The organism is Pseudomonas sp. NY15435, assembly GCF_048068295.1.
GTDB lineage: Bacteria > Pseudomonadota > Gammaproteobacteria > Pseudomonadales > Pseudomonadaceae > Pseudomonas.
The window spans coordinates 168,590-225,963 of the sequence record NZ_JBLUQA010000005.1; the positions used below are offsets into that span (position 1 = coordinate 168,590).

Sequence of the window (57,374 nt, forward strand, 5' to 3'; positions counted from 1 at the left end):
TCCTTGTGCGCATCGGTAAAGGGAGAAATTGAGGAAAAAGGGAGGTTTCCCCTATGCGCTGTCCCATGACGTTGCCGAACGAGAGTGAGCGCCTGAACGCTCTCTCCGACTATGGATTCGACGACGAAAACCTGCTGCCGAGCCTCGACCCGGTGGTGCAGATCGCCGTGCGCATGTTCGGCATGCCAGTCGCCGCGGTGAACATGATCGGTAGTGACCATGTGTTCTTCGCCGCTGCCACCGGAATCGGCGAGGTCGACATGGGCCGTGACGTGTCCTTCTGCGCCCACGCCATTGCCCAGGACGGCGTGATGGTGGTGGGCGATGCCAGCCGCGACGAACGCTTCCATGACAACCCTCTGGTCACCGCGCCCAATGGCGTGCGCTTCTACGCCGGCGTGCCGCTGTTGTCGGTGGAGGGGCAGGCGCTCGGCGCCCTTTGCATCATCGACAGCCAGCCCCACGAGGACTTTTCCGGCGAGGACCGCGAGCGCCTGGTCGAGTTGGCGCGCATGGCATCGGACCGGCTGGAGTTGCGGCGCATCGAAGTCGCTTCGTCGCGCACCCGGCCTTTGTTCGAGGAGTACGCCGGCACCTCGCCCACGCCCGTGGTGTGGTTCGACTGCTGGGGCGAGATCGGCGCGTGGAACGAGGCGGCGGCCAACCTGTTCGGCTACGACCTGGTCGAAGGCAGCGGTCAGGCTTTCGAACTGTTGTTGCCTGAGCGTCAGCGTCTGTCATTCCGTGCGCTGATCAGTGGAGCCAGCGATGCCACTTCCCTGGACGGCATGGCCGTGCCGGGGGAAATCACCGGCGTGCGCAAGGACGGCTCCGAGCTGTCCCTGGGGCTGACACTGTTCAGCTGGTCGGAGAAGGGCAAGCTCAAGTTCGAGGCAGTGCTCAAGGACCTCACCGCTCGCCACCAGGAAGAGGAGGCGTTGCGCCAGTTGGCCAGCGTCGACGTGCTCACCGGCCTGGCCAACCGTGGCCAGTTCTACCGGCGCACCGAAGACGTGCTGGTGCAGTCACGCCCGGCGGCGGTGCTGATGATCGACCTGGACGGCTTCAAGGACGTCAACGACTCCCTCGGCCACGCCGTGGGGGACGGAATTCTGCGACAGGTCGCCGAGCGCCTGGGTCGGCTGGCCACCGCCGGCGCCACGGTGGCACGCATTGGCGGCGACGAGTTCGCCATTCTCGAGCCGAACCTGCTTTCCCCTGAACATGCCATGCGCTTCGCTCAGGCGGTGATCGCCAGCATCGCCGAGCCGATCATCATCGACGTCCACGAAGTGCGGGTCGCCGCCAGTTGCGGTGTGGCGCTGGCGCCGTTGCACGCCCAGGAGGCGCTGGAGCTGGTGGGCAATGCCGACCTTGCGCTGTTCAAGGCCAAGAGCAGCGGGCGCAGTCACGCCTTTGTGTTCGTCCCGGCGCTGAAGATGGAAGCGGCGGCACGGCACCTGTACGGAATGGAGTTGCACCGCGCCGTGGCCAACGGTGAGTTCCTGCTGTTCTACCAGCCTCAGGTGAGCCTGCGCGACGGCTCGTTGCGGGGCGTCGAGGCGCTGATCCGCTGGCAGCATCCGCAGCGCGGACTGCTCTCGCCGGCGGCCTTCCTGCCGTCGCTGGAGGGCGGGCCGCTGGCGGCCATCGTTGGAGCCTGGATTCTGGATGAAGCCTGCGCCCAGGCGGCTTACTGGCGGCGCAACGGAGCGCCTGACCTGCGTATGGGGGTGAACCTGTTCGGCGCGCAGTTCCGCATGGGCAACCTGGTCACCCAGGTCCTCGAGGCGCTCGAGCGACATGGCCTGCCGGCGGAGGCGCTGGAGCTGGAAATCACCGAGAACATCGTGCTCAACCACGACGACACCGTGCTCAGCACCCTGCAGAGCCTGCGTTCCTATGGGGTCGGCATCGCCTTCGACGATTTCGGCACCGGCTACGCGTCCCTCAGCCTGCTCAAGACCTACCCGCTGAGCCGCATCAAGATCGACCGCACCTTCGTCATCGGCATGCTTGAAACCCAGCAGGATCTTTCGGTGATCCGCGCGATCCTCGACATGGCCCGCAGCTTTGACCTGGAGACCATCGCCGAGGGCATCGAAACCACCGCCCAGCGCGATCGTCTGCGCGCCGAGCGTTGTACTGAAGGGCAGGGTTACCTGTTTGCCAAGCCGATGCCTGCGATGCAGTTCGAGCAACTGTACGACATCGGTACGCGGCAGTTCGGCTCGGCCTGAATGGCGGATTTTCCACAGCGATCTTGACCGTGCGGGGCGAAATCGCTCGAAATGGGTGGTTTCGTCCTGCAAAACGGTTTCCTCCTTTGCCCGGCGCTGTCTACCCTGTAGGACAGATCGCCGCTCTGCGATTTTTTTTGCAGGTAGAGAGCTCGAAGGGCAGGGCGATAAAACGAAAATACGGATCGCGGGCTTCTAAGGAGCGCAGATGGCGGAAGCGAAAAAGGGCAGCATGGGGTTCTGGAGCTGCACTGCGCTGGTGGTCGGCAACATGGTCGGGTCAGGGGTCTTCCTGTTGCCGTCGAGCCTGGCGGCGTTTGGTGGGCTCAGCCTGTTCGGCTGGCTGGTGTCGAGCACCGGAGCGGTGATCCTGGCCTTCACCTTCGCCCGGCTGGCGCGGCTCAACCCCGGTGCCGGCGGACCCTACGCCTATACCCGCGACGGCTTCGGCAGCTTCGCCGGTTATCTCTGTGCCTGGACCTACTGGAAAGCCGCGTGGATCGGCAACGCCGCCATCGCCGTCACGCTGGTGGGCTACCTGCGGGTGTTCCTCCCGGCGCTGGCCGACCCGTTGCTGATGGTCGCCACGGCCATTGGCGCCATCTGGCTGTGCACCCTGATCAACCTGCGCGGCATCACCGCCTTCGCCATGGTGCAGAACTGCCTGACCGCGCTCAAGCTGATCCCACTGCTGCTGGTGGGTATCCTCGGCTGGTTCCACTTCAATCCGGATTACCTGACCATTCCGGCGCCCAGCGAGCTGCCGAACATGGGGTACGCCCAGGCCATCGCCACCACGGCTGCGCTGACGCTCTGGTCCTTTATCGGCCTGGAATCGGCCACCGTGCCGGCGGACGATGTGCGCGACCCGAAGAAGACCATTCCCCGCGCCACGCTGTTCGGCACCCTGGCCGCTGCCGCGGTGTACATCCTGTCGATCACTGCGGTGCAGGGCCTGATGCCGCCGGAGGTTCTGGCCAAGTCCACTTCGCCTTTCGCCGATGCTGCGCGCATCCTCCTGGGCACCTGGGGTTACTACCTGGTGGCTGGCGGCGCGGTGATCGCCTGCCTGGGTGCGCTCAACGGCTGGGTGCTGCTGCAGGGCCAGATTCCGGTGGCGCCGGCCCGTGACGGGCTGTTCCCCGAGTCCCTGGGCAAGCTCAACAAGAATGGCGCGCCGGCCAACGGCCTGCTGTCCTCCGGGCTGCTGGTGACCGCACTGGTGATGGTCGATGGCCATGGTGAGCTGGTGGAGGTGTTCAACGTCATCATCCTGCTCGGCACCATGACCGGTGTGGTGCCTTACGCCTTCTGCACGGCCGCACTGCTGCAACTGCTGGCGACCAAACCCGAGTCCTTCTCCCCGCGTTCGCGCCCGCAGGTGCTGGCCATCGGTTGCCTGGGCTTCCTCTATTCGCTGTGGGCGCTCTATGGCACGGGCGAGCAGGCGATCTTCTGGGGCTTCCTGGTGTTCATGGCGGGCATCCCGATGTACACCTGGCGCCAGTACCGCAACCGCGCGCAGGGGCTGCCGCTGGCCGCCGGCGACTGATTGTCGCGGCGGCCACCTTCCTGCCAGATCAAGCAGTTGGTGAGCGAATTGCGAGCGGATTCACGACCGATGCCGTGGCCTGTGTCACAGACCGCGGCATCGACTTTTGGTCTTGCCTTGTTATAGTGGCGCGATGCCAAAAATCTGTATGCGGCACCCATAAGAACTGTTGGCCCGGGCTCCAGCGGCAGCGCGCCGCACCCAGACGAGAAGCAGGGCATTCCCGAGGACATCTCCCGTGACCGAATACAAAGCCTTCCGCGTTGAACTGGCGGACAAGATCGCCCATGTGCAGATCAATCGTCCGGAAAAACTCAACGCGATGAATGCCGATTTCTGGAAAGAAATCATCGATATCTTCCAGTGGGCCGATGAAACGGATGAAGTCCGCGTCGTCGTTCTCAGCGGCGCCGGCAAGCACTTCTCCGCCGGTATCGACCTCGCCCTGCTGGCCCAGGCCGCCAGCCACCTGGGCAAGGACGTCGGCCGCAACGCCCGCGCGCTGCGCAAGACCATCCTGCAACTGCAGGGCTCCTTCAACGCCGTGGACAAGTGCAGCAAGCCGGTTCTCGCGGCGATCCAGGGCTACTGCATCGGCGGCGGCATCGACCTGATCTCCGCTTGCGACATGCGCTACTGCAGCGCGGACGCGCAGTTCTCCATCAAGGAAATCGACATGGGCATGGCTGCCGATGTCGGCACCCTGCAGCGCCTGCCGCGCCTGATCGGCGATGGCATCATGCGTGAACTGGCCTACACCGGACGTAACGTCAACGCCGAGGAAGCGCAGCGCATCGGCCTGGTCAACAGCGTCTATGCCGACCATTCCGCGCTGCAGGACGGCGTGATGGAGCTGGCCCGGCAGATCGCCGCCAAGTCGCCGATCGCCATTCGCGGCACCAAGGAAATGATCGGCTACGCCCGCGACCACCGTGTCGAGGACGGCCTGGAATACATCGCCACCTGGAACGCCGCCATGCTGCAGTCCGCTGACCTGCAGGCTGCCATGATGGCGCACATGAGCAAGAAGACCCCCGAGTTCGCCGATTGATGTCCGTCCACTCTTCTTGCGCGCAGGAGGCGCACTAGGCCGATGGTTACTGGAGCCACGTCCCTCAGTCTGGTCCGCGACGAGCTGTTCGCGACGATGGAGGAGGCCGAGCAGAATCTCGAGCACTTCATCGCCGAGCGCCAGAACGGCAGCCTGCTGCAACACTCCGTTGATTGCCTGAGCCAGATTCGCGGCACGCTGAATCTCATCGAGCTGGCCGGCGCCGAACTGCTGGCGCAGGAAGCGCTGGACCTGGCCACTGACATCCCGACCGGGGTCAGTGAAGACCGTGACGGCCAGTTGGCTGCGCTCGGCAACGCGCTCTACGTGCTGCGCCGCTACCTGGAAAACCTCGAGGCGCACCGCCAGGAAATCCCTGAGCTTCTGCTGCCGGCGATCAACGACGTGCGCCAGGCTGCTGGCCAGCCTGCGCTGCCGGAGAGCTTCTTCTTCAGCGCGCGCCTGGACCTGCCGCGCCCGCTGCGCGCCGTCACCGCGCCGCAGGTGGAAGACCCTGCCCGTGAAGTCCGCCGCCTGCGGCAGATGTACCAGGTCGGCCTGGTGGGGCTGATCCGCGAACAGAATCTCTACCCGAGCCTCAAGCTCATGGGCCGTGCGCTGGGCAAGCTCGACGTACTGCTGGGCAGTGCGGCGCGCACCCGCCTGTGCTGGGTCGGCGCTGGCGCGCTGGAAGCGCTGGTCGACGCGCAGATGCTGCCACGCAAGACGCGCAAGCTGGTGTTCTCGCGCCTGGATCGCGAGCTCAAGCAACTGATCGCCAACCCGCAGTACGAAGCGCCGCGGCAGTTGCTCAAGGAACTGCTGTATCTCACCACGCTGGCCGACACCAGCGGCGTACGCGCCACCGAGCTGCGCCAGGTGTTCGGCCTGGCGCCGCTGCCGTTCACCGATCACCTGCTCGAAGACGAGTCGCAACGCCTGTCCGGCCCTGGCAAGTCGGTGATGCGCTCGCTGTCGGTGGCGATCCGCGAGGAACTCACAGCGGTGAAGGACCAGCTCGACCTGATCGAGCGCGGCGTGTCCCAGGCCGATGCGCTGGGCATCCTGCACGCCCAGTTGGGCAAGCTGGCCAAGACCCTGAGCATGGTCGGCCTGAACTCCGCGGCAACCTCGTTGCAGCACCAGCACGGCGTAGTTGCCGGCTGGGTCGCCAAGGGTGCGGTGGACGATCCGGCCGCGCTGAACTCCCTGGCCGATGCGCTGCTGTACGTCGAGAGCATGGTCGGCAACCTGGAGCGGGGCGAGCGCATGAGCGTGCGTCCGACGCCGGTTGGCGAAGATGATTCCTTCGCCGTCCACCAACTCGCCGAAGCACGCATCGTGGTGATCGACGAGGCCCAGGCGGGCCTGGCGCTGGCCAAGCGCGCGATCACCGCGTACCTGGAATCCAATGGCGACAAGCTGCACCTGGCCAACGTGCCGATCAGCCTGCAGGCAGTGCGCGGCGGTCTGTGGTTCCTCGGTCAGGAGCGCGCGGCATTGCTCGTGGGCGCCTGTGCCGATTACATTCAGGGGCAGATGATCGAGACGACCCAGATGCCGTCCGAGCAGATGCTGGAAACCCTGGCGGATGCGCTGACCGGCCTGGAGTACTACCTGGAGGGTGGAGCCATGATGCGGCCTGAAGGCCAACCCGACGTCCTGGACGTCGCCAGCGAGAGCGTCAAGGCCCTGGGCCTGACGGTGGCAGCCTGATGCGTACCGGGCGCTGGGAATCCTCGATGTTCGAGGTGGCGGCGACGGGTGGATGGGCGCTTGCCCATTGCCAGCAGCAGTTCCTCGCCGACAGCAACGGCGTGCTGTTCCCCCGTGACTGGCTCAAGCGCCAGGATCTTTCCGTACTCTCCGAGCACGCTGTCGGCCAGTTCGACGGCGAGCCGGTGTACCTGCTGGAAATCGACCGTACCGACCCGCTGGAGGGGGCCAGCTGGATCGGCCTGCGCCAGTTCATGATGCAGGCCGAGGAAGACATCTTCGCCATGCTCGGCTTTGCCAGCCAGATCGGTATCTGGTGGCGGCAGAACCGCTTCTGCGGCAGCTGCGGCCAGCCCAGCCAGCGCCTGCCTCGCGACCGCGCCATGCACTGCGAGAGCTGTGGCATCCAGCGCTACCCGTTGCTGTCGCCGAGCATGATCGTGCTGGTGACCCGTGGCGATGAAGTGCTGCTGGCGCGTTCGCCGCGCTTCGTGCCGGGGATGTACAGCACCCTGGCCGGCTTCGTCGAGCCGGGCGAGTCGGTGGAGCACTGTGTCGCGCGCGAAGTGCGCGAAGAGGTGGGCGTGGAGATCGGCAATATCCGCTACATGGGCAGCCAGCCCTGGCCGTTCCCGCATTCGCTGATGTTCGGCTACCACGCCGAGTACGTCAGCGGCGAGATCGTCATGCAGCCGGACGAGATCGAGGATGCCCGCTGGTTCCATGTCGACGAGTTGCCGCGCCTGCCGGCCGAGCGCTCCATCGCCCGTTACCTGATCGAGGTCTACCTGGCGCGCCGCGCCGGTCGTCCCGATCCAATCCTGCCCGGCGGCGCCTGAGTCCAGGCGCCGCTCCGGCCTGTCGCAGAACCTGGTTACGATCTCGCGAGCTAGCGCAGAACAAGGCAAAAACAGGCGAGGATGCAGAGTTTACGTGCTGTAAATGAGCAGTCCGAGCCTGTTTTTAACGCCGTTCTGCCGACGCGCAGCAGATCGTAACCGGGTTCTCAGGCTGCGGCGGTAAACCAGTGCTGCCAGGCCAGGCGCACGGTCAAGGCGAGCACCACCAGGATGAACACCGGACGGATGAACTTGGCGCCGCCGCCAATCGCCGTGCGCGCGCCGAAGTAGGCACCGATCATCAGCGAACTGCCCATGCACAGGCCCATCAGCCACACCACCTGACCCGAGGCGATGAACACCGCCAGCGCGACGATGTTGCTGACGAAGTTCATGCTGCGCGCCACGCCGCTGGCGCGTACCAGGTCCAGCGGGTACATCAGCAGGGTGCTGACGGTCCAGAAGGCGCCAGTCCCGGGGCCGGCCACGCCATCGTAGAAGCCCAGGCCGAGGCCCTGCGGCCACTGGCGGCGCTGGGCGATGCGTGGGTTGGCGTCCAGCGGCGCCTCGGGGGTCTTGCCGAACAGCAGGTACAGTCCGCAGCCGAACACCACCACCGGCAGCATGCGATTGAGCCACTCCGCCGGCATCAGGTGCGCGGCCCAGGCGCCCAGCGCGGCGCCAATGGCGGTGGCGATCAGGCCTTTGCGCCACTGGCGCGGCTGGAAAAGCTTGCGCCGGTAGAAGGTGTAGCTGGCCACGGCGGCGCCGAAGGTCGAGCTCAGCTTGTTGGTGCCCAGCGCCAGATGCGGCGGGACGCCGGCGGTGAGCAGGGCAGGAATGGTCAGCAGGCCACCGCCGCCGGCAATGGCGTCGATGAAGCCGGCGAGGAAGGCGACGCCGGCGAGAATGACGAGGGTGGTCGGGTCTACGACGAGTTCGAAGGGCATGGGGTTGGCCTTGATCAGGGGCCCGTCCAGCCACTCTTTTGTAAAGAGCGGGTGGCATAGGAAACGTTAACGGGCCCGAAAGCTGCGACGGTCTGGCTGGCCGCGCAGGGATGCGGTGCGCATAATGCCGGCAATTCTACGAGGAAGGAAATCATTCGATGCAGTACGACGGTCTGGCCTGGGTCGTAGCCTTCATGGCGCTGTTGGCCCTGATGGTAGCCGCCCGCATTCTGTTCGACCGTCACTGGTTCCTCGGCTGGCTGCGGGGAACGGCGGGAATGCTGTTCGTGGCCATCGCCGCGCTGGTAGCGTTGGTGGCATGGGACCTGCGTAGCTACGACCCGTTGCCGGCGGAACGCCCACTGGCGACGCTGAGCTTCCACAAGGTTGCCGAGCAGCGTTATGAGGTGACGCTGCTGCAGGGGAATGACGAGCGTCGCGTGGAACTGGCCGGGGATCTCTGGCAACTGGACGCGCGGGTACTGGACTGGAAAGGCCTGGCGCGGTTGATCGGCATGGCGCCGGGTTATCGTTTGCAGGACCTTTCTGGTCGCTTCCTGGCGGTTGAGCAGCAGGCCCTCGGGCGCAAGGTGTCGCTGGTTTCCGACGCGCCGGTAGTCGATCTCTGGCGCTGGCTGCGCGATGGCCAGCATGATCTGCTGACCTTCGTGCCGAAGGCGGGGCGGGTGAACTACCTGCCGATGGCCGATCAGGCGGTGTTTGCCGTGCGCTATGGTGCCAGCGGACTGACGGCCGAGCCGATGAATGCGGCGGCGAACCAGGCCCTCAAGGAATGGCAGTGACCTTGTAGGAGCGAGCTTGCTCGCGACCCCGCTTCACGCTGGAGACTCAAGGTGCGATGCGGTTCGCGAGCAAGCTCGCTCCTACGAAAAGCCCAATCGCCGCCAAAGAAAAGGGAGCCGATTGGCTCCCTTTTTTCGTATCCGCGATAACGCTTAGGCGAGGAAACCGCCGTCTACGTTCAGCGTTACGCCGGTGGTGTAGCTGGAGGCATCGCTGGCGAGGTACAGCACAGCACCGGCCATTTCGCTCGGGTCGGCCACGCGCTTGAGCGGGATGCGCTGCAGGGCAACGTTGCGGATGGCGTCGTTGCTGACCAGTGCGGAGGCGAACTTGGTATCGGTCAGGCCCGGCAGCAGGGCGTTGCAGCGGATGTTGAACTGCGCGCATTCCTTGGCAAAGACCTTGGTCATGCTGATCACCGCGGCCTTGGTCACCGAGTAGATGCCCTGGAACTCGCCCGGGGTGACGCCGTTTACCGAGGCGACGTTGATGATGCTGCCGCCACCGTTGGCCTTCATCAGCTTGCCGCCTTCGATGGACATGAAGTAGTAGCCGCGGATGTTCACGTCGACGGTCTTCTGGAAGGCCGACAGGTCGGTGTCCAGCACGTTGCAGAACTGCGGGTTGGTAGCGGCGTTGTTGACCAGAATGTCCAGGCGGCCGAACTGCTCGCGGATCTGTGCGAAGACGGCCTGGATCTGCTCCATTTCACCGATGTGGCAGGCAATCGCAGTGGCCTTGCCGCCGGCGGCGACGATCTCGTCGGCCACGGCTTGGCAGCCATCGATCTTGCGGCTGGAAACGATCACGTGGGCGCCCTGTTGGGCCAGCAGTTTGGCGATGGCCTCGCCGATGCCGCGGCTGGCGCCGGAGACGAAGGCAATCTTGCCGTCGAGGTCGAACAGTTGGGTCTTGGACATGGAAATTCTCCTTGTTTTGGGCCGCAAGAGTCGGCTGGCGACCGGCTGCGCGTCGGCCGTACTGCGTTGGAAGCCGGACTCAGATGCTCATTTACAATCGGTAAACTCCGCTCTTCGTCCGGCTTCCGCCTTGTACGGCTCTAGCTCGCCAGGTCGACAGTCGACTCTTACAGGCGGGACTTGCCGATGACCTGCAGGCTCACCTGTTCCAGCAGCTTGTTGGCGTGGATGAAGGTGGCGAAGCGTTTGTCCTGGGTCTGGCCGTGGAAGAAGCGGTAGTAGATCTGCTGCATGATGCCGGCCAGGCGGAACAGGCCGTAGGTGTAGTAGTAATCCAGGTTGTCGATCTGGATGCCGGCGCGCTCGGCGTAGTAGTCGGCGAACTGCTGGCGGGTCAGCATGCCCGGCTCGTGGCTGGGCTGGCGGCGCAGCATCTGCATCGGCTGCGGATCGCCCGCTTCGATCCAGTAGGCGAGGGTGTTGCCCAGGTCCATCAGCGGATCGCCAATGGTGGTCATCTCCCAGTCGAGCACGCCGATGATCTGCATCGGATTGTTCGGGTCGAGGATGACGTTGTCGAAGCGGTAGTCGTTGTGGACGATGCCCGGCTTGTGATGATCGGCCGGCATCTTCTCGCGCAGCCACACTTTCACCTGTTCCCAGGCCGGTGCGTCGGGGGTCAGGGACTTCTCGTAGCGATCGATCCAGCCGCCGATCTGGCGCTGCACGTAGCCTTCGGGCTTGCCCAGGTCACCCAGGCCGCAGGCGTTGTAGTCGACGTTGTGCAGGTCGACGAACTTGTCGATGAAGCTCTTGCACAGGGCGGTGGTCTTCTCGGCGTCGAGATTCAGTTCCTTGGGCAGGTCGCTGCGCAGGATGATGCCGTTGACCCGCTCCATGACGTAGAACTCGGCGCCAATCACCGATTCGTCGGTGCAGTAGGCGTACGCCTTGGGGCAGTAGGGGAAGCCATCCTTGAGCTGGTTCAGGATGCGGAATTCGCGGCCCATGTCGTGGGCGGACTTGGCCTTCTTGCCGAAAGGCGGGCGGCGTAGGACCAGTTCCTGGTTGTCGTACTGGATCAGATAGGTCAGGTTCGAGGCGCCGCCGGGGAACTGGCTGATGCGCGGCTGACCCTGCAGGCCGGGGATGTGGTCCTTGAGGTAGCCGTCGATCACGGCGGCATCGAGTTCTTCACCTTCGCGGGAGCGGATGGTCTGGTCGGTCAACGACATGCTGGTCCCTTCTTGTACTTGGCTTGTACTGGTCATCGCACCGCAGCGAAGGCGGCGGGCAAGGATGGCGCGCAAGGCGGCCTCTGCTGGTGCCTGATGAGTCGTGGCAGGATCAGGCAAAGCAATGATGGCGCCGGGTGATCATTGGCTAATCTAATGTCCGGCCTGATCCGTCACAAGCACGCAAAGCCGTTATTGGCGTTCGTGTTGGACCCCGATCAGGCTGCCTGATCCGAGCCTTGCAGCGGCGCGCGAGCATAAAAAAACCGGAGCCATGGACTCCGGTTTTTCGTGCTGCGCGGGCAGGCTTTCTCGGATCAGACCGGGAACAGTTCGCCCAGCTTCATCGCCAGCATCATGTCGCCTTCGGCGCGCAGCTTGCCAGCCATGAAGGCTTGCATGCCGTCGGTTTCGCCGCTGGTGATGCCCTTGAGGGTCTCGCTGTCCATGATCAGGGTGACGTTGGGGGACTCGGCGTCGCCCTGTACGACTTCGCAGGTGCCATCCTTGACGACCAGGTAGTGGTTGTCGCCGTCTTCGATGTTGAACTGGAACACCAGATCCAGGCCGGCGGCCGCGCTGGCGTTGAACTTGCTCTTCATGGTGGAAACGATGTCAGCAACACTCATGGTTCTATTCCTTTTCTAGGTTTTCTCGCGCGGCGCTCGGCGCCGCATTGGGCCGGTACTCAACGATAGGTGATGAGTTCCGGCGCCCTCAACAGTTCCAGATGCACGTGACTGTTGAAGGAAGCCAGGGCCACTTCGCTGCCGCGGAACTTCAGGCGGTTGAGCGAAGTGTTGACGATCTGCCAGTTGAGCTCGAAGGCGTTCAGCGCCGGAATGCCGGTCACCTGCTGGAGCACCGCGGTGATGGTGCCGCCGGAGGTAAACACGCCGATGTTGTCCTTGCCGCTGGCGGACTCCAGCAGGCGCTTGAGGCCGCCGTGCACGGTGTCGAGGAACTCGGCCCAGCTGACCAGGCCGTCCTTGTCGTGCTCGCCGGAAACCCAGCGGGCGATCACGGTGGAGAACAGGCGCTGGAACTCGGCGCGGTGGTCGGCGGCGTTGCGCAGGATGTGCAGCGCCTGCGGTTCGATCTCCAGCAGATCCGGCAGGTGCGCGCGGATCACCGCGTCGGCTTCGAATTCGTTGAAAGCGGAATCGATTTCCAGAGTCGGGGTGGCGATCCCGGCTTCGTTCAGCCGACCCATCACCGCTTCGGCGGTGTGGCGCTGGCGGCGCAGGTCGCCGGCAACACAGCGGTCGAAGCGCAGGCCGAGGCTGGCTAGGTGTTCGCCGAGGATTTCCGCCTGGCGCACTCCGGTGGCCGAGAGCACATCGTAGTCGTCGGCACCGAATGAAGCCTGGCCATGTCGAATCAGGTAGATGCTTCCCACGCGCAGTATCCCGGCAGGGCTGAAAGTTCCGGCGAGGTTATGAGGATCACCTGGGGCTGTCAACGAAAAAACATACGCTTGTTTGAATGGCATTCGCTGGACTGATACAGCGGTTTGCCAGCGCTGGTGGCGGGCCTGCGGCGTGGGTATGCTTGCGGGATTCACTGCGCTTGTCACGCGTGCGCGAACAGAATTGTAAAAGGGGATGTGAGTGGAGTTTCTAGCGGATTACGCGGGTTTCCTGGCCAAGACCTTCACCGTGGTGGTGGCCATCGTCATCGTCCTGGTGGTGATCGCCGCATTGCGCGGCCGTGGCCGTCGTGGCGGCAGCGGACACCTGGAGGTGCACAAGCTCAACGACTTCTACAAAGAACTGCGCGAGCGCCTGCAGCACAGCGTGCTGGAGAAAGCCAAGCTCAAGGCCCTGCGCAAGTCCGAGGCGAAAACGCTGAAGGACGCGAAAAAGAAGAAGGGCGGCGAGAAGAATCGCGTCTACGTGCTCGATTTCGACGGCGACATCAAGGCTTCGGCCACCGAGCAGCTGCGTCATGAAGTCACCGCACTGCTGACCCTCGCGACCCCGCGCGACGAAGTGGTGCTGCGCCTGGAAAGCGGCGGCGGGATGGTCCACGGCTATGGCCTGGCCGCGTCCCAGCTGGCGCGCATTCGCCAGGCTGGCGTACCGCTGACCGTCTGCGTCGACAAGGTCGCCGCCAGCGGCGGCTACATGATGGCCTGTATCGGCGAGCGCATCCTCTCCGCGCCCTTCGCCATTCTCGGTTCCATTGGCGTGGTGGCGCAGTTGCCCAACGTCAACCGCCTGCTGAAGAAGCACGACATCGATTTCGAGGTGCTCACTGCCGGCGAGTACAAGCGCACCCTGACCGTATTCGGCGAGAACACCGAGAAGGGTCGGGAGAAGTTCCAGGAAGACCTGGAAACCACCCACGAGCTGTTCAAGCGCTTCGTCGTCCACTACCGCCCGCAGCTGGCCATCGACGAAATTGCCACCGGCGAGGTCTGGCTGGGCCAGGCGGCGCTGGGCAAGAAACTGGTCGACGAACTCAAGACCAGTGACGAATACCTGGCCGAACGTGCCCGCGAGGCGGATGTCTACCAGCTCAGCTACGTGCAGAAGAAGTCCATCCAGGAGCGCTTCGGCGTCGGCGTCAGCGGCGTGATCGATCGCGTACTGGTGACCTGGTGGGACCGCCTGGGTCGCAGCCGCTTCTGGCAGTGACTCTTCTGGCAATGATTGTGCGTCGGGCGCCGGGATCGCGCCCGTTTATCGAATTCGAAAGAGGAGGGTCGAGATGAGTGCATTCAAGGCGTTGTGGGTCACGGAGAGCGCGCATGGCGTGTATGACCTGCAGGTGGCCGAGCGGCAGGTTGCCGATCTGCCGGCGGGTGAAGTGCTGGTACGGGTGAAGTATTCCTCGCTCAACTACAAGGATGCGCTGTCTGCCAGCGGTAACCGCGGCGTCACCCGCAAATACCCGCACACGCCCGGCATCGATGCCGCTGGTGTGGTGGAAGAATCCTCCGTGGGCGAATTCGCTGTGGGCGATGAAGTCATCGTCACCGGCTACGACCTGGGCATGAACACGCCGGGCGGTTTCGGCCAGTACATCCGCGTACCCGCGGCCTGGCTGATCAAGCGCCCACAGGGCCTTTCGCTGCGCGAATCGATGATCCTCGGTACCGCCGGCCTGACCGCCGCGCTGTGCGTTGACAAGCTGGAGCGCGCCGGCGTCACGCCGTCCGCCGGGCCGATCCTGGTCACTGGAGCCACCGGTGGCGTGGGCAGCATCGCGGTGATGCTGCTGGCGCAACTGGGCTACACCGTAGCTGCCGCCACCGGCAAGCTGGAGCAGGCCGAGCTGCTGAACCGTCTCGGCGCGCGGCAGATCCTCGACCGCGCCACCGTCTCCGATGGCGTCGACAAGCCGCTGCTGCGCGAGCAGTGGGCCGGTGCGGTGGACACCGTGGGCGGCGACATCCTGTTCAACGTGGTCAAGTCGCTGCAGTACGGCGGCAGCGTCGCCTGCTGCGGCCTGACCGCGGGTGCCGCCTTCAAGGCCACCGTGCTGCCCTTCATCCTGCGCGGCGTGAACCTGCTGGGCGTGGACTCGGTGGAACTGCCGCTGGTGGTCAAGGCTTCCATGTGGGACAAGCTGTCCCTGCAATGGAAGCTCGACAACCTCGAAGCGGCAGTGCGCGAGGTCAAGCTCGACGACCTGCCGGCCGCCATTCACCAGATTCTGGCCGGCAAGCTGGTTGGGCGGGTGCTGGTGACCCTCGATTGATGCCCTGGCTGGGCCTGGGGGTCACCCCAGGTCCGGCAGCAGGTAATCCGCCCACAATGAATCGGCAAACTGGCTACGGAAGAAGCCGAAATGGCCGATGCGCTTCACGCCGATGTCTTCCGGCGCGACTCTCTTCAGCGTTTTCGGCGAACTCCGGTAGAAGCCGTGCAGCGATTCGGTGTTGCGCCCGGACATCATCTCGTCGTCGGTGAACGAGATGGAGGTGATGGGCGTGCTGACCGATGAATAGGCCTCGCGCACCGCGCCGCCTTCCGCGCCCACCGAGTACTCGGGGTTCAGGCACCAGCGGCGCCATTGCTCGATCACTCCGCGCGGCAGGTCGCCGACCACGCCCAGGCGTTTGCCCGGGAAGTAGCCCAGCAGTGGCGTGATCGTCGGCGCCAGCAGATACCAGAGCAGCCAGGCCTTGTGCCGCAGTCCCTTGGTGTTCTCACGCCAGTAGCCGCTGCCGGTGGCGATGGTGAAGGCGCGGTGGATGCGCTCGGTGCCACGCACGAAGGGCAGTATCTGCCCGCCCAGGCTGTGACCGATCCAGAACACCGGCAGGTCGCCGGCGGCCTCGGCCACCGCGTCGAGCATCGCGCTGCAGTCGTGGTTGCCCCAGGCCAGGATGTCGATATCCAGGTCGCGCAGATGGCCGGTTCGGGACTTGCCCATGCCTGCGTAGTCGAAAGTCACGGTCAGGTAGCCGCGCGCGGCCAGCCAGTTGGCGAAGGCTGTGTAGAAGCGCTGCTCGACGCCCATCGCGGGGACGATCAGCACCGCTCCGCGGGCTTCGCCGGGCGGGTAGTACCAGTGGCTGGAGAGGCTGTGGCCGTTGCCGTTGTCCAGTGGGCGGGGGAGCGGTGTGATCATGGCGCGGTCCCTCAGGCCTGGCTGATGTACATGGTGATGTCGGCGCGGAAGACCTTCTTCTCGCCAACGTAGGCGAGCACTGGGACGATGACGTCGCCCTCCTGGGTCCAGTCGATCGCGCGGCCATCGGCTACGGCACGGACGTCACCCTCGGCCTTGGCCAGGTACTCCACGGTCATGCCGCGGGGAATCCAGCGGCGACCCTTGGGGATGGATACGTCAGTCATGGTCCCGGCAGCCAGCTCGGCGGCATTGCACAGGGCGATGGCGTGCACGGTGCCGATGTGGTTGAGCACTTCGCGGCGCTTGGGGAAGGTCACTTCCGCGTAGCCTGGGCGCAGTTCGACGAACTGCGGGGCGATGCTGGCGAAGTAGGGGGCGACCTGGCCGATCATGGCGCTGAACTGCGCGGGGCCGGCCTGCTGGTACATTTGCATCATCTGACTCATGGCAACTCCGGGGAAAAGCGGATTGAAGATGGATGCGCGCCCAGGCAGTATACGAAGACTAGAAATTAATTCTAGAAAAATATTCTAGAATTATGTTCGAACGGCTTTTCCAACAGGAACCCCATGGCCCGACCTTCCCGCAAAGACGACATCCTCCAGGCTGCGCTGGCCTGCTTCAGTGAATCCGGCGTGGACGCCACCACCATCGAGATGATCCGCGATCGCTCCGGCGCCAGCATCGGCAGCCTCTACCACCATTACGGCAACAAGGAACGGATCATCGGCGCGCTGTACCTCACGGGCGTTGGCCAGTACGCGGCGCTGCTGGACGCTGGGATCGAGGAGGGCATGAGCGCCGAGGCCTGCGTGAAGCTGTTCGTCACCTGCTACGTCGATTGGGTGGCGGCCAACCCGGACTGGGCACGTTTCATCCTGCACAGTCGTGGTCGTGTCGAGGCGGGAGAGGTGGGCGAGGCGTTGCGCGAGGCCAACCGCGAGCAGGGGCGGCGCATCGCCGGGCTGCTTTCCGAGCACCGCAAGGCTGGCGCATTCAAGGCGCTCGCGCCGGAATTGTTCAATTCGGTGGTGATTGGTCCGAGCCAGGACTACGCGCGCAATTGGCTGGCCGGGCGGACGAAGGTGGACCTGATCGATTGCCGGGATCAGTTGGCGCAGATTGCCTGGGAGAGTGTGCGGGCCTGATCCGTCGCGCTGGGCTGCACTATGTAGGAGCGAGCTTGCTCGCGAACCCGCTTGACTCCGAGGCCGCAGGTAACTCTGTTCGCGAGCAAGCTCGCTCCTACGAAAAGCCAAAGAAAAAGCCCCGCGATGCGGGGCTTTTTCATATCGGCCGGATCAGGCGAGCTGGCGGCGACGGAACAGCGGTTGCGGCTGGGTCACCGAGGTCTGGTAGACCTCGGAGAAGTCGTCCAGGCCAGCCAGCGCCGCTTGCGGATCGCGGTCGGCGCGGATGGCGTAGGCGTCGAAACCGCAGCTCTGCATGAAGAACAACTGGTCACGCAGCACGTCGCCGATGGCGCGTACCTCGCCCTTGTAGCCGAAGCGCTCGCGCAGCAGGCGCGCGGTGCTGAAGCCGCGGCCGTCGGTGAAAGCCGGGAAGTTCACGGCGATCACCTGGAACTTGTCCATATCACCGGCGATGGCCTCGGGCTCTTCGTCCGCATCCAGCCACACGCCCAGGCCGCCATCACGGCCGCGCAGCGCAGGGCCGTGTTCCAGCCACAGGTTCAGCGGGATGATCACGTCGTCGCAGTTGGGCACGGTCTCGAGGGTCGCGTCCTTGGGCAGCAGGTGCCAGCGGTCGTCGACGACCTCGCGGTTCTTAATGATTCGCTGCATATACGCGCTCCTTGAAGGGATCGATGCCGATGCGACGGTAGGTATCGAGGAAACGTTCCTCTTCGGTGCGCTGTTCCACGTAGACGTTGATGATCTTCTCGATCACGTCGGCCATCTGCTCCTGGGCGAACGACGGGCCGAGGATCTGCGCAAGGCTCGCCTCGCGGCTGGCGCTGCCGCCGAGGGAGACCTGGTAGAACTCCTCACCCTTCTTGTCCACGCCGAGGATGCCGATGTGGCCCACGTGGTGGTGGCCGCAGGCGTTCATGCAACCGGAGATGTTCAGGTCGAGGTCGCCAATGTCGAACAGGTAGTCCAGGTCGTCGAAGCGACGCTGGATGGCTTCGGCCACCGGGATCGACTTGGCGTTGGCCAGGGAGCAGAAATCACCGCCCGGGCAGCAGATGAGGTCGGTCAGCAGGCCCACGTTCGGGGTAGCGAAACCGTTCTCGCGCAGTTCGCCCCAGAGGGTGAACAACTGCGCCTGCTCGACATCGGCGAGGATGATGTTCTGGTTATGGCTGTTGCGTACTTCGCCGAAGCTGTAGCGGTCGGCCAGGTCGGCGACCACGTCCAGCTGCTTGTCGGTGATGTCGCCAGGCGCTACGCCGGTAGGCTTGAGCGACAGGGTCACGGCGACGTAGCCGGGCTTCTTGTGGGCGAAGGTGTTGCGGGTGCGCCAGCGGGCGAAGCCGGGGTTCTCGGCGTCCAGCTGGGCGAGGGCGGCATCCTGGTCTTCCAGGGCCTGGTAGGCCGGATCGACGAAGTGAGCGGCTACGCGCTGCAACTCGGCGTCGGTCAGGGTGCTGGGGCCGTCCTTCAGGTTCGCCCACTCGGCATCGACCCTCTGGGCGAAGACTTCCGGAGTCAGCGCTTTAACCAGGATCTTGATGCGCGCCTTGTACTTGTTGTCCCGACGGCCATAGCGGTTGTATACGCGCAGGATGGCGTCCAGGTACGACAGCAGGTGCTGCCACGGCAGGAATTCATTGATGAAGCTGCCGACGATCGGAGTACGGCCCAGGCCGCCGCCGACGGAGACGCGGAAGCCCAGCTCGCCAGCTTCGTTCTGCACCGCTTCCAGGCCGATGTCGTGCACTTCGATGGCGGCACGGTCGCTCACGGCGCCGTTGACGGCGATCTTGAACTTGCGCGGCAGGTGGGCGAATTCGGGGTGGAAGGTCGACCACTGACGGATGATCTCGCACCAGGGGCGCGGGTCAACGAGTTCGTCACGGGCGACCCCGGCGAACTGGTCGGTGGTGGTGTTGCGGATGCAGTTGCCGCTGGTCTGGATCGCGTGCATCTGCACGGTGGCCAGTTCGGCAAGGATTTCCGGCACGTCTTCCAGTTCCGGCCAGTTGTACTGGACGTTCTGGCGGGTGCTGATGTGCGCGTAGCCCTTGTCGTAATCGCGGGCGATCTGCGCCAGCTTGCGAACCTGCGTCGAGGACAGCAGGCCGTACGGCACAGCTACCCGCAGCATGGGCGCATAGCGCTGGATGTACAGGCCATTCTGCAGACGCAGCGGGCGGAATTCCTCGCCGGTCAGTTCGCCCGCCAGGTAACGGTGGGTCTGATCGCGGAACTGCTTGACGCGATCCTCTACGATCCTTTGATCGTATTCGTCATATACGTACATGAATCATCCTGCTGTCAGGCTATAGCGCTCAGGGCGTACTGCGTTTCCTAGCGCGCACGGCAACGCGCTCCACGCGGAGTGGGGCGCACGATACCAGTTCGGGAATATGCGCAAAAGTGATGTTTGAGTATATGGCGAGAACTTTCAGATCTAAGCCGCGCCAGGCTTGAAGCGCAGGCGGGACGGGGGCTTGAAACGGGGCGCCTGCGCTGCGCTTGCGCCGCTTCGCCTGTGGATTGGCGGCGGCGCAACAGGAGTCGATCAGGCCTCGCGCCCGTGGGCGGCATCGCGCAGTTGTGAGGTGTCGACGCGGACGAAGATCGAATCGCCGACGCAAGTCAGCACGTCGCCGGCATAGACTTCGCAGATGATCCGGCTCTTGCGGCCGACGTCGCCTTCGACGTAGGCCTTGAGGGTCAGCGGCACGCCCATGGGCGTCGGCTTGATGTACTTCACGCCCAGGTTGCCGGTGACGCAATCGATGCGCGGCAGGCTGCCTGGCTCGCGGCCTTCGGCGCGATAGTGGTAGGCCATCGCGGTCCAGTTGGAATGGCAGTCCACCAGCATGGCGATCAGGCCGCCGTAGACCAGTTCCGGCCAGCCGCAGTACTTGGCGTCGGGCAGGTGCTCGGCGACGACGTGGACGCCGTCCTCGTGCCAGCGGCTCTTGATGTGCAGTCCGTGTGGGTTGCTGCCGCCGCAGCCGTAGCAGACGCCTTCCGGCGCGACAGTGTCTTGCAGTGAGTCCACGTGCATGGTCCTTCCTTATCCACTTGCTTGTTCTTGTGACGGGATCGTGTCGAAACCGCAGACTAACGGCTTTGGCGGCCCGGCGGAAAGGAAAGCTGCCTTGAGGGGAGGGCGGAGCTGGTCTTAACTCTTGCCTGTGGTCCTTCAGCCAATAACGAGAAGATGGGGGAAGCATGAGCGAAGAAACGTCCCACAAGACCAGCGACAGCGTCGTCGATGCCCGCGCCGCATTCATCCTGATCCTGCTGGTGGTCGCGACCGCTGTGTTCTGGGTCAGCCACCAGTGACAGCGGTGCCGGCGGGCCGTCCTGCGGCCCGCCCGGTACCTCATCTCTCAGCCTGCTTTTCTACAGCCCGGCGAAATGCAGCACCAACTGCACCAGCCCATAGAGCAGAAGCACGAAGACCAGCGTGAAGAGAATGCCCATGGCGATGAAATGACTGGGCTTGCCGTGGGTGAAGTCGCGCGCGCGGTTGCGCCCGCTCTGCACGCCGAAGGCCGCTGCCAGCACGCTGTGCAGCATCTGCCAGAAGGTCGGCGGCTTGTTCTGTTGCTCATCCATCGTTCGTCCTCCTTTTGCCTGCAAGCCTAGCTCCTGAGGGCGTGAGCGCTAGAGTTCGATTTGCGTCCACTGGCGTTTCTGCCACATCACCGCGAAGATCGCCGAGGCGAGCCCGCGCTGCAGAATCTGCATGCTCCAGATTGCCAGCAACCCGCCGCCCAGCACCGGGCCGACCAGGTAGGCCAGCGGCAGGAAGAACAGCCACTGGTTGCCCAGGCTGACCGCCATCACCGTGCGCACAGCACCCGCGCCGAGCAGCGCCTGGGTCAGCACCAACGCCGTGGCGTCGATCACCATGCCCATGCCGGTCAGCATCAGCGGTACGCGGCCCAGTTCGATCAACGCAGGATCGCTGACGAACAGCCGCAGGATGGCCTCGGGAAAAATCCAGAATGGAGCGCCCAGCAGCGCCAGTCCGCAGGCCGCCACTTTCACCACGTCCCAGCCCCAGCGGTGCGCGCTGTCGAAATCACGCTCGCCCATGCTCTGGCTGACCAGGGTGGTCGCCGCCATCCCCAGGCCGACGCCGGGCAGGATCAGGAACAGCGCCAGGTTGATCAGTACGTGGGCTACCGCCAGTTCGCGGGTGCCGACCTGGGCGATGATCCAGAACAGCAGGGTGATGCCGGCAGCGAAGAAGAACTGCTGCAGCGAGTTGGGCAGCGACAGGCGCAGCATGGTGCGGACGTCCCGTTCGCTTGGCAGTCGCGGGTGGAAACCCTGGATACGGGCGTCGCGCCAGGTGATCCAGGCGTAGATCAGCGAGCCGATGTAGAGCGCCAGTGTGGTGCCCAGGCCGCTGCCCACGGCGCCCATTTGCGGCAGGCCGAACAGGCCGTGGATCAAGCTGTAGCTGATCGCCGCGTTGGCCAGGTGCATCACCACGAGCGTGCGCATGTACATGCCCGAGCGCCGGGTGCCATTCCAGTAGCCGCGGAAGGAGAAGTTCAGGCCTACGGCGAGCACCGACAGCGCGCGCCACTCGAAGTAGGGGATGCCCACCGCCAGCACTTCGGGGTCGTTGGACAAGGCGCGGACGATGGGTTCGGCGAACAGCAGGCAGATCAGCGTGATCGGCAGCGACAGACCCAGGGCCACCAGCAGCCCGCAGTTCAGCGGCGCGGCCAGCTCGTCGCTGCGGCCTTCACCCCGTCGGCGTGCCACCAGCGCCTGTACGCCGGCACCCAGGCCCATCACCAGGGAAATGGCGACGAAGTTGGCGTAGCTGCCGATGCCGACCCCGGCCAGGGATTTTTCCCCCAGGTGGCCGACCATGGCCGCATCCACCAGGTTGAGCAGGCTCTGGCTGAGCATCCCGCCGATGATCGGCAGGCCCAGGCTGAGGATGTTCTGGAACCGCTGGCGCTCTAGCATGGCGTCTCTGGGCAGTGAGCTCCGGCCTGTTGTGGAGGTTCGGCGGGCCCGTGCCGGTAGGGCGCCGCTGGGTGAAATCCTAGCTGAAGGGGGAGTGCTCCGCCCTCTTTTGCATCGGAATATGCCTACGAATATTGCGAAGTTGTTCCGGTGATATTTCCGGTATTTGTGTGAGGTGTGTCACGTTTTTTCGCCTTGGCGAATGAAAGCGACGTACTACGCTGAGACTCAATTGACTAGGGCAAACCTGTGCGAAAGCCAGGGACGCAAAGCCACCGATCTACAGCCCGCAAGGGCCATGACCGCGGGGTTGCCAAGCAGGCCGGACGTTCGTCCGTGCCCTCTGCGAGCTTGTGCTCGGCATCCCCAAACGTCCCGGTGAGCCTCCTGATCAACCCGTGCAGGTTGATGGTGTTTGTTGGCCCAAGGGAGCGCGCCGATGAATCAGCCAGTTCAGTACACCTACGGGTTCGCCCGGATGGCACTGCGAGATCAGGTGGTGTTCAAGTCCATTGTCGGTTTGCTCAGCGGCCGAACACTGGCGCACTGGGCCTATGTCGAAGGTCCGGCCGACCTGCTGGTGGAGGGCGAGGAGGGAGAGCCACGTGTGCAATTGCGCACCGCCGATGGCGAACCCTTCTGGGTGCACTGGCCGCTGCGCGCCAGCGAAGTCTTCGACTGTCTGGAGCGTGCGGCCCGTGCCATTGGCCATCGGCCAATGGAGATTCCCGGCGAAGCGTTGCGTCTGAAGCACTGGCCGGCGGCCTCTCTGCTCAAGGGTGATCATCGCTACGTGCGACTGGCCACGCTGCTCTGCGCTCGAGCCATGAGCCTGGATGAGTTGTGCGAGCGTTCCGGCGTTCCGCATCAGGTGGCGGAAAATTTCGTCCGTGTAATGGCCACCCAGGAAATGCTTCAACGCAGTGAGGCTCCGGTAGCATCTCCGTCGCAAACCACTGCACCCGTCGGCCTGCTGGCTCGCATCCGTCGCCACCTTGGTCTGGGCAGTGCTGCGGAGGACGGCCGATGAGGGAATACAAGATCCTCTTCACCGGCACCATGGGTGCCGGCAAGACCACCGCCATCGCCGCCATCAGCGATATCGAACCGGTCAGCACCGATGTGCAGAACAACGACCCCAGCCTGGACAAGGCGCGCACGACTGTCGGCCTGGATTACGGCGAAGTGGTGCTCGGCCCGGACGAGCGCCTGCGCCTCTACGGCACTCCCGGCCAGGCACGCTTCGCCTTCATGTGGGGGATTCTCGCACGCGGAGCGCTGGGACTGGTGATCCTCATCGACAACTCGCGCCCCGATCCGCTGGGCGACTTGCGGGTTTACCTGGACGGATTTGCCGATTGCATCGCCAGCGCGCCCTGCGTAATCGGCGTCGGCCGACTACCGGGCAATCCCAGTCCCGGCCTGGACGACTACGCCGCCGCCCTGGCGCAAACCGGGCACAGCTTCCCGGTGGTGGAAGTGGACGTGCGCGAAGCGGAGCAGGTGCGTCTACTGCTCGATCTGCTCCTGCTGCAACTGGAATGCACGGCGGCCTGAGGCCTGAAGTTCGCCACAGATTGGAGTCGACCATGGAACATGCCCTGACGAGCCTGCCGGAACGACTGCGTCACGACGCCGAACTGGCGCTGGACGAACTCGGCGCCAGCCTGGGCAGGTTGAGCGCGGCGGTGATTGCCACCACCGATGGTTTCGAAGTGGCCTCCCGCGCCGGCAAGGGGCTGGAGGTTTCCAAGCTGGCAGCGATGGCCTGCTCGATCTCTGCTCTCGGTGCCATGGTTGGCCAGGAGAGCGAAGTCGGGCCGCACCAGAACGTGATAGTCGAGGCGAGCGAAGGCTACATCGTCATCGTCGACATCCCGCACCCGAGCCACCCGATGATCCTCAACCTGGTTGCCGACCGCGAGGAGATGCTGGGGCAGGTGCTCTACCAGGCAAAGCGAACCGCAACACGGTTGGCAGATCTGTCGCTGGCCGGCTGAGACAACAGGCTTCGCGGCGCGCGCGGCTGCGGAGCCCGATAACAGGACGCGCACTCAAGGAGTTATCGCTATGGCAGCACTGCAACAATCGCTGGACGAACTGCTGAACCTGGATGGTGCCTTGGCGTCTGCCGTGGTGGATGCCAAGAGCGGCATGCTGCTCGGACAGGCGGGGGGGGGCGTGGATCTGGAACTGGCCGCGGCGGGTAACACAGAAGTGGTCCGTGCCAAGCTCAAGACCATGAAGTCCCTGGCGCTCAACGACGTAATCGAGGACATCCTCATCACCCTCGGCCGCCAGTACCACATCATCCGCCCGATGGCGAAGCACGAAGGCGTGTTCATGTACTACGTGCTGGACAAGGTGAAGGCCAACCTGGCGTTGGCTCGACGCAAGCTGCAGGAGGTGGAGGGGCAGATGGCTATCTGACGAATACGTCGGGGCGAAATCGTGGGCCAGCCTGGGAGGCTTGCCCACGTTTCTATTTGTGCGGGTATTACTCGAACAGGCCGTGCCAGCAGTCGCTCAATTCGCCCAGCTCGAAGGACTTCGCCCAGGACTGTTTCTCCAGCCACAGGCGAGTGGTTTCGCGATCGGCTTCGGTCAGGCTGCCAACGGCGTTCAGGCACAGGTAGCCTGTGAACTCACCGTCTTCAGTGGCGCCGCCGACGAAGACCCAGCCCTCGGACTCGACGAAAGCGATCCACTGGTCAAGCACGTCGTCCAGGTCGCCGCTGTAGTTCACTTCCAGGCTGAAGCCGAACTCCTGGAACTCGCCCAGGCGCAGTTTTTTCAGCAGGCGGCGCTTGCGCGGCTTGGCCATTTGTTCGGGGGTGAGGTATTTCATCGATGTCTCCTTGAGAAGCGCTAACCAGGCTTGGCGACCTGGATCCGGCAATCGCCAGCCGATCATGATACCACTCCTGGCCTTGGAGCCAGTTCATCCCCACAACAATGCGACATGGCGCTGTTCATTTCTCACCGGGGAGACCCCGTCATCCAGAAAAAGGCACCTGCAGGTGCCTTTTTCGGTATCCGCAGCCACTAAAGATAGAAAACCGTCAGCTGCGCCGTGCCACTAACCTTTCCACCCAACACTTGTGCGGCAGTGCCGGTGCGGAAGTACGACACGTTCATCTTGATCGGCAGGCTCGAATTCCCCGCAGCAGGACTGTAGTCGGACACCACATAACTGGAGTCGCCTAAGCGAATGGGCGCGGTGTTGGTCTCATTGGTGATGCGCAGGCCTACCCCCTTGGCCATGTCCGCCCCGGTGGCGTTCTGGAAGGTGCCGTCGGTCGCGCTGATGACCGGCATGATGGAGTCCAACTGGTATTGGATGGCGTTCATGCCTGCAGGGCAGTTCCGTAGTACGAACTGGAAAGGGGTCGTCTGTACGCTGGTAGCTGAGGCGAACACCGATTTATTGATGGTGGGCAACGTGATATTGCCGCCCTCGGCGCTGCAGCCCAATGCCTGAAACTGCACGGGACCGATGTTGTAGTTGGTGCTACCTGTCCCGGTGGAGAACGCGCCATCCACCTGTAGCGCGGTGTTGGTCAGGGTGAAACCTTGCAACATGCCGGCGGCGATCTTGCCTGTTTTGATCAACCGCGCCTGTACTTGCATGCCGAAGGTGTAGTCCCCGGTGCCACTGGTATAGCAGTAACGGTTGCTGTAGGGGATCGTTCCGGACGCGGCCACCCAGGGATACCAGCCTTGCATGCCGGCAGAGCCATCAATCGCTCCCTCACAGCCTGGGCCAGTGGTGTAGTAGCGCAATCCGTAAATGATTCCCACGCCAGGTGTTGCGGTTTGAAGAACTTTATAAGTCAAGCCGTTCTCGCTGTACGAACCGGCTTGGCTGAAAGTCGGGAATTTCAGGCCGATGCCAACCTGAGTATTATTACTGGCTGTGCAGGTGTAAGTATTTTGGGTGGCCGCCCCCATGACCCACCCAGAAAGCGGGACTAAAGCGGACGTGTTATCTCTGGGGACCGAAATTGGACTGGGGAAGTTGAAGGTTTCAACACCCGTTCCATTGAAGTTGCAGTTGAATGCGGCCATGGAATATGGGCTGCACAGCGGGATGGTCAATACACCTGCAACGCGAATCAGCTTCAGTAGCCGCTCGAGCGTCATCTTTCGGATCATGTTTTCGAGCCTCTGTGGGATTAAAAGATACGGGCAACTAGCCGTCGAAAGGTGGTGTTGCTGGCAAGTATCGTATTAATGCAGAGTGCGAAAAATAGTTCTGTCCGATTGGGCTGCTAAAGGTTAGGAGGTTTTCTCGCGAAATAGAGGATATTCTAACAGTGGTAGGGCGAGTGCCGGAAAGTTCTGTAGGGCTAACTATTGGTGGGGCTTATTTCCTGTCAGCCGCTGCCGGATTAATGTTAATTTCAGAAATTTGGCGGCTTTTATTTAGTTGGTGAGAAGCCGTAGCGGGATGGATGGTCGGCGAGAATCCAGTTCGGATACGCAGCGTGATAGGCCAGTTCGATATGGTTTGCCACCTGCTGTGGTGCATTTTCCCATGCCAGTTCTACAGGCGGGAAAATCCGGTGGCCGAAATGGCCCTTTGAAAAGGTCAAATGGAAGTTCACCAGCAAGGCATCGGCGTGGCTGCCGATGGTAAATACGCCGCGGTGTAAACGTGCCGGCCGACCCTGGATGGACACTTCCACCGTTTCCATCGGGAAGCGCTGCATCATATAAGGCGGTACATCGCTGAAAAGGACGGCTATCTTTTCCTGTCGTAGTGCACGCATCAGCCGCAGGCCTAACGCCGAGCGTTTTTCCTCATCGTAGGTGTGCAGCAGTCGCAAACCGGGAATCAATATATCCTCCCGATTTCCATAAGCCTGGCGCGGGCTGCCTGACACGACCGCTAGCTCGGCCATGTTCAGTTTCGCCCGTAGCGCGTCGACTACATAGATGTTGGCGTATTCGGATACGTAGTGAAAAGGCGAGATGATAATCGGCCGTTTGGGGTTGTCATGGCGAATTGCAGCAACCGTGTCGGCCAATTCCTGAGCGGTGGCCTCCAGCTCCGGACAATAGCCGCCGAGCCCCGACAAGCGACCTAAATGCATGCGCCGGTCAATCAGGGTCTCCAACTCACCGCTGGCCATGGTGCGCCAGACATTGCCCTGAGTCAGGCATTCGCTGTCGCGCCCCCATTCGTAACGCAACCGACCATCCCAGCGAACGCCGGAATTGAACAGGCTTCGGCAGCTCCATAATGTGACTGCCAGTGGCACCAGCCAACCGGCCGGCATTCTGAGCAGGATCTGATCGCGCCACCTGAGTCTTACACGCTCGCGCCTATTGGTCATGGGCGCTCAACCAGCTGTCGATGATCTGAATGTCGTCCAGGGTCAGCCCGGCGATTTCGGCTTTGAGCGCCAAAAAGGCGGAAAGCATGTCATAGACCGCCTTGGTCTGCTCCGAGCGGCTGGTGAAGACCGCTTCCTGAGCCCTCAGCACGTCCAGGTTGGTCCGGCTGCCAACCTTGAAGCCCATTCGGGTGGACTCCAGTGCGGCCTGATTGCCACGGATGATGTCTTCCAGCGCGGTGCTGCGGTCTCGTGCCCAGTTGAAGCGTTGGTACCACTCGCGTGCATCCGCACCTGATTTGCGGGTGGCCGCCAACAGGGTGTTCTGCGCTTTCTCTTCACCAGCGGAGGCTTGGCGAATCCGCGCCCGATTCTCTCCGCCGGTAAAGATCGGTGCGGAAATGGTCAGCATGGCGGTGTTGGTCGTGGTGGGTTCCGAGTAGCCTGAAGCGGCGCCCGAGGGTGAGTGACTGGCGCTCAAGTTGACCACGGGATAACGCTGCGCGCGGGCTTTCTCCACCTCGCCATCGGCTATGCGGGCCTGCAGTTGAGCGAGCTGGACGGGGAAGCTGTGGGATTGCGCCTGACGCACCCAGCGGTCGACCTCGGATGCCCTCAGCCAGAGCTTGGGCTTGCCCGCAGGCAATGTTCTGGGCGGTTCGATGTCTCGCCCAATCAGCGTCGCCACGACACTACGACTGGAGTCCAGTTCGCGCTCCGCATCCTGTAGTTGCAGTTGTGCCTCGCTCAGGCGCGAGGTGGCCTCCTGCACGTCGATGACCGTCGCTTCGCCGCCGGCCTGCAGTCTCAATGCCAAGGCGCGCTGCTCCGACACCGCGCGCAGATAGTCGGCGGCACGGGACACTCTTTGCGACGCCACGAGCATGTCCATGTAGGCAGTCGCGCTGCGCAGCATCAGGTCTTGCCTGGCGCTGGCGAATTCGAGCTCCGCCAAAGTGCTCGACATTCCAGCCTGCTTGAGATCTACCCAACGCTCCCAATCGAACACTGGCTGATTGAGCGTGATCATCCAGCCGTTCTGCCAGTAGCTCATTGTGGGAGCGTTATCCGTTTGCTGGCGGTTGTAGGTTCTTCCCCAGCCGCCGTCCAGCCGCGGCAGCAGGGCGGCTCTGGCCTTGGGAATCTCCTGGCGGGCCATGTCCAGCTCGCTGCCGGAGGCCGCCAGTTCGGCGTCATGAGCCAGCGCGTCCCTGACCGCGGACAACATCTCGCCGGCTGGTGCCAGCCAGGGCATCAGCAGCAGGCTCAGTCCCAGCACCTTGTGTATGACGCCTGCCCTCATACGTGGGATCTCTGGCGCGACTCGCGCGCAATGAGGCGTCCGTCGAGCAACTGGAAGCTGCAATCAAATCGCGAGGCGAGGGAGTGGTCATGAGTGATGACAATGAGTGTCCGCTCCAGGCTCAACAGCAGGTCGGCGATCTGCCCGACTGATTGCGGATCGAGATTGGAGGTGGGTTCATCAAGCAACAGCAGTTCCGCATCCTGATAGAGCGCCCGAGCCAGTAGCAGGCGTTGGCGCTGACCGGCGGATATATTGGCGATCGAATCGCTGATCACCGTTTGTGTCCGCATGGGTAACTGCATGACATCCGCCAGCAACCCGACGTCCTTGAGGAGCTGGTTGATACGGTTGTGATCGGCATTGGCGCTGAACAGGGAAATGTTGTCGGCGATACTGCCATTGAGAATCAGATCGCCTTGGCGCATCTGCGTCATGTGCTGGCGGATTTCATTGACGGCGAGGTTGGCATAGCTCACCTCGTTCAGACGAAGATCGCCGTGCTGAAGCGGTTCGGCTGCGCAAAGCATCTTGAACAGGGTGGATTTCCCCACTCCGGACGGACCGACTATGGCGATTTTGTCGCCCCGCCGTATCTCCAGGTTCACTCCGGACAGCACCTCGCGATCCGACAGTCCGTAGCTGAATGAGAGATCGCGCACCTGTATCGAGTCGAAGCGCTGCAGTAGCGTCGAGCGGGCCTTGGGGTCGGTGGCGGCATAGTGTTCCGATTCGTGCTCCACGATATCGGCAACCCGCTGCACGGGAACGCTCAGCATGAATCGACCAAACAAGGCGTTGATCGAGTTGGCCAGGCGTTCGGAAGCGAGCGACTTGTAGATCATGAACGAGTAGAACACGCCCACCGATACCTTGCCGTCGAGCATCAGCCCACTGGCCAGCCAGGTGATAGCGAGCAGGTCGGTGTACTCCACCAGCTTCAGCACGGCATCGCGGGCCGCAGCCAGCTTGGCGCTGTAAAGCGTGGCCGCCGCGTTGGCTCGGAACTTCGACATGAAGATGGCCGTGCGACGGATTTCACCGCAAGCCAGTTTGATCAGCGAAGCGCCGCGAATGGTTTCGATCATGGTGTCGTCGCATTGCGCCGAGCGCTCCAGGACCAGCATGTGTGCATCGCGCATCGGCACGTAAAGCGCGAACGCCGTACCCAGGTAGACGGCGAAGATGCTCAGCGCAACGCAAGCAAGCAGCGCGCTTTGCATCAGCATCAAGGCGATGGCGACGACTGCGACGACCAGGTCGATCCGCAGCGAGATAGCCGTTTGCACGGTATAGGTGTTGATCTCGTCCTGGGATTTCACACGGGCGAACAGGTCACCCACATTGCGTTTCTCGAAGTAGGAAATGGGATTGCTCAACAGCTTTCCCACCAGTCCCTGGGTGACGTTGACGCTGACCAGGGCGCCGGCCAGGGCTGTCAGATACTGCTGCACGAAGCGGCTGAAGGTGCCGATGGCGAAGATGCTGGCGAACGTCACGGCCAGAATGTGCAGCAGGTTGCGGTTGTCGCTCGTCACCACATGGTCGAGCACCAGGTTGCCGAAATAGGGCATGGCCAGTATCGCGAACTGGCTACCGATCGCGATGAACATCAACTTGATGATCTGGCTTCGCAGTTGGGGGTTCAAACTGCGCACGCGCGCGAGTGCGCCGGGTACGGGCGAGCGCGCGCGTATGCGCGGAAGCAGGGGCGTCGGGGCGCATTCGAGCAGGAAGCCGGACACGTTCGCCAGGAACATGTCCAGGGAGAGGCGGCGACGACCCGAGGCCGGGTCGATCACCACGACGTGGCCTCGACGGTATTTCTCGAATACCACGAAATGGGCGCCGCCAAAGTGCAGTATGGAGCCGGGCTTGATCGAGCGAAGGTCGTCCGCATCGAATTGGAATGCCTGGACGGCGAGGCCGAAATCGGTGGCCACGTCGTACAAATCCATCAACGTCAGGCCGTGGGAGGAAATGGGGCAATGCGCGGAAATTTCCCGCACCTCTGTCGCCCGGCCCAGGTGAGTCAGCACCATTGCCAGGCAGGCATAGCCGCAGTCGGCGACTTCGTTCTGGTATATGACCCGCACAATCAGCCTCGGATAATCTGGAAGAGAGGCTCAAGCACCCACTCTGCGATGGTGCGTCGCTCAACGACGACGCTGGCGGTACCCTGCATGCCAGGGAGGGCGCGCAGTGGCTCTGGAGATGCGCCGAAGGTGTCACTGGCCAGCGCCGCCCACGCCATGTAGTTGTTGGATTCCACGACTTTGGTTGCGTTGGCCGTGGAGGGGTTGTCGGTCTTGCTCATCGTGGTATCGGAAATCGATTCGATACGGGCTTGCAAGGCGCCGAAGCGGGCGTATGGGAAGGCATCGAGCTTGATGCGGACGAGTTGGCCTTCCTTGACGAACCCGCGTTGGCGGGACGGAATGTTCAGTGCCGCGACCAGTGGGCGCGTAGATCCGGTATGGATGACCAGGGCAATGTCTTCCGCCTGAAGCGAATGCCCGGCAACCAGACCCGAGAACGTGATAACGCCTTCATGGGGAGCGAAAATGGTGGTGTTCTGGCGGGAGGATTCGTAGCGCAGGCGAATGTCCTGCTCATCACGGAGCAACTGAGAGTCGGCTTCACGCTGCTGGGCTGCCAGTTCATGCTGGTTGCCGCGAAGCGTGGCTATTTCACTCATCAGCGACTGCCGCCTGGCGTCGCCCTGGGCTACTTCGGCGGCGCTCTGGTTGGCCTGCAGCCGCGCCTGGTCGACGCGATCAGCCGTCACATAATCGGCCATGCCCTGGATGCGATCGAGGGTGCCGCGGGCATCCGCAGCCATCTGCCGGGTACGTTGTTGTTGCTGCTCGATGGCGCGCAATTCCAGACGCCGGGCTGCTTCGCTGAATTCATTGGACTGAATGCGGGCGGCGAGGGTCGCGATACGGTCGTCATGCTGGCGCCGAACGGTAGCAATCTGTTCGTCACGCATCGTCTCGTCGAATGTTGCACGGGGAGTGCCGTCGCTTGAAAGGTTCAAGTCCCTGGCCAGTGTGAACAGCGGTTGACCCTGGCTGACAGTTTGCCCGGAGTGAACCTGAACGGCTGTCACCAATCCCGTGAGGCCACCGACCTTGATCTCGGAAGGGGATACGATTTCACAGGGAACATCGCGTTTGAGTTCAATCTCCTGGAAAAAGCCGAAGATAATGCTGAGCGCAACGATTGCCGACGTGAAATAGGTAATCCATCGCCAGGATATGTCGGTGAAACGCGGCAGTTTTTCTGCTTGGATACTCAAACTTTCGACCTTTATGTATTGCTCAGGGGCTTGGTTTTAATTGCCGGAAATCCAATCCCGTTTTCCAAAGCACAAAACGCTGCCCGGCATTTAACTGCCGGGCAGCGTTTTTCAGCCGTATCTGCTCGCTAATCCAATCTCATGCGTGCCGACGACTGGAAGTCGGGGCGACAGCGATCAAATGAGTGTTAGCAAAGCAAGATGCTGAATTATGGAGCGATGTTGCCGCCGCCGCCGGCGCTGCCGCCGCCGTCTACCGGCGGAACCGGGGTCGGGCATGGAGTGCATTTCTTCTTGCTCTTGCAGCAGCCGCCTGCCAGTTCGGACTTGATCAGATCATCGCGATTTACTTTTTTCATTTTCAGTTCCCTGAAATAGCGGGTTTAGAGGTAAAGCATATGTTGCGGTGTTGCTCTTTGTGGACGTCACTGAATTGAGTGCCAAAAGCTTTGATAAACGTATCGGATATGCTGTTTGCATGGTTGAACGTTTAATGAGGTGTTCCAATTTCTCGCAGTTTAAGTTCAGGTTCGAATGTGCAGGGTCGGTGCTTGATAAATCAATGCGCTGCAGTGCGATTAGCAGGAGGTTTCCTGAATTGAAAATTGCTGCAAGAGGGGTTGGGGATATGATCTTTTTTTGGCGGGGTGTCCGCAATAGCGAAGTAGTTGCGAATTCTGTAAGAAGCTTCTGGTGCGCCAGAATTTACTGAGGGGAGTTTTCGGTAATGAGGAATAACCAATTCATATATGGCCGTCTGGGGGCAGAAGACCCATGGCATTCCATGCGCAATATTGACGAGTGAAGTAGCTCGGAGAGAACGGTGAATCAAATCGAAAAGAACGAATGAAGCGGAGGAACAATTATCTGGATGTAATAAATGTCTACCGGGAATTCCACGGTAGACATTTATCAAGGCGGATTCAGCTATCGTAGCCCAGGTTTGGTGACAGCCAGCGTTCGCTGGTGCTGATCTCCTGGTCCTTGCGCGCGCTGTAGCGTTCTATCTGGTCCTTGTCGAGCTTGCCGACGGCGAAGTACTGGGCCTGCGGATGGGCGAAGTACCAGCCGCTGACGGCGGCGGCGGGGAACATGGCGTAGTGCTCGGTCAGGGTTACGCCGGACAGACCTTTCGGGTCGAGCAGTTTGAACAGCGTGCCTTTCTCGGTGTGGTCCGGGCAGGCCGGGTAGCCGGGCGCCGGGCGGATGCCGACGTATTGCTCCTTGATCAGCGCCTCGTTGTCCAGGTGCTCCTCGGGCTGGTAGCCCCAGTATTCCTTACGCACACGCTCGTGCAGCCACTCGGCGCAGGCTTCGGCGAGGCGGTCGGCGAGGGCCTTGACCATGATCGCGCTGTAGTCATCGCCTTGGGCCTCGTAGGCCTTGGCCACTTCCTCGGCGCCGATGCCGGCGGTGGTGATGAAGCCGCCGACGTAGTCCTTCACGCCGCTGTCCTTGGGCGCGACGAAGTCGGCCAGGCTGAAGTTCGGCTTGCCGTCGGGCTTGATGGTCTGCTGGCGCAGGTGGTGCAAGGTGGCCAGCTTGTGGCCGTCGTCGCCGTAGACTTCCAGGTCGTCGTGATGCACCTGGTTGGCCGGCCAGAAGCCCAGCACGGCGCGGGACTTGATCAGTTTCTCGTCGATCAGCTTCTTCAGCATCGCCTGGGCGTCGTTGAACAGGCTGGTGGCTGCCTCGCCCACGACTTCGTCGGTGAGGATGCGCGGATACTTGCCGGCCAGGTCCCAGGAGATGAAGAAGGGCGTCCAGTCGATGTACTCGGCCAGCACGTTCAGGTCGATGTCATCCAGTACCTTGACGCCGGTAAAGCTCGGCACCGGCGGCTGGTAACCGGCCCAGTCGAACTGCGGCTTGGCGGCGATGGCCTGCTCGTAGGTCAGGCGCTCGGTGCGGGCGCTGCGGTTGGCGGTGCGCTCGCGCACTTCGGCGTATTCCTCGCGCAGCTTGCGGGCGTACTCGGGCTTCATTTCCTTGGACAGCAGGGTGGTTGCCACGCCCACCGCGCGGGAGGCGTCGGTGACGTAGACCACGGCGTCGTTGCTGTACTGCGGGTCGATCTTCACTGCCGTGTGCGCCTTGGAAGTGGTGGCGCCACCGATCAGCAGGGGCAGGTGGAAATTCTGCCGCTGCATTTCCTTGGCGACATGGACCATCTCGTCCAGCGACGGGGTGATCAGGCCGGACAGGCCGATGATGTCGCACTTCTGCTCGCGGGCGGTCTGCAGGATCTTCTCCGCCGGGACCATCACGCCCAGGTCGACGATGTCGTAGCCGTTGCAGCCCAGCACCACGCCGACGATGTTCTTGCCGATGTCGTGCACATCGCCCTTCACGGTGGCCATGAGGATCTTGCCCTTGGCCTCGGGCTTGTCGCCTTTTTCCGCTTCGATGAAGGGAATCAGGTGGGCCACCGCCTGCTTCATCACACGGGCGGATTTCACCACCTGCGGGAGGAACATCTTGCCGGCGCCGAACAGGTCGCCGACCACGTTCATGCCGTACATCAGCGGGCCCTCGATGACCTCGATGGGGCGCGCGCACTTCTGCCGGCACTCCTCGGTGTCCTCGACGATCCAGGTGGTGATGCCTTTGACCAGGGCATGTTCCAGGCGCTTCTCGACGCTATGGCTGCGCCATTCCTCGTTCTCGACTTCCTTGGTGGCGCCGCCGCCCTTGTAGTTATCGGCGATGGCCAGCAGCGCTTCGGTTGCATCCGGGCTGCGGTTGAGCACCACATCCTCGACCTTGTCACGCAGTTCCTGCGGGATCTCGTCGTAGATCTCCAGCTGGCCGGCGTTGACGATGCCCATCGTCAGGCCGTTCTGGATCGCGTAGTAGAGGAACACCGAATGGATCGCCTCGCGCACCGGGTTGTTGCCGCGGAACGAGAACGACACGTTCGATACGCCGCCGGAGGTCAGTGCGTAGGGGAGGTTGTCACGGATGTACGCGCAGGCCTCGATGAAGTCGACCGCGTAGTTGTTGTGCTCCTCGATGCCGGTGGCCACCGCGAAGATGTTCGGGTCGAAGATGATGTCTTCCGGCGGGAAGCCCACTTCGTTGACCAGGATGTCGTAGGAGCGCTGGCAGATTTCTTCCTTGCGCGCCTGGGTGTCGGCCTGGCCGGCTTCGTCGAAGGCCATTACCACCACGGCGGCACCGTAGCGCTTGCACAGGCGGGCGTGGTGCTTGAACTGCTCGACGCCTTCCTTCATGGAGATGGAGTTGACGATGCCCTTGCCCTGAATGCATTTCAGGCCGGCTTCGATCACTTCCCACTTGGAGGAGTCGATCATGATCGGCACGCGGGAAATGTCCGGCTCGGAGGCGATCAGGTTGAGGAACTTCACCATGGCCGCCTTGGAGTCGAGCATGCCCTCGTCCATGTTGATGTCGATCACCTGGGCGCCGGCTTCCACCTGCTGCTGCGCGACTTCCAGCGCTTCGGCGTAGTTTTCCTCGCGAATCAGGCGGGCGAACTTGGCCGAGCCGGTGATGTTGGTGCGCTCACCGACGTTCACGAACAGCGAGTTGCGGTCGATGGTGAATGGCTCAAGGCCGGACAGGCGGCAGGCGCGGGGGATTTCCGGAATAGCGCGCGGCGCGTACTTGGCCACGGCCTTGGCGATGGCTTCGATGTGGCCCGGCGTGGTGCCACAGCAGCCGCCGATGATGTTGAGGAAGCCCGACGCGGCGAACTCCTCGACCACCAAGGCCATCTGCGCCGGGGTTTCGTCGTACTCGCCGAAGGCATTCGGCAGGCCGGCGTTGGGGTGGGCGGAGACGTGGGTCCCGGCCTTGGTCGCCAGTTCTTCCAGGTAGGGGCGCAGCTCTTTGGCGCCCAGGGCGCAGTTCAGGCCGACGGAGATCGGGTTGGCGTGGCGCACCGAGTTCCAGAAGGCTTCGGTGGTCTGGCCCGACAGGGTGCGGCCGGAGGCGTCGGTGATGGTGCCGGAGATCATGATCGGCAGCTCGACGCCCAGTTCTTCATAGACCCCCTGCACGGCGAAGATCGCGGCCTTGGCGTTGAGGGTGTCGAAGATGGTCTCGATCAGGATCAGGTCCGCGCCGCCCTCGATCAGGCCGCGGGTGGATTCGCTGTAGTTTTCCACCAGTTCGTCGAAGGTGACGTTGCGGAAGCCGGGGTCGTTGACGTCCGGAGAGATCGAGCAGGTGCGGCTGGTCGGGCCGAGAACGCCGGCGACGAAGCGCGGGCGGTCCGGGTTTTCGGCGGTCTTGGCGTCAGCCACTTCACGGGCCAGGCGCGCACCTTCCACGTTCATCTCGTAGGCCAGTTCCTGCATGTCGTAGTCGGCCTGGGACACGCGGGTGGCGTTGAAGGTGTTGGTCTCGAGGATGTCGGCGCCGGCATCGAGATAGGCCTTCTCGATAGCCTGGATGACGTCCGGACGGCTGAGCAGCAGCAGGTCGTTGTTGCCCTTCACGTCACTGGGCCAGTCGGCGAAGCGCGCGCCACGGTAGTCCTCTTCCTGCAGCTTGTAGCTCTGGATCATGGTGCCCATGCCGCCGTCGAGGATCAGGATGCGCTCCTTGAGGGCTTGCTGAAGGGCTTGCAGGCGTGCGGCACGGTCGATCATTGGGATACCTGGAAAAGGGCGTGACGAAAGGTCGCTGATGATATCAAACCTGCAGGAAATTTGACCGTCTCGGGTTTTACATGAGGATTGTTCATGTTCAGTCTTTGGTTGGAGCGCATTACAGCGGCACTCCCGCTAGAATCCGCTCCATCCTGATGTCCGGAGTCCTTCATGTCCCTGCGAGCCCGTTTCACGTTGCTCATCGCATCCCTGACGTTTTCGGCCCTGGCCCAGGCGGGAGGGCTGTCCTACACCAAGGACATCCAGCCGATCTTCACCGAGAAATGCGTGGCCTGCCACGCCTGCTACGACTCACCGTGCCAGCTCAACCTGACTGCCGCCGAAGGCGCCCAGCGCGGGGCGAACAAGCTGCCGGTCTACGACGGCGGGCGGACCAAGGCTCAGGACCCGACCCGGCTGTTCCTCGACGCCCATGGCGCGGATGCCTGGCGGCGCAAGGATTTCTGGTCGGTGCTCGACGGCCGCGGCAGCCAGGCTGCGCTGATGGCCCGGATGATCGACCTGGGACATGAGCATCCGTTGGTGCCCAACGCGAAGATTCCCGGCGGGCTGGACCTGTCGATCTACCGTACCAACCAGTGCCCGACGCCCGACAGCATCGACGACTTCGTCGCGAAGAACCGGCGCAGCGGCATGCCCTTCGCCGTCACCGGCCTGACCGACAAGCAGCTGTCCACCATCAAGACCTGGCTGGCCCAGGGCGCGCCGGTGGACGAGCAGGCGTGGCAGCCGGGTAGTGGCGAAGCACAGCAGATCGACGAGTGGGAAAGCTTCCTCAACCAGCCAGGCGCCCGCCAGAGCCTGGTGTCGCGTTGGATCTACGAGCACCTGTTCCTCGCCCACCTGTACTTCACCGAGCGCGGCGAGCCGGGGCATTTCTTCCAGCTGGTGCGCTCGCGCACGCCCAGCGGCCAGCCCATCGACCCCATCGCCACGCGGCGGCCGAACGACGATCCGGGCAATACCTTCTACTACCGCCTCTGGCCGATCCAGGGCGTGATCGTGCACAAGACGCACATCACCTATCCGCTCAACGAGGCGCGGCTCAAGCGCAACCAGGAGCTGTTCTACGGCACCGCCTGGACTACCGACAAGGTGCCCGGTTACGGCCTGCAGCACCGCGCCAACCCGTTCGTGACCTTCGAGGCGATCCCGGCGCGGGCGCGCTATCAGTTCATGCTGGATAACGCCGAGTACTTCGTCCGCACCTTCATTCGCGGGCCGGTGTGCCGCGGACAGATCGCCACCGACGTGATCCGCGACAACTTCTGGGCAGTGTTCCAGGACCCGGACCACGACCTCTATGTCACCGATCCTAAGTTCCAGCGGCAGGCCTCGCCGCTGCTGGCGCTGCCGGGGCAGATCGATGACGTGGGCGCCATGCTGTCGCAGTGGCGTTCCTACCGCGACAAGCGCAATCAATATGAGGAGCTGCGCCAGGACGTCTACGACGAGGCGCCGGCGCCGACCTGGGCCGACATCTGGGCCGGCAACGACAACGCCGTGCTGAGTATCTTCCGCCAGTTCGACAGCGCCTCGGTGCGCAAGGGCCTGATCGGCGGCGTGCCGCAGACCCTCTGGTGGATGGACTACCCGCTGCTGGAGCGCACCTACTATGGGCTGGTGGTGAACTTCGACGTGTTCGGCAACGTCGCCCACCAGGCGCAGACGCGGCTGTATTTCGACCTGATCCGCAACGGCGCCGAGCAGAACTTCCTGCGCCTGATGCCGGTTGGCGAGCGCAAGAGGCTGCTTGACGATTGGTACCAGAGCAGCGGCAAGTTGAAGATGTGGGCCGACTACTACAACTCCGACAGCGACGCGCCCACCGGCCTGTTCCTGCCGGAGAAGGGCGCCAAGCTGGCCTTCGCCAGGCAGTTGCTCAAGCACTATGTGGCGCTCAATGCGCGGCCCGACCCGATCAACCTGTGTGAGAACGGCGCCTGCTACCGCAACACCGTGGCTGCGCCGCTGCAGGACGCCGAGCAGGCCTTCAGCCGACTGGTCAGCCGCCCAGCCGCCGGCCTGCCGGTGATCGACCAGTTCCCCGAGGCGGCCATGCTGCGTGTGGAACTGCCAGACGGCCAGCGCGAGATCTACACCGTGCTGCGCAACCGTGCCCACAGCAACGTCGCTTTCATGATGGGCGAGTCGCTGCGATACCAGCCGGGGCTGGATACCCTGACCATCTACCCCGGCGTACTGTCGAGCTATCCGAACTTCATGTTCAACCTGAAAGCGGCCGAGGTGCCTGATTTCGTCAGTGCGCTGGAGCAGGTGAAGAACGCGAAGGACTTCGAGAGCGTTGCCGACCGCTGGGGCATCCGCCGCAGCCACCCGCAGTTCTGGTTCTACTTCCACGACCTGGACGCCTACCTGCGCGAAACCGAGCCGGTGGAGGCGGGCGTGCTGGACATGAACCGCTACGAGAACCTGTGACCGAGGTCATGTAGGAGCGAGCTTGCTCGCGAACCGCCCCACTGTGGGGGCGCGCGAGCAAGCTCGCTCCTACGAAAAGCCACGCTGCCCAGCTGCGAATTATTCCTACTAAAACGGTAGGGCTTTATCCCTCACCCCCCAATGGCGTAAACTGGCGCCACGTTTGCGAGGAGTTGCCATGAGCGCTATCACCATTACCGAAGCCGCACAGGATTACCTGGCCGAGCTGCTGTCCAAGCAGGACACTCCCGGCATCGGCATTCGCATCTTCATCACCCAGCCGGGCACCACGTACGCCGAAACCTGCATCGCCTATTGCAAGCCGGGCGAGCAGAAGCCGGAAGACACCCCGGTCGGCCTGAAGGATTTCACCGCCTACATCGACGCGATCAGCGAACCCTTCCTGGAAGACGCCATTGTCGATTACGCCACCGACCGCATGGGCGGCCAGCTGACCATCAAGGCGCCCAACGCCAAGGTACCGATGGTCAATGAAGACAGCCCCATCACCGAGCGCATCAACTACTACCTGCAGACCGAGATCAACCCCGGTCTCGCCAGCCACGGCGGCCAGGTGAGCCTGGTGGACGTGGTCGAGGACAACATCGCCGTGCTGCGTTTCGGCGGCGGTTGCCAGGGCTGCGGCGCAGTCGAGATGACCCTCAAGGACGGCGTCGAGAAGACCCTGATCGAGCGCATCCCGGAGCTGAAGGGCGTACGTGACGTCACCGACCACAGCAACCGCGAGAACGCCTACTACTGAGTGGGTGCGGGAGCAAAGAAAAGGCGACCTTCGGGTCGCCTTTTTTGTTGATGGAGTATCCGGAAGCAGTTTGCGTGGGGCGAATAACGCCCCAAGTGTTATCCGCCTTACGGACGGGTTCGCGAGCAAGCTCGCTCCTACAGGTCGAGCCGGGCGCTCCTGGTAGGAGCGAGCTTGCTCGCGAACCGCCCTGGCCCCGTCACCACCAATGCCGCAGCAAATTCAGCCCTGGCAGCCGGCCGGCTTGAGCACGCGCTGGGTCGAGGCCGGATTGGCTGCAAGTTTCTCCGCCGGGCGGCGTGGGCGCGGCACCAGTTCGCCGCCGCAGTTCGGGCAGCGGCCGTGCAGCACGTGCTCGGCGCAGTCGGGGCAGAAGGTGCATTCGAAGCTGCAGATACGCGCGTCCGGGCTGTCAGCGGGCAAGTCACGGTTGCAGCATTCGCAGTTGGGACGGAGTTCGAGCATGGCAAAGTCCTTTGCTGTGGATTGATGTCAGTGCAACTGGCCGAAGCGCTCGGCGTATTCCTGCGGGCTGATCGCCAGGTGCTTGTGGAAGGTGCGGCGCAGGTTCTCCGGATGGCCGAAGCCGCACAGCCGCGACACCGTGCTGATCGACGCCTGGGCGTCCTGCAGCAGCGCGCGCGCCGCTTCCAGGCGCACCCGCTCGACGTAGCGGCCGGGCCCCATGCCCAGTTCGCTGATGAACACCCGCGAGAGCGTGCGCGGGCTCATGCAGGCCTGCTCGGCCAGGGCTTCCAGCGACAGATCATTGCCCAGGTGGGCGGGAATCCATTCCAGCAGCGCGGCCAGGCGCGGCGTGCGGGTCGGCTCCGGGGTCAGCCAGTGACTGAACTGCGCCTGCCCGCCGGGGCGCTTGAGGAACATCACCAGCCGCCGTGCCACCGCCAGTGCCAGCGCGCGGCCGAGGTCGGCTTCCACCAATGCCAGGGCGAGGTCGATGCCGGCGGTGACGCCCGCCGAGGTGAATACGTGGTCGTCGCCGTCGCGGCGCTGCGGATCATAGGTGTGCAGGCGATCGCCCTGAACCAGCACTTCGGGAAAGCCTGCGCACAGTTTGTCGACATCCGCCCAATGGGTGGTGGCCGGGCGGCCATTGAGCACGCCGGCAGCCGCGAGGATCAGCGCACCGGAGCATACCGAGCCGAGACGGCGCACCTGGGGTTCGGCAGTGGCCAACCAGTGCAGCAGGTCGGTGTTTTCGCATTGCACCGGAACGCCCAGCCCGCCGGGGACCAACAGGGTATCCAGCGTGGCGGGATCGACTTCCCGCCACGTCTGATCGGCGCAGATGCGGATGCCGGCCGAGGTCGCGACCGGCCCGGCCTGTTCGCCCAGCACCAGCAACTCGTACAGGGGCGCGAGCCCCTGCCGCTGGCGCTCGACGTTGGCGGAGGCGAACACCTGCAGCGGTCCGGTGATGTCCAGGCTCATGACCTCGGGGTAGATCAGGCAGGCGATGCGGCGCGGCGATTCCATGGCAACACTCGTTCAGTGGATAGAATGAGTGTGGCGATGACCGGCGCTGGCGGCAACGTCAGTCACCCCACGAATCCTGCCAAATCAGCGGGCAGTCACCTTCGAACCGCCAAGACGGTAAGCGCTGGCATACAACACTGGCAGCACCACCAGCGTCAGCAGCGTAGCGAAACCCAGGCCGAACATGATCACCACCGACATGCTCTGGAAGAAGGCGTCCAGCAGCAGCGGCGCCAGGCCCAGGATGGTGGTCAGTGCGGTCAGGCAGATCGGCCGCAGGCGCGCGCAGGCGGCATTGACCAATGCCTCGCGCGCTGGCTGGCCGCTTTCGGCGAGGTTGTCGACTTCCTCCAGCAGCACGATGCCGTTGCGCACCAGCATTCCCGACAGGCTCAGCAGCCCCAGCAGCGCCATGAAGCCGAACGGGATGCCGGTGAGCAGGAAGCCGATGGTCACGCCGATCATCGCCAGCGGCACGGTGAGCCAGATCAGCAGCGCCTTGCGCGGTGAGGAGAACATCAGCACGGTGATGATGAACATCGCCAGGAAGGCCATCGGCAGGCTGCCGAGCACGCCGTTGCGGGCGTCGCCGGAGTTTTCCACATCGCCGCCCCAGGCCAGCTCGTAGCCCGGTGGCAGTTGCAGTGCCTCGATCTGCGGGCGCACGCGGACCAGCAGTTGCGAGGAGGTTTCGCCGCTCTGCGGGGCGACGTCGGCCATCACCGTCAGGGTGCGCTTGCGGTCCTGGCGCAGGATCAGCGGGTCTTCCCAGACACTGTCGAAGCCGCCGACCACCTGTTCGATGGGCAGGTAGCGCTGGCTCACCGGGCTCCACAGCATCAGGTCGTTGATCTGCCCGGCGTTCAGCTCGCTCTCGCGCACGACGATGGGCAATTGCTGGGTGCCGTCGCGGTAGATGCCTACCGCGAGACCGCTGAAACTCATGCGCAGCAGGCTGTCCAGGTCGCCCTTGTCGATGCCCAGTTCGCGGCCGCGGGCTTCATTGAACTGCGGGCGCACCAGCAGCGCGCGGGCCTGCCAATCGTGACTGACGCCGGTGGCGACAGGGTCGGCGGCGAGAATATCGCCCACCTGTGCGCCGAGGCGGCGCAGCACCTGCGGATCGGCGCCGGTCAGCCGCACTTCGATGGCGCTACCGCTGGAGGGCCCGAACATCAGGCGCTTGAGGCCGGTCTGCAGGTGCGGATAGCGCTCGTCGAGGTAGTGCTGCAGGTCGGCGATCAGGGCGGGAATCTGCGCGCGGTTCTCGGTGCGCACCAGCACCTGGGCGTAGTTGGCGTGCTGGCGTTCGGCGCCGTAGGTGAGGATGAAGCGCGGCGCGCCCTGGCCGATGCTGGTGACGGTGCGCTCAACGCCCGGCAGGGCGGTGATGTGCTGGTCGATCTCGGCGGCCAGGTCACGGGTGTGTTCGATGGCTGTGCCCTGGGGCAGCCACAGGTCAACGAAGAACATCGGCGTGTTGGCCGGCGGGAAGAAGTTCTGCCGTACCTGGGCGAAGCCCAGAAGGGACGCAGCCAGCGCCAGGGCCAGCACGCCCAGGGTCAGCGTGCGCTGACGCAGGCAGGCTTCCAGCAGAGCACGGTAGGCGCGATACAGCCAGCCCTGGTGCGGCTCGGCGCTGTCGCCTTGCACCGGCAGGTTGGCGAAGGCCCAGCGGGCGAACAGCGGCGCCAGGGTCATAGCGGTGACCCAGCTGAGCAGCAGCGACACCAGCAGCACGTCGAACAGCGAGCGGCAGTACTCGCCGGTGGAGTCCGAGGACAGCCCGATGGGGGCGAAGGCCAGCACTGCAATGACCGTTGCGCCCAGCAGGGGCAGGGCGGTGAGGCGGACGATGTGGCGGATCGCGACGTCGATGCCCTGACCGCGCAGGCGGCCCACCAGCACGCCCTCGACCACGACGATGGCGTTGTCCACCAGCATGCACAGGGAAATGATCAGCGCGCCGAGGCTGATGCGCTGCAACTCGATGCCCAGCAGGTACATCAGCAGCAGGCTGCCCAGCACGTTGAGCGCCAGCACCCCGGCGATCACCACGCCGCTGCGCAGGCCCATGAAGATCAACAGGGTGCCGACGACGATGCCCAGCGCCAGGACGAAGCTGAGCAGGAAGCCGTTCACCGCGCCGTGAACTTCCACCGCCTGGTCGTAGAACGGCGTCAGCTGCATGCCGGCGGGGCGTTCGCTTTCCAGCTGGTCGAGGCGCAGATGCACGGCATCGCCGACCTTCACGACATTGACCTGCGGGGCGAAGGCGATGCCCAGCGCCAGGGCGGGGTTGCCGTCGGCGCGCCAGAGGTGGCTGGGGGTATCGGTGAAACCGCGCTTGACCGTGGCGATGTCGCCCAGGCGGATCAACTGGGCACTGCCCGGCGCACTGACCAGCAGTTGTTCCAGCTCCGAGACGTCAGTGAATTCGCCGGTGGGGTGCAGACGAATACTCTCGCTGCCGACGCGCAGGCTGCCGGCGTCGGACACCACGTTCTGACGGGTCAGCAGGTTCACCAGGCGAGTCAGTGGCACGCCCATGGCAGTCATCTTTTCCTGCGAGACGTCCACCTGCACCTGCTCTGCCTGCAGGCCGGACACCACCACCTTGCTCACCCCCGGCACCAGCACCAGTTCACGGCGCAGGTAGTCGGCGTAGTCACGCAGCTCCTGGTAGCTGTAGCCCTTGCCGGACAACGACAGGAGAATGCCGTAGACGTCGCCGAAATCGTCGTTCACCTGCGGCGGCGAGACGCCCGGCGGCAGGTGCGGGGCGAGGTCGTTGACCTTGCGCCGCAATTCGTCCCAGATCTGCGGCAACTCGCCTGCGCGGTACTGCGGCTTCACGTTGACGGTGATCTGCGACAGGCCGGCGCTGGATATCGAAGTGAGCTTGTCGACGTAGGCCAGTTGCTGGATGGCGTTCTCCAGCGGATAGGTGACTTCTTCTTCCACCTGCTGCGGCGAGGCGCCGGCGTAGCGGGTGGCCACCACGGCGGTCTTCACGGTGAAGGCAGGGTCTTCCAGGCGGCCGATCTCGAGAATGGCGTAGAGGCCGCCGAGGGCCAGCAGGAGGATAACGATCCAGCTGCTGACCTTGTTTTTCAGAAAATAACCGGTGATATCCATTACAGCCCCCGCTCGCGTTGCCACGGGCGTACACGCTGGCCTTCACGCAGCTCGGCGGTGCCGGCGGCGACGATGCGCTCGCCTGGCTCCAGACCGGAGAGAATCTGGATGCCATCCGTGCCAGGTTGTCCGAGCTTCACTTCACGGCGCTCGACGTGCAGCGCCTCGCCTTCACCTTTCACTACCCATACCTGGCTCAGTCCCGGCGCGCTGTTATCGGCGCTGAACACCGCTTCCACCGGAACCCGCAGTAGCGCCGGGGTATCGCGGCCGAGCTGGGCGAAGTCCACCTCGACGGTGGCGCTCATGCCCGGCAGCAGGGTGACGTCCTTCGGGCGCTCGAGGGTGAGGGTGACGGTGTAGCTCAGCGTCGCCGGGTCGGGGCGGGTGCTGTGCTCCTTGTACTGCGCGGGGAAATCGCGACCGGGCACGCGGGCCAGGCGCACGATGGGCTGGTAGTCGCTGCGCAGGCTGGCGCCATCAACGCGTTCCAGCAGGCTTTCCGGCAGTTGGAACTGCACGTCATAGGTATCGGCGGATTGCAGGATGGCCACCGGCTGCTTGGGTTGCAGCATCTGGTGGTTCTGCACCGGCACCTGGGCGATGACCCCGGCGAAAGGGGCTTCCAGTCGCGCATAGCCGAGCTCCTGGCGGGCCAGCTTCAGCGCGGCTTCGGCGGAATCCAGCTGGGCCTTGCGCTGGTCCAGTTCGGCGCGGGCCACCAGCTGCCGCTCGTTGAGCGTGGCGACGCGCTGGTACTGGGCGCGGGCCAGGTTATAGCTGGCCTCGCGGTCGCGCAGGCGCAGGCGCAGGTCGGCGTCGTCCAGCTCGGCGATCTGTTGCCCACGCTCCACGCGCTGGCCCTGTTTTACCGAGAGGGTCTTGAGGTGGCCGGCGATGCGGAAGGACAGGTCGACTTCATCCGAGGCCACCAACTGGCCGGGGAACTGACGCATACCTTCGGCCGCAGCGGTGGGCACGCTGTAGAGCTTCACCGGGCGGACGGTTTCGACCGGCGCCGATGGCGTCGGACCACAGCCGACCAACAGGGTAGCGAGCAGAAGGCAGGCGGGCGTTTTCACGCGGGAATCCTCTGAATTTGAGCGGTGCGGCAAGGCTGCGCGCCGCTCGGAGAAATCCGTCTGACATGAGTCAAGGCCCGCCGGGGGCACCTGGGGAAGTTCAGCGCCGGTACAGGAATCGTTCAGAATTGACCGACAGCAACCCTCTCATCAGACCTTCAGCACACCACGAAAACCTCGTGCGGCGTAATAAGACTGCACGCCGTTGTGATAGGTGAAAACGCGCTCATAGCGGCGGTCGCCGAACAGCGCGCCGTCCAGCTTGCGCATCGAGCCGGGCGTGCGCAGCCAACTGGAAGTCTTCTGGTCGAAGCTGCCCAGCTCCTGCAACTGGCGGTACTGCGCTTCGTCCAGCAACTCGATGCCGATATGCGCTGCCAGCTCGGTGGCGCAGCCAGCGGGCTTGTCCTTCTTTCGCGCATCCAGCGCCTCGCGGTCGTAGCAGAGGCTGCGCCGGCCGACCGGTGTTTCGGCGCTGCAGTCGAAGAACAGGATGGCGCCGCTGGCGCTTTCGCGACCGACCACGTCGGGCTCGCCGCCGGTGGCTTCCATCTGCTCCAGTGCCTTCAGCTTGGCGGGCGCGGCCTTCAGGCGCGCCTGGACGTCCGCCCAGTCGATGCCCTTGTGACGCTCGGGATGTTGCTCGAAGCGGGCCTGCAGTGTCGCCAGCAGGGTGTCGTGCTGTTTCGCATTCATCTTGCATACTCTCGGCAGGGGCTGAAGGTCTGAGAGTAAAGCAGGATTTGCGCGGCCCGCCGCTCAGCCGGCGTCGGCCCAGCGCTCGCGTACGGCAAGGATGTCGGGCAGGCAGCCGAGGAACAGCTCTACCAGCTCCGGGTCGAACTGGCTGCCTTTCTCCCGGCGCAGCAACTCCACCGCCTCGTCGATGCTCCACGCCGGTTTGTACGGGCGCACGCTGGTCAGTGCGTCGAATACGTCGGCGATGGCGACGATGCGACCCTCGACGGGAATCTCCTCGCCGCGCAGGCCCTTCGGGTAGCCGGTGCCGTCCCAGCGCTCGTGGTGGGTGAGGGCGATGCTACGAGCCAGGCGCAGCAGGTTGGAGTCGTGCTCGCCGATGATGCGCGCGCCAATCTCCGGGTGCTGGCGCATCACTGCCCATTCGTGTTCGTCGAGCCGGCCGGGCTTCTGCAGGATGGCATCGGGAATGCCGATCTTGCCCACATCGTGCATGGGGGCCGCGTTGAGCAGGTCGTCGGCGGCCTTCTCGGAGTAGCCGGCGGCGCGGGCGAGGATATGCGCGTAGTGACTCATGCGGATGACGTGCAGGCCGGTCTCGTTGTCCTTGTACTCGGAGGCCTTGCCCAGGCGCTGGACGATCTGTAGCCGCGTCTCCCGCAGTTCTTCCACGCGCACCAGCGACAGGTGCGTGCGCACCCGTGCCCTGACGATGGGCGGGCTGACCGGCTTGGTGATGTAGTCCACCGCGCCGACCTCGAAGCCTCTGGCTTCATCCGGCACATCGGCCAGGGCAGTGACGAAGATCACCGGAATGGTACAGGTGGCCTGCTCGGCCTTGAGCCGTTGGCACACCTCGAAGCCGGTCATGCCGGGCATCATCACGTCCAGCAGGACCAGGTCCGGGCGCTCGCGATTGGCCAGTTCCAATGCCTTGTCGCCGTCCTTGGCGAACAGCAGGCGGTAGTCGTCCTGCAGGATGTGGCGCAACACCTGGAGGTTGGTGGCTTCGTCGTCCACCAGCAGCAGGCAGGGCCGATGATCTTGGGCGGTCTGGGTCATGCTTGCTCCAGGCGGGTGCCGAGGGTCCGGACCCATTCCAGGGCCTGGTCGAAGTCGAAATCGTCGATGGCGTAGCGCAGGGCTTCAAAGGCCTCGCGGTGTTCGCCTTGCGCAGTGCCCAGGCGCAGGCGCTCCAGCGCCTGGTCGTCGAGACCGCCACGGGAGAGCGCCAATTGCAGGGCTTGCAGCGCGCCGCGCAGGTCCTGCGAGGCCGCTTCGCCAACTGCTTCGGCGACGGCGTCGGGCACCAGCGGCACCGATTCACGGACAGTGGCGAACTCTGCCCGGACTCGCTCCAGTGTGGATGCAAGCTGTTCGGCCGAGCCATGGTCAGCCGCGCTTTCCAGTGCGCCGATGGCGCCGGCGAGGCGTGGCAGGGCGAGGTTGGCGGCGGCACCGCGCAGACGATGGGCGAGGGCGGTGATGCTGGTACGGTCACCATCGTTCACGGCAGTTTCCAAAGTCTCCAGGCTGGCCGCCTGCTCATCGAGGAAGCGCACGATGGCCCGCGCCATGGGCAGCGGGCCGCCCCACAGGCGTGCTCCGGCGGCCCAGTCCAGGGTTGCCAGCGGTGTGCTTTCGGTGGCCTGCGCGCTGCGCACCAGGGGCGCGGCACCGAGCAGACGGGCCATTTCATCCAGCAGGCCGGCGAGGTCCAATGGTTTGCTGGCGAAACCGTTCATACCGGCGTCGAGGGCATTCTGTCGATCGCGGTCGAGCACGCTGGCGGTGAGGGCAATGATTGGCACAGCCAGGACGCCGCGCTGTTGCTCGATGGTGCGGATGCGCCGGGTGGCTTCCAGGCCGTCCATGCCGGGCATCTGCACATCCATCAGGATCAGGTCGAAGTCCTGCGCGCTGTAGGCGTCAACGGCAGCCTGCCCGTCGCCGACGCTGTGCGGGCGATGGCCCAGGCGGCGCAGATTCAGCTCCAGCAACTCGACGTTCTGTGGCACGTCGTCCGCTACCAGGATGCGCAGCGGCGGCAGGCTCGGTGTATGGCTGCGGGCTGTCGGTTGCACGCTGCGACCGGCCGGCAACGGCAGGTCGACGGTGAACACGCTGCCCCTGCCCACTTCGCTTTCCACGGTGATGCGGCCGCCCATCAGTTCCACCAACTGGCGCGAGATGGTAGTGCCCAGCCCGGTGCCGCCGAAGCGCCGGCTCATGGAAGCGTCGGCCTGGGCGAAGGGGTCGAAGATGCGCTCCAGGCGGTCGGCGGCGATGCCGATGCCGGTGTCACGGATGGCCAGGCGCAGCGCACCGGGTTCGCCGCTGATGACCAGCCGGACTTCGCCACGCTCGGTGAATTTCACCGCGTTGCCCAGCAGGTTGGTCAGCACTTGTTGCAGGCGCAGCGGGTCGCCCTGGAAGTACTCGCCAGCGCGCTGGCCGTAATCGATCTGCAGGCTCAGGCCCTTGCGCTCGGCGGACAGCCGCAGCGCCGCGCAGACCTGCTCGCAGAGCTCCGGCAGGGAGAAGTCGAGCGCTTCCAGTTCGATGGCGCCACGGTCCAGCTTGGCGGTGTCGAGGATGTCGTTGAGCAGGCCCAGCAGCGAGCGCGAGGCGTTCTGTACGGTGGTCAGGTAGCGCCGCTGGTTCTCTTCCAGCGGCGAATCCAGCAGCAGCTCGGTGAAGCCCATGATGGCGTTCATCGGCGTGCGGATTTCATGGCTCATGTTGGCGAGGAAGCTGCTGCGCGCGGCGGCGGCCTGCTCGGCGCGGTCGCGAGCGCTGCGCAGTTCCTGCTCCATCACGCGGCGCGGGGTGAGGTCGGTGGCGAGCTTCACCACTTTCACCGGCTTGCCGTCGAAGTCGAGGATCGGGTTGTAGGTGGCGTGGATCCACACCTCGCGCCCGTCCTTGGCCAGGCGGCGGTATTCGCCGGCGCTGTACTCGCCGTCGCGCAGCCCCTGCCAGAACGCCCGGTACTGGGTGCTGGCGGCGATGTCCGGTGGGCAGAACAGGCTGTGGTGCTGGCCCAGCACTTCGGCTTCGGTGTAGCCGAAGAGCTCGAGGATGTTCTCATTGGCGGCGAGCACGCGGCCATCCAGGTCGAACTCGATCAGCGCCATGGCGCGGCCGATGGCGGTGACCTTGCCTTCGTACTCGTTGCTCAGCAACTTGGTGTCGGTCTGGTCGAGCAGCACGCCGTCGATCCACTGTGCCTTGCCGGCCTCGTCGTAGCTGGCGCTGCCGCCTTCCCAGATCCAGCGCTCGCGGCCGTTGCGGTCGAACAGGCGGTACTCGACGACGTAGCTGCGGCCTTCGCCGATGGCGCGCCGGACTTCCTCGTTCACCGCCGCCTGGTCATCGGGATGGTAAAGCTGGCTGAAGGTGATGCGCTGCTCGCTGAAGTCCTGTGCCGACCACCCGGTGACGGCCTCCACCGCATCGCTGACGAACAGCACGCTCCAGGCATCGTCCGGGAGTACCCGGAAGGCGATGCCGGGCATGTTGCGAATCAGCGAACGGTATTGTTCCTCGCTGGTGCGCAGGGCCTGCTCCATCACGCGGCGTTCGCTGATGTCGGCGACGAACACGACGAACCAGGGCTTGCCGTCGTGATCGGTGACGCCGAGGCTGACCCGTACGGGAAACTCGCGGCCATCGCGGGTCAGGCCTTCCAGCTCCAGCTCGGAGTTGTGGAACTGGCGTTCGCCGCTGCGTTTGTAGTTCTCCAGAGCGACGCGGAACTGGTGCCCATAGGCCTCGTTCATCAGCACCTGCATGGGTTGGCCGACCAGCTCGTGCGGTTGCCAGCCGAACAGGCGCAGGACGGCGTGGTTGACCGAGCGGATCACACCGCTGTGGTCGATGGTGAGGATGGCCTCGACGGCGGCATCGAGCAGCGAATCCAGGTGCTTGCGCCGGCGCTGCAGTTCCTGGAACAGCTGGCGGTAGCGCAGCAGGCCATTCACCGCGGCGACGCAGATGCTCAGGCTGATGGTGGCCATGGACACCGCCATCGCCAGGTAGAAGCTGCCCTGCACGCCTTGCGGCACGCCGAACTCCTCGCGGCCGACGAAGCGTGCGGCGGCCATGCCGGTGTAGTGCATGCCGGCAATGGCCAGGCCCATCACCACGCCGCTGGCCAGGATCGTCAGGTTCGGCCGCATCCGCCCGCGCAGACCGAAGCGCACCCACAGTGCAATAACCGCCAGCACCACGGCCACCAGAATCGACAGGGCGAACATCCAGGGGTTGTAGCGCAGCAGCGGGGCCATCTGCATCGCTGCCATGCCGCTGTAGTGCATGGCGCCGATACCCGCGCCGACCAGCACGCCGCCGCCGATCAACTGCAGGCGGCTGACGTTACGCCGAGCCAGCAGGCTCAGGGCGATCCACGAGGCGAACAGGCTCGGCAATCCGGAGGCGAGGGTGATCAGCGGGTCATAACGCACGGTCGCGCAGAGCTGGAAGGACAGCATGCCGATGAAATGCATCGCCCACACGCCACCGCCCAGGGCCACCGCGCCGGTGCCGATGGCCAACTGGCGGTAGAACGGGCTGCGCGCCAGCCGGGCCACACCCGACAGCTGCAGGGCCATGGCCGATGTGAAGATGGCGATGAGGATGGAGAGCAGCACCAGCGCCGTGTTGTGCTCGCCGAAAACCAGCAGCGAAGGGGTGTCGCCGCTGTAGAAGTATCGCTGCAGATCGAGCATTGAACGAAGACCGTACTGCGTGCCGAAGGCCTGGTGGAAGACGAGACGGAGGAGTCCGTGCGAAGCAGATCACAGGATGGCTGCAAATTGCCATCATTGTCGGTCGCTGCACCCGCGAAAGTCGCGCCACGACGGCGGATTCGGACGAGTGGAAAGCCAGGTTTCGGAATCGAAGCTGAAACGATGCAGCTGGTGGCGCGACCGATACCACGTTATCGGCGGCGGAGACGGGAAATTGAGCGCTTGCCGACGGCTGGCAGCGCCAATGAAAAAGCCCGGCGGGGCCGGGCTTTTTTGGTGGTACCTGTCTGCGGATCAGGCGGGCATGTGCCATTCCTGCAGGCGGTAGCCTTCGCGGTTCAGCTCGTCGCGGGCCTGGTTCAGCAGGCCTTCGAGCTGCTCCGGGTCGGAGTAGGCGGAGCTGGGAATGCGGGTGAGGCCCAGCAGACGGGTACCGGTGCGATCGAGGACGGACAGGTCGAGGCTGCCGTCGCCCCCTTGGTCAACCCAGGTCACACAATTGAAGGGTTGGAAGGCTCGTCCAGTGATCAGCAGAGCCTCGTTGAAACGAAGAGTCGCATGCATGGTTGTGATCTCTCTGCGTGGTAATCCATTGCGAAGGTGGCGAAAGCGGTTCATCCACTTTCGTGTTCGTTCACGCAATTGATGGTTTCAGAGTCGAAGAAAGTCACAGCCCATGTCGCGTTTGTACACAAAGTAGTCGCAAATCAATCCGAGTGAAACGCTGCAGGCCCCGTAATCCGTGGCCTGCAGCGCTATCGAGGGTGCGCCATCGCGCTGCACATACCGTTGGTCAGAAGCGATGAGCGGTCAGGCCTGCATGGCCCAGCCATCCACGTTCATTGCCGCCTGGCGCAGCGCTTCGGAGCGCGTCGGGTGTGGGTGGCAGGTGCGCGCGATGTCCTCGGCGGCGCCGCGGAACTCCATGGCCACGCAGTACTCCGCGATCATGTCGCCGACGTTCGGGCCGATCATGTGCACGCCGAGGATTTCGTCGCTGCGCTCGTCCGCCAGCACCTTCACGAAGCCCTCGGTCTCGTGGTTGATCTTCGCCCTGCTGTTGGCGGTGAAGGGGAACTTGCCCACCTTGTAGGCGCGGCCTTCGGCCTTGAGCTGTTCTTCGGTCTTGCCCACGGTGGCCACTTCCGGGTGGGTGTAGATCACGCTGGGGATCACGTCGTAGTTCACTTCCCCGGCCTTGCCGGCGATCAGCTCAACGCAGGCGATGGCCTCGTCCTCGGCCTTGTGCGCGAGCATCGGGCCGGAGGTCACGTCGCCAATCACCCAGATGCCCGGCACGCTGCTGCGGTGCTCGTGGTTCTCCAGCATGCCGCGCTTGTCGGTGGTCAGCCCCACGCTTTCCAGCCCGAGGCCCTGCGTATAGGGGCGGCGGCCGATGGCGAGCAGAACGTAGTCCGCCTGGATCGACTCCGCCGCGCCGCCGGCAGCCGGCTCCACGCTCAGGGTCACCTGCTTTCCACTGACCTTGGCCTGGGTAACCTTCGAGCCCAGCCTGAAACTCATGCCCTGCTTGGTCAGCGCGCGCTGGAAGGTCTTGGCGGTCTCCAGGTCCATGCCGGGGCAGATGCGGTCCAGGTATTCGATCACCGTGACTTCGGCGCCCAGGCGGCGCCAGACCGAGCCCAGTTCCAGGCCGATGACACCCGCGCCGATCACCACCAGGTGCTTGGGTACTTCGGGAATCGACAGCGCGCCGGTGGAGTCGAGGATGCGCTTGTTGTCGACTTCCACGCCCGCCAGCGGTGAGGGCTCCGAGCCGGTGGCGATGATGATGTCCTTGGCGGTGAGTGTGCTCTTGCTGCCATCGGCGGCGGTCACTTCCACCTTGCCCGGCCCGTCGATGCGGCCCCAGCCCTTCACCCAGTCCACCTTGTTCTTGCGGAAGAGGAATTCCACGCCCTTGGTCAGCGCGGTCACGCTTTCGGCCTTCTGCTTCATCATCTGCGCCAGGTCGAGCTTCGGCTTGACCTGGATACCGAGGTTGGCGAACTCGCCGCCGGCCGCTGCTTCATACAGCTCCGACGCATGGAGCAGCGCCTTGGATGGCATGCAGCCGACGTTCAGGCAGGTGCCGCCGAGGGTTTCGCGGCCCTCCACACAGGCCACTTTCAGACCCAGCTGGCCGGCGCGAATGGCCGCGTTGTAGCCACCGGGGCCGCCGCCAATGACGATCACATCGTATGCGCTCATGCAGTGTTCTCCGCAGTAGGAAAAGGGGTGAATCGAGGTTAGTCCTTGGCCGCCGGATCACCAGCGCCGGGCCTGGGAATAGCGTTACTCGATTTATATTACGAACATAATATATGATCCGGCGCAAGTCACGCGGACATGACAGAAGCGGCGGGGAGGGCGAAAATGCAAGGCTTTGGCGCCTCAGGTTCGTGCGCCGACGGAGAATTCATGAAGATCGACTGCGATTTCGACAGCGGCAACATCCAGGTCATCGCCGACAGTGACCCGCGCCACGTGCGCCTGGCGCTGCGCCCGGACACGAAAAGCCCGCACTTCCAGTGGTTCCACTTCAAGGCCGAGGGTCTTGAGCCCGGCCAGCAGTACCAGTTCAGCCTGACCAACACCCCGGCTTCCAGCTACACCGGCGGTTGGCCGGGATACAACGCCGTGGCGTCCTATGATCAGCGCGACTGGTTCCGCGTGCCCAGCACCTATGACTCCAACGGCCTGCACTTCAGCCTCGACGCCGAGCAGCCCCAGGCCTGGTTCGCCTACTTCGAGCCCTACAGCCGCGAGCGCCATGCCGAACTGGTGAAGCGCGCCCAGGCCAACGGTGCCGAACTGCTCGCCACCGGCCACAGCCTCGAAGGTCGCGAACTGCCCCTGCTGCGCATCGGCAAGGGCGAGGCGGGTGCACGCAAGATCTGGCTGATCGCCCAACAGCATCCTGGCGAGCACATGGCCGAGTGGTTCATGGAAGGCCTGATCGAGCGCCTCCAGTCCGCCGACACCGACATCCAACGGCTGCTGGAGCGCGCCGACTTCTACCTGGTGCCGAACATGAACCCGGACGGTGCCTTCCACGGCCACTTGCGCACCAACGCCGCCGGCAAGGATCTCAACCGCGCCTGGGCCGCGCCCAGCGCTGGGGAAAGCCCCGAGGTGCTGTTCGTTCAGGAGCAGATGGTGAAGTACGGCGTGGACCTGTTCCTCGACGTGCACGGCGACGAGGAAATCCCCTTCGTGTTCGCTGCCGGCTGCGAAGGCAACCCGGAATTCACCCCGCGCCTGGATCGCCTGGAAAGCCTGTTCCGCGAGCGTCTGGAGGCTAACGGCGAGTTCCAGAGTGTGCACGGCTATCCGAAAGACGCCCCCGGCCAGGCCAACCTCACCCTGGCCTGCAACCACGTCGGCCGCACCTACGACTGCCTGTCGCTGACCCTGGAAATGCCGTTCAAGGACCACAACCTGTCGCCCAATGCGCGCACCGGGTGGAGCGGGGCACGCTCGAAGGCGTTGGCCGGCGCGGTACTGACCACCATCGGCAGCCTGGTCGACGAGTTGCGCTGAGACCGAGTTTGCGGCGCGCAACCGTGTTCGGTTGCCAGCGTTGCACCGTCCCTTTGTAGGAGCGAGCTTGCTCGCGAACCGCAAACCTCCGGAGCCGCCGGAGAGCGTCGTTCGCGAGCAAGCTCGCTCCTGCAGAAAGGGCCTTTCCCGGCGACGTCCTACATCCTTGGCGGCTGACCGTTCGGTTAATCCGTCGCAGGCAGCCGTTGAATCTTCCTACCCGCGTGCTAATCCAAAGAGTGAGGCATACAAGTTCAGGAGGTAGGTATGACTCGACATCGCAAACTGTTGACCCCGCAGATCATCGAAGACCTGCAGGAACGCATGGATGCCCTGGAAGAACTGGACTTCAGAGAGCGCCGCGAAGTGCGCAAGAACCGCTCGGGCGAACACAGGCCTCGCACTTTCGCTGGCGCGGCCTGAGCAAGCGGGCCTCAGGGCCTGGCCTCACCGCTGGCGCCAGCCAAGGAGACACAGCAGGGCCGATTCGGCATTACGCCGGACCGGCCTTGCGTGACGAGCAACTCCGTCGCCCTTCATTTCGTCGGGACTGTGTCCGCTGTTCCGTGCCTTCGCTTCCCTTTCGTCATCCCTTTCCGTGCTAAAAGCGGCATTCCAGAGCGGTTCGTATCTGTAACTTCAGGCTTGCTACATAGCCTATGTCTTACAAAAAACCGACTGAAAACTTGAACTGCTTCACATAAAATCGAGTCTTCCGTTAGCGCATTTCGCTCTACCCGCAGCCGTCAGAAGTAGCCCCATGGAAAACCACAGTACCCCCCTGGGTCCGGTTCCTGCTCATCTGGTCCGTGAAGCCGTGGCCAAGAAGACAGGCCTGGGCTGGGTGGTCGAGTTCAATGTCGCCACCTGGCTCAACCTGGCCGTGCGTGACGACACCGCCATCGTCCTCAAGGTCAGCTACCTGGACGGCGAAAAGCCGCGGGAAGTGCTGGTCGACAAGGGCAGCATCTTCGGTGCCCAGCGCATCCTGCTCTGCGGCATTGCCCGCCTGGGGGTGAACCAGAAGCTCGAAGCCATGAGCCTGTCGTTGGAAACCCGCACGCCGATCCAGTCGCTGCTGGTCGAGGAGCTCTTCGTCCAGGCCGTCGAGCGCCAGACGGAAAAGAAGAACGGCACCCGCCGGTCGCGCTGAGCAGCCGTGGCGAGAGGCGCCGGTCGCTAGCCTGAGCGCTGCAATCGGAGGGCATTCCCGCCGTGCATGAAGCTTCGCCGGGCTTGCGATCTGCCGGCCGGAGCGGGGAACATCGCCTGGCCCCACTCGCCGCGCCAGGAAGCTCCATGCCCCTCGATATCGAACAACTCAAGCTCTATACCGCCCACCGCGGCATCACCATTCCCATGCTCGATTTCCTGCAGTTCCGCCATGCCCCGGCGGAGGACGGCAACGGGCCGGGCCGCCTGGTGGTGCGCGTCGAACCGCAGTACGTCAACGGCTGGGCCAATGCCCACGGCGGGTTGATCATGACCCTGCTCGACGTCGCCATGGCCCTGGGCGCCAGCGAGGCGGACGAAGCCTATCGGGGCGTGGTGACGGTGGAGATGAAGACCAGCTTCCTGCGTCCCGGCGGTGAAGTGGGCGAGGTACTGGAAGCCCACGGCAAGGTGCTGCACCGCACCCGCTCCATTGCCTTCTGCGAGGGCGAGTTGCGCAACAGCCAGGGCGTGGTGGTCGCGACGTCCTCCGGCACCTTCAAGTACGTCAACAAGCCGCGCCCCCTGGCCGACGCCTGAACCTTTTCCTTGCCGGCAGATAGCAGCCGTGGGCTGAAGTTCGCGGTCGCTTCCCGGCGTTGATGGCGCCCCGACATCAGCGCCGCTCGGCGGCCCGCCCGCCTTCTCAAGACCTTCCTGACTCAGCGGGTGTCCTATTCGGAGAACGCTCTAGCACGGGCTTTGTAAGAAATATCTTTCACTGGTTGTAATGAATTCGTCATAAAGCGTGACTACATTTTTCTGTCATGAAAGTGTCACTCGATGTGACTGAGCCAGTGACGGCACAAGGCAAACCACCATGCTGCTCGATGACAAGAACTTCCCACGACGCGTCCAGCGCGATCTGCTGGACGACCGCGACGAAGAGCTCGAACTCGAACTGTTCGACGAACTCTACGACTTCGAAGGGCTGCGTGAAGGCAGCCTGCAAACCCATGAAGAGCGCCTGGCGCGCCAGCGTTACTTCCACACCCTGTTCAGCCTGCAGGCCGAGCTGGTCAAGTTGCAGAACTGGGTGGTGAAGACCGGCCACAAGGCCGTGATCCTCTTCGAAGGCCGCGATGCCGCGGGCAAGGGCGGGGTCATCAAGCGCATCACCCAGCGCCTGAACCCGCGCGTATGCCGCGTCGCCGCGCTCCCCGCGCCCAACGACCGCGAACAGACCCAGTGGTACTTCCAGCGCTACGTTTCGCACCTGCCGGCGGCCGGGGAGATCGTCCTGTTCGACCGTAGCTGGTACAACCGCGCCGGTGTCGAGCGGGTCATGGGCTTCTGCACCGACGGCCAGTACGAGGAATTCTTCCGCAGCGTGCCCGAGTTCGAACGCATGCTCGTGCGCTCCGGCATCCAAGTCATCAAGTACTGGTTTTCCATCTCCGACGAGGAACAGCACTACCGCTTCCTCAGCCGCATCCACGACCCGCTCAAGCAATGGAAGCTCAGCCCCATGGACCTGGAATCCCGCCGCCGCTGGGAGTCCTACACCAAGGCCAAGGAAATCATGCTGGAGCGCACCCACATCCCCGAAGCCCCCTGGTGGATCGTGCAGGCCGACGACAAGAAAAAGGCCCGCCTGAACTGCATCCACCACCTGCTGGGCCAGATTCCCTACCAGGAAGTGCAG

The 57,374-nt window shown here is 63.9% G+C and carries 49 protein-coding genes and 1 riboswitch (1 of these 50 cut by a window edge); of the genes, 20 read left to right on the plus strand and 29 right to left on the minus strand.

Annotation, left to right across the window (positions count from 1 at the left end):
• The first annotated feature begins 65 nt into the window (after positions 1-65).
• The 5 genes from ACNFH5_RS13730 (at position 66) to nudC (ending at position 7,398) form a co-directional block, all read left to right on the plus strand.
• Positions 66-2,240, plus strand: a complete 2,175-nt coding sequence (locus ACNFH5_RS13730) for a putative bifunctional diguanylate cyclase/phosphodiesterase (protein ID WP_416746723.1) — start codon at positions 66-68, stop codon at positions 2,238-2,240.
• 208 nt (positions 2,241-2,448) lie between these two features.
• Entirely contained in the window at positions 2,449-3,792 is a 1,344-nt protein-coding gene (locus ACNFH5_RS13735) for an amino acid permease (RefSeq protein WP_416746725.1), read from the plus strand.
• 238 nt (positions 3,793-4,030) lie between these two features.
• The gene (locus ACNFH5_RS13740) at positions 4,031-4,843 is read left to right on the plus strand and encodes a crotonase/enoyl-CoA hydratase family protein (RefSeq protein ID WP_138216321.1); all 813 of its coding nucleotides are present in this window, start codon (positions 4,031-4,033) and stop codon (positions 4,841-4,843) included.
• A 42-nt stretch (positions 4,844-4,885) separates the two neighbouring features.
• On the plus strand, positions 4,886-6,559 hold the full coding sequence (locus tag ACNFH5_RS13745) for a ferrous iron transporter B (RefSeq protein WP_416746727.1): 1,674 nt from the start codon (positions 4,886-4,888) through the stop codon (positions 6,557-6,559).
• Positions 6,559-7,398, plus strand: coding sequence for an NAD(+) diphosphatase (gene nudC, locus ACNFH5_RS13750; RefSeq protein ID WP_416746729.1), 840 nt, complete (start codon positions 6,559-6,561; stop codon positions 7,396-7,398). Before ACNFH5_RS13745 ends, nudC begins: the two co-directional genes overlap by 1 nt.
• A 167-nt stretch (positions 7,399-7,565) precedes the next feature.
• Here the strand turns inward: nudC and ACNFH5_RS13755 are convergent, their stop codons facing one another.
• Positions 7,566-8,348 (minus strand): TSUP family transporter, encoded by a 783-nt coding sequence (locus tag ACNFH5_RS13755; protein WP_192295440.1) that lies wholly within the window; start codon positions 8,346-8,348, stop codon positions 7,566-7,568.
• Between the two features lie 158 nt (positions 8,349-8,506).
• On the opposite strand from ACNFH5_RS13755, the gene ACNFH5_RS13760 reads away from it, so the two are divergent.
• Complete coding sequence (locus tag ACNFH5_RS13760; RefSeq protein ID WP_416746731.1) at positions 8,507-9,151, plus strand: hypothetical protein; 645 nt, start codon at positions 8,507-8,509, stop codon at positions 9,149-9,151.
• A 153-nt stretch (positions 9,152-9,304) separates the two neighbouring features.
• Here ACNFH5_RS13760 and ACNFH5_RS13765 read toward each other — a convergent pair whose 3' ends face one another.
• The 4 genes from ACNFH5_RS13765 to ACNFH5_RS13780 all read right to left on the minus strand — a co-directional run bounded on the left by ACNFH5_RS13765 (position 9,305) and on the right by ACNFH5_RS13780 (position 12,706).
• Positions 9,305-10,072 carry an SDR family oxidoreductase gene (locus tag ACNFH5_RS13765; protein ID WP_024763300.1) on the minus strand — a complete coding sequence of 256 codons (768 nt, stop codon included), beginning with the start codon at positions 10,070-10,072 and terminating at the stop codon, positions 9,305-9,307.
• 167 nt (positions 10,073-10,239) lie between these two features.
• On the minus strand, positions 10,240-11,307 hold the full coding sequence (locus ACNFH5_RS13770; protein ID WP_416746733.1) for a phosphotransferase family protein: 1,068 nt from the start codon (positions 11,305-11,307) through the stop codon (positions 10,240-10,242).
• A 317-nt stretch (positions 11,308-11,624) separates the two neighbouring features.
• Positions 11,625-11,936 carry an SCP2 sterol-binding domain-containing protein gene (locus tag ACNFH5_RS13775; protein ID WP_017519529.1) on the minus strand — a complete coding sequence of 104 codons (312 nt, stop codon included), beginning with the start codon at positions 11,934-11,936 and terminating at the stop codon, positions 11,625-11,627.
• A gap of 59 nt (positions 11,937-11,995) precedes the next feature.
• Positions 11,996-12,706 (minus strand): histidine phosphatase family protein, encoded by a 711-nt coding sequence (locus ACNFH5_RS13780; RefSeq protein WP_416746735.1) that lies wholly within the window; start codon positions 12,704-12,706, stop codon positions 11,996-11,998.
• A 211-nt stretch (positions 12,707-12,917) separates the two neighbouring features.
• Here ACNFH5_RS13780 and sohB point away from each other — a divergent pair, with 211 nt between their 5' ends.
• Complete coding sequence (gene sohB, locus ACNFH5_RS13785; protein ID WP_416746737.1) at positions 12,918-13,946, plus strand: protease SohB; 1,029 nt, start codon at positions 12,918-12,920, stop codon at positions 13,944-13,946.
• Positions 13,947-14,019: 73 nt separating this feature from the next.
• Positions 14,020-15,012 carry a YhdH/YhfP family quinone oxidoreductase gene (locus ACNFH5_RS13790; RefSeq protein WP_081516545.1) on the plus strand — a complete coding sequence of 331 codons (993 nt, stop codon included), beginning with the start codon at positions 14,020-14,022 and terminating at the stop codon, positions 15,010-15,012.
• A gap of 21 nt (positions 15,013-15,033) precedes the next feature.
• On the opposite strand, the gene ACNFH5_RS13795 is transcribed toward ACNFH5_RS13790, so the two are convergent.
• Positions 15,034-15,888 (minus strand): alpha/beta fold hydrolase, encoded by an 855-nt coding sequence (locus tag ACNFH5_RS13795; RefSeq protein WP_416746739.1) that lies wholly within the window; start codon positions 15,886-15,888, stop codon positions 15,034-15,036.
• A gap of 11 nt (positions 15,889-15,899) precedes the next feature.
• A complete protein-coding gene (locus ACNFH5_RS13800; protein WP_416746741.1) occupies positions 15,900-16,337 on the minus strand; it encodes a hotdog fold domain-containing protein in 438 nt (145 codons plus the stop codon).
• A 123-nt stretch (positions 16,338-16,460) separates the two neighbouring features.
• Here ACNFH5_RS13800 and ACNFH5_RS13805 point away from each other — a divergent pair, with 123 nt between their 5' ends.
• On the plus strand, positions 16,461-17,039 hold the full coding sequence (locus ACNFH5_RS13805) for a TetR/AcrR family transcriptional regulator (RefSeq protein ID WP_416746743.1): 579 nt from the start codon (positions 16,461-16,463) through the stop codon (positions 17,037-17,039).
• 153 nt (positions 17,040-17,192) lie between these two features.
• Here the strand turns inward: ACNFH5_RS13805 and ACNFH5_RS13810 are convergent, their stop codons facing one another.
• The 5 genes from ACNFH5_RS13810 to ACNFH5_RS13830 form a co-directional block, all read right to left on the minus strand.
• The gene (locus ACNFH5_RS13810; RefSeq protein WP_416746745.1) at positions 17,193-17,696 is read right to left on the minus strand and encodes a DUF934 domain-containing protein; all 504 of its coding nucleotides are present in this window, start codon (positions 17,694-17,696) and stop codon (positions 17,193-17,195) included.
• Complete coding sequence (locus tag ACNFH5_RS13815) at positions 17,680-19,338, minus strand: nitrite/sulfite reductase (protein WP_416746747.1); 1,659 nt, start codon at positions 19,336-19,338, stop codon at positions 17,680-17,682. The genes ACNFH5_RS13810 and ACNFH5_RS13815 overlap by 17 nt, the downstream gene beginning before the upstream one ends.
• A 261-nt stretch (positions 19,339-19,599) precedes the next feature.
• On the minus strand, positions 19,600-20,094 hold the full coding sequence (locus ACNFH5_RS13820; RefSeq protein WP_416746749.1) for a PaaI family thioesterase: 495 nt from the start codon (positions 20,092-20,094) through the stop codon (positions 19,600-19,602).
• A 341-nt stretch (positions 20,095-20,435) separates the two neighbouring features.
• The gene (locus ACNFH5_RS13825) at positions 20,436-20,651 is read right to left on the minus strand and encodes a DUF2970 domain-containing protein (RefSeq protein WP_138525536.1); all 216 of its coding nucleotides are present in this window, start codon (positions 20,649-20,651) and stop codon (positions 20,436-20,438) included.
• Between the two features lie 48 nt (positions 20,652-20,699).
• The gene (locus tag ACNFH5_RS13830) at positions 20,700-22,025 is read right to left on the minus strand and encodes an MATE family efflux transporter (RefSeq protein WP_416746751.1); all 1,326 of its coding nucleotides are present in this window, start codon (positions 22,023-22,025) and stop codon (positions 20,700-20,702) included.
• 230 nt (positions 22,026-22,255) lie between these two features.
• A riboswitch (cyclic di-GMP riboswitch) is annotated at positions 22,256-22,343 on the plus strand.
• A gap of 121 nt (positions 22,344-22,464) precedes the next feature.
• On the opposite strand from ACNFH5_RS13830, the gene ACNFH5_RS13835 reads away from it, so the two are divergent.
• The 4 genes from ACNFH5_RS13835 (at position 22,465) to ACNFH5_RS13850 (ending at position 24,455) form a co-directional block, all read left to right on the plus strand.
• Positions 22,465-23,055 carry a hypothetical protein gene (locus ACNFH5_RS13835; protein WP_416746753.1) on the plus strand — a complete coding sequence of 197 codons (591 nt, stop codon included), beginning with the start codon at positions 22,465-22,467 and terminating at the stop codon, positions 23,053-23,055.
• Entirely contained in the window at positions 23,052-23,582 is a 531-nt protein-coding gene (locus ACNFH5_RS13840) for a GTP-binding protein (RefSeq protein WP_416746755.1), read from the plus strand. The genes ACNFH5_RS13835 and ACNFH5_RS13840 overlap by 4 nt, the downstream gene beginning before the upstream one ends.
• Before the next feature lie 32 nt (positions 23,583-23,614).
• Positions 23,615-24,025, plus strand: coding sequence for a roadblock/LC7 domain-containing protein (locus tag ACNFH5_RS13845; protein WP_416746756.1), 411 nt, complete (start codon positions 23,615-23,617; stop codon positions 24,023-24,025).
• Positions 24,026-24,095: 70 nt separating this feature from the next.
• Complete coding sequence (locus tag ACNFH5_RS13850) at positions 24,096-24,455, plus strand: hypothetical protein (RefSeq protein WP_024763315.1); 360 nt, start codon at positions 24,096-24,098, stop codon at positions 24,453-24,455.
• 67 nt (positions 24,456-24,522) lie between these two features.
• Here the strand turns inward: ACNFH5_RS13850 and ACNFH5_RS13855 are convergent, their stop codons facing one another.
• The 8 genes from ACNFH5_RS13855 to metH all read right to left on the minus strand — a co-directional run bounded on the left by ACNFH5_RS13855 (position 24,523) and on the right by metH (position 36,584).
• On the minus strand, positions 24,523-24,873 hold the full coding sequence (locus tag ACNFH5_RS13855; protein WP_416746759.1) for a 50S ribosome-binding protein YggL: 351 nt from the start codon (positions 24,871-24,873) through the stop codon (positions 24,523-24,525).
• Positions 24,874-25,070: 197 nt separating this feature from the next.
• Complete coding sequence (locus ACNFH5_RS13860) at positions 25,071-26,180, minus strand: fimbrial protein (protein WP_416746761.1); 1,110 nt, start codon at positions 26,178-26,180, stop codon at positions 25,071-25,073.
• A gap of 266 nt (positions 26,181-26,446) precedes the next feature.
• Positions 26,447-27,364: a hypothetical protein gene (locus tag ACNFH5_RS13865; protein WP_416746763.1), complete on the minus strand. Its 918-nt coding sequence runs from the start codon at positions 27,362-27,364 to the stop codon at positions 26,447-26,449.
• Positions 27,354-28,667, minus strand: coding sequence for a TolC family outer membrane protein (locus ACNFH5_RS13870; RefSeq protein ID WP_416746765.1), 1,314 nt, complete (start codon positions 28,665-28,667; stop codon positions 27,354-27,356). The genes ACNFH5_RS13865 and ACNFH5_RS13870 overlap by 11 nt, the downstream gene beginning before the upstream one ends.
• A complete protein-coding gene (locus ACNFH5_RS13875) occupies positions 28,664-30,763 on the minus strand; it encodes a peptidase domain-containing ABC transporter (protein ID WP_416746767.1) in 2,100 nt (699 codons plus the stop codon). Before ACNFH5_RS13875 ends, ACNFH5_RS13870 begins: the two co-directional genes overlap by 4 nt.
• 2 nt (positions 30,764-30,765) lie before the next feature.
• The gene (locus ACNFH5_RS13880) at positions 30,766-31,968 is read right to left on the minus strand and encodes an HlyD family secretion protein (RefSeq protein WP_416746768.1); all 1,203 of its coding nucleotides are present in this window, start codon (positions 31,966-31,968) and stop codon (positions 30,766-30,768) included.
• A 209-nt stretch (positions 31,969-32,177) separates the two neighbouring features.
• A complete protein-coding gene (locus tag ACNFH5_RS13885; RefSeq protein WP_416746770.1) occupies positions 32,178-32,327 on the minus strand; it encodes a hypothetical protein in 150 nt (49 codons plus the stop codon).
• 564 nt (positions 32,328-32,891) lie between these two features.
• Positions 32,892-36,584 (minus strand): methionine synthase, encoded by a 3,693-nt coding sequence (gene metH, locus ACNFH5_RS13890; protein WP_416746772.1) that lies wholly within the window; start codon positions 36,582-36,584, stop codon positions 32,892-32,894.
• Between the two features lie 171 nt (positions 36,585-36,755).
• On the opposite strand from metH, the gene ACNFH5_RS13895 reads away from it, so the two are divergent.
• Positions 36,756-39,044 carry a fatty acid cis/trans isomerase gene (locus tag ACNFH5_RS13895; RefSeq protein ID WP_416746774.1) on the plus strand — a complete coding sequence of 763 codons (2,289 nt, stop codon included), beginning with the start codon at positions 36,756-36,758 and terminating at the stop codon, positions 39,042-39,044.
• A 178-nt stretch (positions 39,045-39,222) separates the two neighbouring features.
• Positions 39,223-39,807, plus strand: coding sequence for a Fe-S biogenesis protein NfuA (gene nfuA / locus ACNFH5_RS13900; protein ID WP_416746777.1), 585 nt, complete (start codon positions 39,223-39,225; stop codon positions 39,805-39,807).
• A gap of 222 nt (positions 39,808-40,029) precedes the next feature.
• Here nfuA and ACNFH5_RS13905 read toward each other — a convergent pair whose 3' ends face one another.
• The 9 genes from ACNFH5_RS13905 to lpdA all read right to left on the minus strand — a co-directional run bounded on the left by ACNFH5_RS13905 (position 40,030) and on the right by lpdA (position 53,185).
• On the minus strand, positions 40,030-40,272 hold the full coding sequence (locus ACNFH5_RS13905; RefSeq protein WP_416746779.1) for a DUF1272 domain-containing protein: 243 nt from the start codon (positions 40,270-40,272) through the stop codon (positions 40,030-40,032).
• Positions 40,273-40,299: 27 nt separating this feature from the next.
• On the minus strand, positions 40,300-41,304 hold the full coding sequence (locus ACNFH5_RS13910) for a GlxA family transcriptional regulator (RefSeq protein ID WP_416746780.1): 1,005 nt from the start codon (positions 41,302-41,304) through the stop codon (positions 40,300-40,302).
• Positions 41,305-41,388: 84 nt separating this feature from the next.
• Entirely contained in the window at positions 41,389-44,442 is a 3,054-nt protein-coding gene (locus ACNFH5_RS13915) for an efflux RND transporter permease subunit (RefSeq protein WP_416746782.1), read from the minus strand.
• On the minus strand, positions 44,442-45,524 hold the full coding sequence (locus ACNFH5_RS13920; protein ID WP_416746784.1) for an efflux RND transporter periplasmic adaptor subunit: 1,083 nt from the start codon (positions 45,522-45,524) through the stop codon (positions 44,442-44,444). Before ACNFH5_RS13920 ends, ACNFH5_RS13915 begins: the two co-directional genes overlap by 1 nt.
• A gap of 150 nt (positions 45,525-45,674) precedes the next feature.
• Complete coding sequence (locus tag ACNFH5_RS13925; RefSeq protein ID WP_416746786.1) at positions 45,675-46,220, minus strand: DUF4256 domain-containing protein; 546 nt, start codon at positions 46,218-46,220, stop codon at positions 45,675-45,677.
• Positions 46,221-46,283: 63 nt separating this feature from the next.
• Positions 46,284-47,285 carry an HD domain-containing phosphohydrolase gene (locus tag ACNFH5_RS13930; protein ID WP_416746788.1) on the minus strand — a complete coding sequence of 334 codons (1,002 nt, stop codon included), beginning with the start codon at positions 47,283-47,285 and terminating at the stop codon, positions 46,284-46,286.
• Complete coding sequence (locus ACNFH5_RS13935; RefSeq protein WP_416746790.1) at positions 47,282-50,953, minus strand: PAS domain S-box protein; 3,672 nt, start codon at positions 50,951-50,953, stop codon at positions 47,282-47,284. Before ACNFH5_RS13935 ends, ACNFH5_RS13930 begins: the two co-directional genes overlap by 4 nt.
• 315 nt (positions 50,954-51,268) lie before the next feature.
• Positions 51,269-51,538, minus strand: a complete 270-nt coding sequence (locus ACNFH5_RS13940; protein WP_024763325.1) for a hypothetical protein — start codon at positions 51,536-51,538, stop codon at positions 51,269-51,271.
• Positions 51,539-51,784: 246 nt separating this feature from the next.
• Positions 51,785-53,185 (minus strand): dihydrolipoyl dehydrogenase, encoded by a 1,401-nt coding sequence (gene lpdA, locus ACNFH5_RS13945; protein ID WP_416746792.1) that lies wholly within the window; start codon positions 53,183-53,185, stop codon positions 51,785-51,787.
• Positions 53,186-53,395: 210 nt separating this feature from the next.
• On the opposite strand from lpdA, the gene ACNFH5_RS13950 reads away from it, so the two are divergent.
• The 5 genes from ACNFH5_RS13950 to ppk2 all read left to right on the plus strand — a co-directional run.
• The gene (locus ACNFH5_RS13950; protein WP_416746794.1) at positions 53,396-54,517 is read left to right on the plus strand and encodes a M14-type cytosolic carboxypeptidase; all 1,122 of its coding nucleotides are present in this window, start codon (positions 53,396-53,398) and stop codon (positions 54,515-54,517) included.
• A 267-nt stretch (positions 54,518-54,784) separates the two neighbouring features.
• On the plus strand, positions 54,785-54,940 hold the full coding sequence (locus tag ACNFH5_RS13955; protein ID WP_416746796.1) for a hypothetical protein: 156 nt from the start codon (positions 54,785-54,787) through the stop codon (positions 54,938-54,940).
• 337 nt (positions 54,941-55,277) lie between these two features.
• On the plus strand, positions 55,278-55,670 hold the full coding sequence (locus ACNFH5_RS13960; protein WP_416746798.1) for a hypothetical protein: 393 nt from the start codon (positions 55,278-55,280) through the stop codon (positions 55,668-55,670).
• A 146-nt stretch (positions 55,671-55,816) separates the two neighbouring features.
• On the plus strand, positions 55,817-56,269 hold the full coding sequence (locus ACNFH5_RS13965) for a PaaI family thioesterase (protein ID WP_416746800.1): 453 nt from the start codon (positions 55,817-55,819) through the stop codon (positions 56,267-56,269).
• Positions 56,270-56,549: 280 nt separating this feature from the next.
• A protein-coding gene (gene ppk2 / locus ACNFH5_RS13970) for a polyphosphate kinase 2 (RefSeq protein WP_416746802.1) crosses the window boundary here: on the plus strand, positions 56,550-57,374 show its 5' portion. It continues 93 nt past the right edge of the window; 825 of the gene's 918 nt are visible here — the first part of the coding sequence; the start codon lies at positions 56,550-56,552; the stop codon falls past the right edge of the window.

Coding starts and splice junctions, on each gene's coding strand:
- ACNFH5_RS13730 (WP_416746723.1), top strand. CDS start 66: ATGACGTTGCCGAACGAGAGTGAGCGCCTGAACGCTCTCTCCGACTAT.
- ACNFH5_RS13735 (WP_416746725.1), top strand. CDS start 2,449: ATGGCGGAAGCGAAAAAGGGCAGCATGGGGTTCTGGAGCTGCACTGCG.
- ACNFH5_RS13745 (WP_416746727.1), top strand. CDS start 4,886: ATGGTTACTGGAGCCACGTCCCTCAGTCTGGTCCGCGACGAGCTGTTC.
- nudC (WP_416746729.1), top strand. CDS start 6,559: ATGCGTACCGGGCGCTGGGAATCCTCGATGTTCGAGGTGGCGGCGACG.
- ACNFH5_RS13755 (WP_192295440.1), bottom strand. CDS start 8,348: ATGCCCTTCGAACTCGTCGTAGACCCGACCACCCTCGTCATTCTCGCC.
- ACNFH5_RS13760 (WP_416746731.1), top strand. CDS start 8,507: ATGCAGTACGACGGTCTGGCCTGGGTCGTAGCCTTCATGGCGCTGTTG.
- ACNFH5_RS13765 (WP_024763300.1), bottom strand. CDS start 10,072: ATGTCCAAGACCCAACTGTTCGACCTCGACGGCAAGATTGCCTTCGTC.
- ACNFH5_RS13770 (WP_416746733.1), bottom strand. CDS start 11,307: ATGTCGTTGACCGACCAGACCATCCGCTCCCGCGAAGGTGAAGAACTC.
- ACNFH5_RS13775 (WP_017519529.1), bottom strand. CDS start 11,936: ATGAGTGTTGCTGACATCGTTTCCACCATGAAGAGCAAGTTCAACGCC.
- ACNFH5_RS13790 (WP_081516545.1), top strand. CDS start 14,020: ATGAGTGCATTCAAGGCGTTGTGGGTCACGGAGAGCGCGCATGGCGTG.
- ACNFH5_RS13795 (WP_416746739.1), bottom strand. CDS start 15,888: ATGATCACACCGCTCCCCCGCCCACTGGACAACGGCAACGGCCACAGC.
- ACNFH5_RS13800 (WP_416746741.1), bottom strand. CDS start 16,337: ATGAGTCAGATGATGCAAATGTACCAGCAGGCCGGCCCCGCGCAGTTC.
- ACNFH5_RS13805 (WP_416746743.1), top strand. CDS start 16,461: ATGGCCCGACCTTCCCGCAAAGACGACATCCTCCAGGCTGCGCTGGCC.
- ACNFH5_RS13810 (WP_416746745.1), bottom strand. CDS start 17,696: ATGCAGCGAATCATTAAGAACCGCGAGGTCGTCGACGACCGCTGGCAC.
- ACNFH5_RS13815 (WP_416746747.1), bottom strand. CDS start 19,338: ATGTACGTATATGACGAATACGATCAAAGGATCGTAGAGGATCGCGTC.
- ACNFH5_RS13820 (WP_416746749.1), bottom strand. CDS start 20,094: ATGCACGTGGACTCACTGCAAGACACTGTCGCGCCGGAAGGCGTCTGC.
- ACNFH5_RS13825 (WP_138525536.1), bottom strand. CDS start 20,651: ATGGATGAGCAACAGAACAAGCCGCCGACCTTCTGGCAGATGCTGCAC.
- ACNFH5_RS13830 (WP_416746751.1), bottom strand. CDS start 22,025: ATGCTAGAGCGCCAGCGGTTCCAGAACATCCTCAGCCTGGGCCTGCCG.
- ACNFH5_RS13835 (WP_416746753.1), top strand. CDS start 22,465: ATGAATCAGCCAGTTCAGTACACCTACGGGTTCGCCCGGATGGCACTG.
- ACNFH5_RS13840 (WP_416746755.1), top strand. CDS start 23,052: ATGAGGGAATACAAGATCCTCTTCACCGGCACCATGGGTGCCGGCAAG.
- ACNFH5_RS13845 (WP_416746756.1), top strand. CDS start 23,615: ATGGAACATGCCCTGACGAGCCTGCCGGAACGACTGCGTCACGACGCC.
- ACNFH5_RS13850 (WP_024763315.1), top strand. CDS start 24,096: ATGGCAGCACTGCAACAATCGCTGGACGAACTGCTGAACCTGGATGGT.
- ACNFH5_RS13855 (WP_416746759.1), bottom strand. CDS start 24,873: ATGAAATACCTCACCCCCGAACAAATGGCCAAGCCGCGCAAGCGCCGC.
- ACNFH5_RS13860 (WP_416746761.1), bottom strand. CDS start 26,180: ATGATCCGAAAGATGACGCTCGAGCGGCTACTGAAGCTGATTCGCGTT.
- ACNFH5_RS13865 (WP_416746763.1), bottom strand. CDS start 27,364: ATGACCAATAGGCGCGAGCGTGTAAGACTCAGGTGGCGCGATCAGATC.
- ACNFH5_RS13870 (WP_416746765.1), bottom strand. CDS start 28,667: ATGAGGGCAGGCGTCATACACAAGGTGCTGGGACTGAGCCTGCTGCTG.
- ACNFH5_RS13885 (WP_416746770.1), bottom strand. CDS start 32,327: ATGAAAAAAGTAAATCGCGATGATCTGATCAAGTCCGAACTGGCAGGC.
- metH (WP_416746772.1), bottom strand. CDS start 36,584: ATGATCGACCGTGCCGCACGCCTGCAAGCCCTTCAGCAAGCCCTCAAG.
- ACNFH5_RS13895 (WP_416746774.1), top strand. CDS start 36,756: ATGTCCCTGCGAGCCCGTTTCACGTTGCTCATCGCATCCCTGACGTTT.
- nfuA (WP_416746777.1), top strand. CDS start 39,223: ATGAGCGCTATCACCATTACCGAAGCCGCACAGGATTACCTGGCCGAG.
- ACNFH5_RS13905 (WP_416746779.1), bottom strand. CDS start 40,272: ATGCTCGAACTCCGTCCCAACTGCGAATGCTGCAACCGTGACTTGCCC.
- ACNFH5_RS13910 (WP_416746780.1), bottom strand. CDS start 41,304: ATGGAATCGCCGCGCCGCATCGCCTGCCTGATCTACCCCGAGGTCATG.
- ACNFH5_RS13915 (WP_416746782.1), bottom strand. CDS start 44,442: ATGGATATCACCGGTTATTTTCTGAAAAACAAGGTCAGCAGCTGGATC.
- ACNFH5_RS13925 (WP_416746786.1), bottom strand. CDS start 46,220: ATGAATGCGAAACAGCACGACACCCTGCTGGCGACACTGCAGGCCCGC.
- ACNFH5_RS13930 (WP_416746788.1), bottom strand. CDS start 47,285: ATGACCCAGACCGCCCAAGATCATCGGCCCTGCCTGCTGCTGGTGGAC.
- ACNFH5_RS13935 (WP_416746790.1), bottom strand. CDS start 50,953: ATGCTCGATCTGCAGCGATACTTCTACAGCGGCGACACCCCTTCGCTG.
- ACNFH5_RS13940 (WP_024763325.1), bottom strand. CDS start 51,538: ATGCATGCGACTCTTCGTTTCAACGAGGCTCTGCTGATCACTGGACGA.
- lpdA (WP_416746792.1), bottom strand. CDS start 53,185: ATGAGCGCATACGATGTGATCGTCATTGGCGGCGGCCCCGGTGGCTAC.
- ACNFH5_RS13950 (WP_416746794.1), top strand. CDS start 53,396: ATGAAGATCGACTGCGATTTCGACAGCGGCAACATCCAGGTCATCGCC.
- ACNFH5_RS13955 (WP_416746796.1), top strand. CDS start 54,785: ATGACTCGACATCGCAAACTGTTGACCCCGCAGATCATCGAAGACCTG.
- ACNFH5_RS13960 (WP_416746798.1), top strand. CDS start 55,278: ATGGAAAACCACAGTACCCCCCTGGGTCCGGTTCCTGCTCATCTGGTC.
- ACNFH5_RS13965 (WP_416746800.1), top strand. CDS start 55,817: ATGCCCCTCGATATCGAACAACTCAAGCTCTATACCGCCCACCGCGGC.